Origin of the sequence: Micromonospora sp. D93 (genome assembly GCF_018070365.1) — a bacterium.
GTDB classification, from domain to species: domain Bacteria; phylum Actinomycetota; class Actinomycetes; order Mycobacteriales; family Micromonosporaceae; genus Micromonospora; species Micromonospora ureilytica.
The window spans coordinates 1-45823 of the sequence record NZ_JAGPXW010000044.1; the positions used below are offsets into that span (position 1 = coordinate 1).

The 45823-nt window shown below is 71.5% G+C and carries 42 protein-coding genes; 21 read left to right on the forward strand and 21 right to left on the reverse strand.

Annotation, left to right across the window (positions count from 1 at the left end):
- Positions 1–29: 29 nt before the first annotated feature.
- The 3 genes from KBX71_RS31585 to KBX71_RS31595 form a co-directional block, all read right to left on the reverse strand.
- Positions 30–422 carry an SCO5389 family protein gene (locus KBX71_RS31585; protein ID WP_210821386.1) on the reverse strand — a complete coding sequence of 131 codons (393 nt, stop codon included), beginning with the start codon at positions 420–422 and terminating at the stop codon, positions 30–32.
- Between the two features lie 269 nt (positions 423–691).
- Positions 692–1183, reverse strand: a complete 492-nt coding sequence (gene smpB, locus KBX71_RS31590) for an SsrA-binding protein SmpB (RefSeq protein ID WP_124822617.1) — start codon at positions 1181–1183, stop codon at positions 692–694.
- Positions 1184–1226: 43 nt separating this feature from the next.
- Positions 1227–3464, reverse strand: coding sequence for a hypothetical protein (locus KBX71_RS31595; protein WP_210821387.1), 2238 nt, complete (start codon positions 3462–3464; stop codon positions 1227–1229).
- Between the two features lie 151 nt (positions 3465–3615).
- Here KBX71_RS31595 and KBX71_RS31600 point away from each other — a divergent pair, with 151 nt between their 5' ends.
- From KBX71_RS31600 to KBX71_RS31610, 3 genes are all read left to right on the forward strand, one after another.
- On the forward strand, positions 3616–5274 hold the full coding sequence (locus KBX71_RS31600) for an FAD-dependent oxidoreductase (RefSeq protein ID WP_210821388.1): 1659 nt from the start codon (positions 3616–3618) through the stop codon (positions 5272–5274).
- Entirely contained in the window at positions 5271–6728 is a 1458-nt protein-coding gene (locus KBX71_RS31605) for an ATP-binding protein (RefSeq protein ID WP_210821389.1), read from the forward strand. The genes KBX71_RS31600 and KBX71_RS31605 overlap by 4 nt, the downstream gene beginning before the upstream one ends.
- Positions 6729–6805: 77 nt before the next feature.
- Positions 6806–8752: an ABC transporter ATP-binding protein gene (locus KBX71_RS31610; RefSeq protein ID WP_210821419.1), complete on the forward strand. Its 1947-nt coding sequence runs from the start codon at positions 6806–6808 to the stop codon at positions 8750–8752.
- Positions 8753–8958: 206 nt separating this feature from the next.
- On the opposite strand, the gene KBX71_RS31615 is transcribed toward KBX71_RS31610, so the two are convergent.
- The 8 genes from KBX71_RS31615 to KBX71_RS31650 form a co-directional block, all read right to left on the reverse strand.
- Positions 8959–9768: an SAM-dependent methyltransferase gene (locus KBX71_RS31615; protein ID WP_210821390.1), complete on the reverse strand. Its 810-nt coding sequence runs from the start codon at positions 9766–9768 to the stop codon at positions 8959–8961.
- Positions 9769–9878: 110 nt separating this feature from the next.
- Positions 9879–10046 carry a hypothetical protein gene (locus KBX71_RS31620; RefSeq protein WP_210821391.1) on the reverse strand — a complete coding sequence of 56 codons (168 nt, stop codon included), beginning with the start codon at positions 10044–10046 and terminating at the stop codon, positions 9879–9881.
- A 1-nt stretch (position 10047) separates the two neighbouring features.
- Positions 10048–10557 carry an NUDIX domain-containing protein gene (locus KBX71_RS31625; protein WP_210821392.1) on the reverse strand — a complete coding sequence of 170 codons (510 nt, stop codon included), beginning with the start codon at positions 10555–10557 and terminating at the stop codon, positions 10048–10050.
- A 118-nt stretch (positions 10558–10675) separates the two neighbouring features.
- Positions 10676–11317 carry an SRPBCC family protein gene (locus KBX71_RS31630; protein WP_210821393.1) on the reverse strand — a complete coding sequence of 214 codons (642 nt, stop codon included), beginning with the start codon at positions 11315–11317 and terminating at the stop codon, positions 10676–10678.
- Positions 11317–11682, reverse strand: coding sequence for a helix-turn-helix transcriptional regulator (locus KBX71_RS31635; protein WP_124822611.1), 366 nt, complete (start codon positions 11680–11682; stop codon positions 11317–11319). Before KBX71_RS31635 ends, KBX71_RS31630 begins: the two co-directional genes overlap by 1 nt.
- Before the next feature lie 28 nt (positions 11683–11710).
- Entirely contained in the window at positions 11711–13801 is a 2091-nt protein-coding gene (locus KBX71_RS31640; RefSeq protein ID WP_210821394.1) for a xanthine dehydrogenase family protein molybdopterin-binding subunit, read from the reverse strand.
- Positions 13798–14781: a xanthine dehydrogenase family protein subunit M gene (locus KBX71_RS31645; RefSeq protein WP_210821395.1), complete on the reverse strand. Its 984-nt coding sequence runs from the start codon at positions 14779–14781 to the stop codon at positions 13798–13800. Before KBX71_RS31645 ends, KBX71_RS31640 begins: the two co-directional genes overlap by 4 nt.
- Positions 14778–15275: a 2Fe-2S iron-sulfur cluster-binding protein gene (locus KBX71_RS31650; RefSeq protein ID WP_210821420.1), complete on the reverse strand. Its 498-nt coding sequence runs from the start codon at positions 15273–15275 to the stop codon at positions 14778–14780. The genes KBX71_RS31645 and KBX71_RS31650 overlap by 4 nt, the downstream gene beginning before the upstream one ends.
- A 126-nt stretch (positions 15276–15401) precedes the next feature.
- On the opposite strand from KBX71_RS31650, the gene KBX71_RS31655 reads away from it, so the two are divergent.
- Entirely contained in the window at positions 15402–15983 is a 582-nt protein-coding gene (locus KBX71_RS31655) for an NTP transferase domain-containing protein (protein WP_210821396.1), read from the forward strand.
- On the opposite strand, the gene KBX71_RS31660 is transcribed toward KBX71_RS31655, so the two are convergent.
- The 5 genes from KBX71_RS31660 to KBX71_RS31680 all read right to left on the reverse strand — a co-directional run bounded on the left by KBX71_RS31660 (position 15970) and on the right by KBX71_RS31680 (position 21343).
- Positions 15970–16638, reverse strand: coding sequence for a TMEM175 family protein (locus KBX71_RS31660; protein ID WP_210821397.1), 669 nt, complete (start codon positions 16636–16638; stop codon positions 15970–15972). The genes KBX71_RS31655 and KBX71_RS31660 overlap by 14 nt on opposite strands.
- Positions 16639–16746: 108 nt before the next feature.
- Positions 16747–18120 (reverse strand): GH1 family beta-glucosidase, encoded by a 1374-nt coding sequence (locus KBX71_RS31665; RefSeq protein ID WP_210821398.1) that lies wholly within the window; start codon positions 18118–18120, stop codon positions 16747–16749.
- 29 nt (positions 18121–18149) lie between these two features.
- A complete protein-coding gene (locus tag KBX71_RS31670; RefSeq protein ID WP_124822604.1) occupies positions 18150–18989 on the reverse strand; it encodes a carbohydrate ABC transporter permease in 840 nt (279 codons plus the stop codon).
- The gene (locus KBX71_RS31675; protein WP_124822603.1) at positions 18982–19974 is read right to left on the reverse strand and encodes a carbohydrate ABC transporter permease; all 993 of its coding nucleotides are present in this window, start codon (positions 19972–19974) and stop codon (positions 18982–18984) included. The genes KBX71_RS31670 and KBX71_RS31675 overlap by 8 nt, the downstream gene beginning before the upstream one ends.
- Positions 19975–20044: 70 nt before the next feature.
- On the reverse strand, positions 20045–21343 hold the full coding sequence (locus KBX71_RS31680; RefSeq protein ID WP_210821399.1) for an ABC transporter substrate-binding protein: 1299 nt from the start codon (positions 21341–21343) through the stop codon (positions 20045–20047).
- Between the two features lie 237 nt (positions 21344–21580).
- Between KBX71_RS31680 and KBX71_RS31685 the strand changes: the two genes are divergently transcribed.
- Together KBX71_RS31685 and KBX71_RS31690 are read left to right on the forward strand one after the other, a co-directional pair.
- Positions 21581–22780, forward strand: a complete 1200-nt coding sequence (locus tag KBX71_RS31685; RefSeq protein ID WP_210821400.1) for an ROK family transcriptional regulator — start codon at positions 21581–21583, stop codon at positions 22778–22780.
- 226 nt (positions 22781–23006) lie between these two features.
- Entirely contained in the window at positions 23007–25232 is a 2226-nt protein-coding gene (locus tag KBX71_RS31690) for a discoidin domain-containing protein (RefSeq protein WP_210821401.1), read from the forward strand.
- A gap of 109 nt (positions 25233–25341) precedes the next feature.
- Here KBX71_RS31690 and KBX71_RS31695 read toward each other — a convergent pair whose 3' ends face one another.
- Positions 25342–26664 carry an FAD-dependent oxidoreductase gene (locus KBX71_RS31695; RefSeq protein WP_210821402.1) on the reverse strand — a complete coding sequence of 441 codons (1323 nt, stop codon included), beginning with the start codon at positions 26662–26664 and terminating at the stop codon, positions 25342–25344.
- Positions 26665–26937: 273 nt separating this feature from the next.
- On the opposite strand from KBX71_RS31695, the gene KBX71_RS31700 reads away from it, so the two are divergent.
- Both KBX71_RS31700 and KBX71_RS31705 read left to right on the forward strand, forming a co-directional pair.
- Entirely contained in the window at positions 26938–27294 is a 357-nt protein-coding gene (locus tag KBX71_RS31700; RefSeq protein ID WP_210821403.1) for a YciI family protein, read from the forward strand.
- A 2-nt stretch (positions 27295–27296) separates the two neighbouring features.
- Positions 27297–28517 (forward strand): RNA polymerase sigma factor, encoded by a 1221-nt coding sequence (locus tag KBX71_RS31705; protein ID WP_210821404.1) that lies wholly within the window; start codon positions 27297–27299, stop codon positions 28515–28517.
- Here KBX71_RS31705 and KBX71_RS31710 read toward each other — a convergent pair.
- Positions 28471–30132: a DUF885 domain-containing protein gene (locus KBX71_RS31710; RefSeq protein WP_210821405.1), complete on the reverse strand. Its 1662-nt coding sequence runs from the start codon at positions 30130–30132 to the stop codon at positions 28471–28473. The two genes, KBX71_RS31705 and KBX71_RS31710, sit on opposite strands and share 47 nt — an antisense overlap.
- Positions 30133–30214: 82 nt before the next feature.
- Between KBX71_RS31710 and KBX71_RS31715 the strand changes: the two genes are divergently transcribed.
- Positions 30215–31348 carry a glutamate--cysteine ligase gene (locus KBX71_RS31715; RefSeq protein ID WP_210821406.1) on the forward strand — a complete coding sequence of 378 codons (1134 nt, stop codon included), beginning with the start codon at positions 30215–30217 and terminating at the stop codon, positions 31346–31348.
- Positions 31349–31367: 19 nt separating this feature from the next.
- Here KBX71_RS31715 and KBX71_RS31720 read toward each other — a convergent pair whose 3' ends face one another.
- A complete protein-coding gene (locus tag KBX71_RS31720; RefSeq protein ID WP_210821407.1) occupies positions 31368–33152 on the reverse strand; it encodes an N-acetylglutaminylglutamine amidotransferase in 1785 nt (594 codons plus the stop codon).
- A 98-nt stretch (positions 33153–33250) separates the two neighbouring features.
- Positions 33251–33682: a MarR family winged helix-turn-helix transcriptional regulator gene (locus KBX71_RS31725; protein WP_091398582.1), complete on the reverse strand. Its 432-nt coding sequence runs from the start codon at positions 33680–33682 to the stop codon at positions 33251–33253.
- Between the two features lie 82 nt (positions 33683–33764).
- Here KBX71_RS31725 and KBX71_RS31730 point away from each other — a divergent pair, with 82 nt between their 5' ends.
- Positions 33765–35558, forward strand: a complete 1794-nt coding sequence (locus KBX71_RS31730; RefSeq protein ID WP_210821408.1) for an ABC transporter ATP-binding protein — start codon at positions 33765–33767, stop codon at positions 35556–35558.
- A gap of 44 nt (positions 35559–35602) precedes the next feature.
- On the opposite strand, the gene KBX71_RS31735 is transcribed toward KBX71_RS31730, so the two are convergent.
- Positions 35603–36550 carry a TetR family transcriptional regulator gene (locus tag KBX71_RS31735; RefSeq protein ID WP_210821409.1) on the reverse strand — a complete coding sequence of 316 codons (948 nt, stop codon included), beginning with the start codon at positions 36548–36550 and terminating at the stop codon, positions 35603–35605.
- Positions 36551–36659: 109 nt separating this feature from the next.
- Between KBX71_RS31735 and KBX71_RS31740 the strand changes: the two genes are divergently transcribed.
- The 11 genes from KBX71_RS31740 to KBX71_RS31795 all read left to right on the forward strand — a co-directional run bounded on the left by KBX71_RS31740 (position 36660) and on the right by KBX71_RS31795 (position 45749).
- Positions 36660–37646 carry an ABC transporter ATP-binding protein gene (locus tag KBX71_RS31740; RefSeq protein WP_210821410.1) on the forward strand — a complete coding sequence of 329 codons (987 nt, stop codon included), beginning with the start codon at positions 36660–36662 and terminating at the stop codon, positions 37644–37646.
- Complete coding sequence (locus KBX71_RS31745) at positions 37643–39268, forward strand: ABC transporter permease (protein WP_210821411.1); 1626 nt, start codon at positions 37643–37645, stop codon at positions 39266–39268. Before KBX71_RS31740 ends, KBX71_RS31745 begins: the two co-directional genes overlap by 4 nt.
- 223 nt (positions 39269–39491) lie before the next feature.
- Positions 39492–41057: a DUF559 domain-containing protein gene (locus tag KBX71_RS34680; protein WP_307847431.1), complete on the forward strand. Its 1566-nt coding sequence runs from the start codon at positions 39492–39494 to the stop codon at positions 41055–41057.
- Positions 41058–41301: 244 nt separating this feature from the next.
- A complete protein-coding gene (locus KBX71_RS34685) occupies positions 41302–41928 on the forward strand; it encodes a restriction endonuclease (protein ID WP_210821413.1) in 627 nt (208 codons plus the stop codon).
- A 128-nt stretch (positions 41929–42056) separates the two neighbouring features.
- Positions 42057–42626 carry a peroxidase gene (locus tag KBX71_RS31765; protein WP_247684442.1) on the forward strand — a complete coding sequence of 190 codons (570 nt, stop codon included), beginning with the start codon at positions 42057–42059 and terminating at the stop codon, positions 42624–42626.
- Positions 42627–42809: 183 nt separating this feature from the next.
- Positions 42810–43067 (forward strand): hypothetical protein, encoded by a 258-nt coding sequence (locus tag KBX71_RS31770; protein WP_210821414.1) that lies wholly within the window; start codon positions 42810–42812, stop codon positions 43065–43067.
- 117 nt (positions 43068–43184) lie between these two features.
- Positions 43185–43382: a hypothetical protein gene (locus KBX71_RS31775; RefSeq protein WP_210821415.1), complete on the forward strand. Its 198-nt coding sequence runs from the start codon at positions 43185–43187 to the stop codon at positions 43380–43382.
- 295 nt (positions 43383–43677) lie between these two features.
- On the forward strand, positions 43678–44103 hold the full coding sequence (locus KBX71_RS31780; RefSeq protein WP_210821416.1) for a hypothetical protein: 426 nt from the start codon (positions 43678–43680) through the stop codon (positions 44101–44103).
- Between the two features lie 5 nt (positions 44104–44108).
- The gene (locus tag KBX71_RS31785) at positions 44109–44330 is read left to right on the forward strand and encodes a hypothetical protein (RefSeq protein WP_210821417.1); all 222 of its coding nucleotides are present in this window, start codon (positions 44109–44111) and stop codon (positions 44328–44330) included.
- 9 nt (positions 44331–44339) lie between these two features.
- Positions 44340–44507: a hypothetical protein gene (locus KBX71_RS31790; protein ID WP_210821422.1), complete on the forward strand. Its 168-nt coding sequence runs from the start codon at positions 44340–44342 to the stop codon at positions 44505–44507.
- 315 nt (positions 44508–44822) lie between these two features.
- Positions 44823–45749 carry a DUF559 domain-containing protein gene (locus KBX71_RS31795; RefSeq protein ID WP_307847433.1) on the forward strand — a complete coding sequence of 309 codons (927 nt, stop codon included), beginning with the start codon at positions 44823–44825 and terminating at the stop codon, positions 45747–45749.
- Positions 45750–45823 lie beyond the last annotated feature (74 nt).

The window sequence follows — 45823 nt, forward strand, 5'->3', positions numbered from 1 at the left end:
GGCTCGTTGGAGCCCGCCCGCCGTGAGGGTCAGCAGTTGCGGAGTTCGGGGGACTGGTTGAGCAGTTGGCCACGGGTTGACACGAACCGGCGGTAGCGCTCGCTGTCGACGGCCGACGGGCGGAACGCGGCGACGCGGTGGCAGTTCTGGAAGGCCAGGCGCACGCCGAAGTGCCGCTCCAAGCCGGCGCGGATCGCGTCGCTGGCCAGCGCGCGGAGCAGTTGACCCCGGTCGTCGTCGGTGGGCGGCGGGACGACGTTGTCGGCCAGTTCGGCGTCGCCGGCTTCCAGTTCGGCGACGACCCGGCTGACGGTGGCCCAGGCGTACGGCAGCGAGTCGCGGACGCACGCGATGAACGCCTCGTCGTCGACGGGGCCCCGTTCGGCGGCGTCGAGCAGGGTGGGCGGGACGGTGAGTGACATGGTTCTCCTCCGCATCAGCTAATGATTACCGTTTTCAACAACGGCCTCGACTGAGCAGACCACGTCTCTCGGACGACGTCAACGATGTCCCGGCGCGCCACGCCGCGACCCACGCACAGCCGCGCGAAGGCGCCCGCACACAGCGCCCGCACACAGCGCCCGCACACAGCGCCCGCACACAGCGCCCGCACACAGCGCCCGCACACAGCGCCCGCAAGAGCGCCCGCACAAGAGCGCGTGCGGACGAGTGTCCTGAGCGAACGGGCGCGTCAGGGCCTGCGGGGGTGGCCCTTGAGGTGCCGGCCCAGCTCGCGGGCGATCTCCCGGTTGGCGTCGCGCTCGGCCAGCGTCTGCCGCTTGTCGTAGGAGCGTTTGCCCTTGGCGAGGGCCAACTCGACCTTGGCGTAGCCGTTCTCGAAGTACATCGACAGCGGGACGAGGGTCACGCCGCCCTCGCGGACCTTGTCCAGGATCCGGTCGATCTCGGCCCGGTGCAGCAGCAGTTTGCGGTTGCGGCGCGGGGCGTGGTTGGTCCAGGTGCCGTAGGTGTACTCGGCGATGTGCAGGCCGTACAGCACGATCTCGCCGTCGCGCTCGTGTGCGAACGCGTCCACCAGCGAGGCCCGCCCCTCGCGCAGTGACTTCACCTCGGTGCCGACCAGCACGATGCCCGCCTCGTACGTGCGCAGCACTGTGTACTCGTGCCGGGCCTTCTTGTTCGAGGCGATCAATCGGCGTGCGGGCGGCTTGGACGGGGTCACCAGGCGACGATATCCGGCCGCCGGGGCAGGCGTGCCGGCCGGCTCAGTCGCGTGCCGGGCGCGCGGGGCGTAGTCGCGCGGTCAGATCCCGTACCGCGTCCGCGAACGCCTCCTGCGACTCACACGGCCAGTGTCCGAGGATCGGTGGGGGAACGCTGTCGCTGGGGGCTGGCACCACGTCCTGCGGGTCGGTCAACCGCCGGTCCACCGTCGCCGCCGGCCCGGTCAGCGTCTCGGCCTCCCCGGGGCGGTGGGCGGCGAAGATCCAGCCGCCGATCGGGTCGGTGTCGCGCCACAGGTTGATCCAGCGCCAGCCGACCCGTTCGCCGATCTCCCGCAGCGCCGGCTCGTCGGCGTATGCCGGGAACAGCCGGGAGTACAGCCGGCCCAGCGGCGACCCGTAGGTCAGCAGGGCGACCCGGTCGGTGATCCGGGTGGGTAGTTGCAGAACCGTGGCGGCGAGCAGCACCGAGCCGTGGCTGTGTCCGGCCAGCAGCACACAGTGCCCCTGCTCCACCAGGTAGGTGATCCGTTTGGCCAGCTCCGGCACGGCCCGCTCGGCGTAGCAGGGCGGCGCGAACGGGTGCGCGGCCCGGGGCCAGAAGGTGCCCAGATCCCAGAGCACACCCACGTACCGGCGGAACTGCGCTGTCCGGTAGGCGAAGATGCCGCCGACCACCAGGCCGAGCAGGATCGCGGCGATCACGTAGCTACCCGACCCGATCAGGAAGTTGACCATGCCTTCCGGCACTCCGACGTAGCGCTGCGCCACGTCGCCGGGTAGGAGCTGGAGCAGGCCGAGCACGCTGGTGGCCAGGCCGAGCGCCGCCAGGGCGGCGTACACCACGGAGAGCGGTTCCAACCGTTCGGTGAAGCGGGCCCGGGCCACCGCGTGCTCGACCCGCCGCAGCCGGGCCGCCGCCCGCGGCGGCGCATCCGGGAAGTCGGCGGCCACGATCGCCCGCGCGGCCCGCCGCCGCCCGCGCCGGGTCAGCCTGGTGACCAGGCCGGCCACCAGCAGTGCGATCACCACGGCCAGGAAAAACCCGAAGATCGCCCACTTGTACGCCAGGGGAGGGCTGGTCTCCAGGCCGTCCGCTGTCGTCCCCTCGCGATCGAGCAGGTCCGCCACCCGGTAGACCAGCTCGGCCGAGAACGCCACGGCTAGCCCGGCCGAGATCGTCACGAAGACCGGCGCTCCCAACGCGCGTATGGGTGACCTGCGCTGCCCGCCGCCCCGCCGCCAGATCACCAGCACGGCGAGGACGGCCACCAGCACGGTCTGGCTGACGAACAGCCAGGCCACTATCGCGCTGTAACCGGGCAGCGCACCGCCCTGCGGCCACGGCGCCGGGCTGATGACGACGTGCACGATCACCAACATCGTCACGCCGCAGGCGATGGTGCGCAGCCCGCGGAACACGCCGTCCACCCGGGGTGACGGGTCGGTGCGGTCGATGCTGGGCACCACGGTGACCAGGACCAGGCAGGCCAGTAGCACCGCCGCGGTGGCGGTCAGCAGGATCACCATCACCCAGGAGCGGTGCTGGCTGGCCCGCGCGGCCAGCAGGCTGGCGCTCAGCGTGCCGAAGGCCGCCGCGACGTGGACCGAGCGCAGCCGACCCACCAGCGGCTCGCCGTCCCACTGGCCGACGGCGCTCAGCTGGTGTTTCGACGTCGACGTCGCCGGCGTCCGGAACGCGTCGAACGAATAGGCCGGGCGAGCACCCAGCCACCAGAGGAGCCCGATGGCGGCGACCGGCACGAGCGCCAGCACACCCAGGCGCAGCCCGGTCGGGTGCCCGCCGAGCCAGGACAGCCAGCTCCGGCCGGCCAGGCACGACGGGGTGTCCATGCAGCGCCATGCGATCAGGTCCAGCGCCACGCCGACGATGGAGAGCACGTAGAGCACGGTGAGGGTGAGGGCGAGCACCCGGCACAGCGCCATGAAGCCGCGCTTCGAGACGGTGTGCGCCGGGCGCATCCAGAGCGCCACGTTGCAGAGCATGAACGGCAGCAGGAAGACCAGCGACACCGTTCGCACGGCCGTGCCGGACGGCAGGTCACTCCAGCGGTACGCCTCCAGCGTCACCCCGTCCGTCCCGGTGGAGTCCGGATAGCCGGGGCGCGGTCGGTAGAATCCTCCGCTGCGGTCCCCGGCGACCTGGTGCACGTACGGCCGGTCCAACACCTGGTCCGCGCCCGCGCCGGAGACACCGTGCACCCGCAGCTCCACGATCCCGCCCGACGGCGTCGTTCCGGTCGGTGTCGCGTCCGCCATGGGCCCCCCGAGGTGTGCGCGGCAACCGGGCGGGTCGTCGATGTCCGGCCACCCGCGCGGCTCCCCGGCTTACCCGTCTGCGAGGCGGTCAACCGTGGGCCGGGCCCTGGCGATGGTGCGGTCGACCCTCGACAGGTGATTTCATGGCGCCATGGCGAACCCGGTGATCCTGACCGTCGACGACGACCCCGTGGTGTCCCGGGCGGTCGCCCGGGACATCCGGCGCCGCTACGGCGACCGCTACCGGGTGCTGCGGGCCTCCTCCGGGCCGGAGGCGCTGGACGCGTTGCGAGAGGTCAAACTGCGCGGCGAACAGGTGGCGTTGCTGCTGGCCGACCATCGGATGCCGGAGATGACAGGCGTCGAGTTCCTCGAAGCGGCCATGGACGTCTTCCCGGCCGCCCGCCGGGTGCTGCTCACCGCGTACGCGGACACCGACGCCGCGATCGAGGCCATCAACGTGGTCGACCTGGACCACTACCTGCTCAAGCCCTGGCACCCGCCGGAGGAGAAGCTGTACCCGGTGGTCGACGGGCTGCTGGAGGCGTGGGCGGTCACCCCGGACGCGGCCAGCGCCGAGATCCGGGTCGTCGGGCACCGCTGGTCGGCGCCGTCGTTCAAGGTCCGTGACTTCCTGGCCCGCAACCTGGTGCCGTACCGATGGCTGTTGTCCGATGACCCGGAGGGCGTCCGGCTGCTCGACGCGGCTGGGGCCACCGAGGCGGACGTGCCGCTGGTGGTGACGCCCGAGGGCAAGGCGTTGATCGCCCCGAGCGAGGCCGAGTTGGCCGCGCTGGCCGGGTTGACAGTGGTGCCGGCGTGTGACTTCTACGACCTGGTGGTGATCGGCGGCGGCCCCGCCGGCCTCGGCTCCGCCGTGTACGGCGCGTCGGAGGGGCTGCGCACCGTGCTCGTGGAGCGGCGGGCGACCGGCGGTCAGGCCGGGCAGAGCAGCCGGATCGAGAACTACCTGGGCTTCCCGGATGGCGTGTCCGGCGCGCAGTTGACCGATCGGGCCCGGCGGCAGGCGGTCAAGTTCGGCGCGGAGCTGCTCAGCGCCCGGGAGGTGGTCGGTCTCAGCGAGGCCGGCGGCGCCCGGCTGCTGCGCTTCGGCGACGGCACCGAGATCGCCGCGCACACGGTGGTGCTGGCCACCGGCGTGTCGTACCGGGTGCTCGACGCCCCGGGGCTGGCCGACTTCACCGGGCGGGGGGTGTTCTACGGGGCCGCCGCCACGGAGGCGCCGAGCTGCGTCGAGCAGGACGTCTACATCGTCGGCGGGGCCAACTCCGCCGGCCAGGCGGCGGTCCACTTCTCCCGGTACGCGTCGAGGGTGCACCTGCTCATCCGTGGTGCGGACCTGACCGCGTCGATGTCGCGTTACCTGATCGACCAGCTGGAACGGATCGACCGGATCACCGTGCACCCGCACACCGCAGTGGTCGGCGGGGCCGGGGACGGTCACCTGGAACGGCTCACCCTCTGCGACACCCGCACCGGGGAGGCGCGCTCGGTCGACACCTCCTGGCTGTTCATCTTCATCGGCGCGGAGCCCCGTACCGACTGGCTGGACGGGGTGCTGGTCCGCGACGGGCGCGGTTTCATCGTGACCGGCCCGGATCTGCTCGCCGGGGGACGGCGGCCGGCCGGCTGGTCGCTGTCGCGCGACCCGTACCACCTGGAGACCAGCGTGCCGGGTGTGTTCGCCGCCGGGGACGTGCGGGCCGAGTCGGTCAAGCGGGTCGCTTCGGCCGTCGGCGAGGGTGCGATGGCGGTGTCGCTGGTGCACCGATACCTGGAGGCTCAATGAGCACGGATAGTGGCCGGCTGACACCGGCGCAGTTGCGCACCCTGTTCCTGTTCGAGTCCCTCGACGAGGGGCAACTCGAGTGGCTGGCCGAGCGCGGCCGGGTCGAGCAGCGTGCCGGGGGCACCCTGGTGTACGGCGAGGGGGAGCCCGGGACCTGTTTCTTCGTGCTGGTGCGCGGTGCGGTGGCGCTGAGCCGCCAGGTGCGCGGAGACGAGATCGAGGTCAGCCGCACCGACCAGCGCGGCGTGTACGGCGGGGCGGTCCAGGCCTACCTGGGTGACCAGGTCGACCAGATCTACCGCAACAGCATGCGGGCGGTGGTCGACTCGGACTTCTTCGTGCTGCCGGCGGAGGACTTCGCGTACGCCCTGCGGTCCTGGTTCCCGATGCCCATGCACCTGTTGGAGGGGCTGTTCCTCGGCCTGCGGAACAGCCAGGCCATCGTCGGTGAACGGGAGCGGCTGTTGGCGCTCGGTTCGCTGTCGGCGGGGCTGACCCACGAGCTGAACAACCCGGCCGCGGCGGCGGTGCGGGCCACCTCGGTGCTGCGGGACCGGGTCGCCGGAATGCGGCACAAGCTCGCCATGATCGCCGATGGGCGGCTCGACGGCAGCGCCCTGCACGGCCTGGTCGCGTTGCAGGAGGAGGCGGTCGCCCGGGTGGCCACCGCGCCGAAGTTGACCCCGATGGAAACCGCCGACGCCGAGGACACCCTCACCGACTGGCTGGAGGAGCACGGGGTCAACGGTGCCTGGGACCTGGCGCCGATCCTGGTCGGCGGTGGTCTCGACGCGGCCTGGTTGGCGCAGGTGAAGGCCGCGGTCGGCGCCGCGGACCTGGAGGCGGCGGTGCGCTGGCTCACCTACACGGTCGACACCGAGCTGCTGATGCGCGAGATCGGCGACGCGGTCACCCGGATCTCCGGGCTCGTGGACGCCGCCAAGCAGTACTCGCAGCTGGACCGCGCGCCGCACCGGGTGGTGGACGTGCACGACCTGCTCGACGCCACGCTTGTGATGTTCAAGGGCAAGATCCCCGCCGAGGTCAAGCTGGTCCGCGAGTACGACCGGAGCCTCCCACCGGTGCCGGCGTACGCGGCCGAGCTGAACCAGGTGTGGACCAACCTGATCGACAACGCGTTGGGCGCGATGGGGGAGAAGGGCGTGCTGACCGTCCGCACCGGACGGGTCGGCGACCAAATGACGGTGGAGATCACCGACACGGGTCCGGGCATCCCGCCGGAGGTGCGTCCACGCATCTTCGAGCCGTTCTTCACCACGAAGCCGGTCGGCTCGGGCACCGGCCTGGGGTTGGACATCTCGTACCGGATCGTGGTGCACAAACACCACGGCGACATCCGGGTGGAGACCGAGCCGGGCCGGACCACGTTCCGGGTCCTGCTGCCGATCACGGAGGGTGCACCGGACGCGCCACGCGACGCGCCGGCTACCTAGAGACATCAGGTGGTTGCGGGCAGTAGTCTCGGGCGGCGTTCGTGATCCCGCCCCCCGAGGAGGGTTCCGTGGAGTCGATGGCCCGCCAGCGCACCCCCGTCGAGGACGACCAGCCGGACGATCCACCCGGCGCGATGCTGCCGGAGTTGGAGGATCGCGACTGGCTGCACCACGCGCAGGAGTTCGCGCACACCAGCTTCTGGGCGGTGGCCCGCCGACTGCCCCAGCTGGTCCGGGAAGCGGTCGGCCTGGCCTGGTCCACCAACCGCCGGGACACGATCGCCTCCATCGGCCTCAACATCGCCGCCGGGGTGATGACCACCTTCGGCCTGCTCGCCACGACCAGCGTGCTCCGCGAGTTGTTCGCCGCCGGTCCCACCCCGGACCGGGTCCGTTCGGCCCTGCCGGCCCTGATCGTGGCGGCGGCGGCGGTGTCGGCGCGGGGTGGCCTGACCATCGCGGCCGGCTGGGCCCAGGCCCGGCTGACCCCGCAGATCAACTACCAGGTGGAGCTGCGTCTGTTCGAGGCCACCACGGCTGTGGACCTGGCCGCGTTCGACGACGCCGGCTTCGCCGAGGAGATGGACCGCGCGCGCGACCGGGGGATGGGCGAGGCGGCGTGGATCGTCGACCACACCGTCAACCTGGTCACCGGCGTGGTCGGCATGCTCGCCACCGCCGTCGCGGTGACGGTCATCCAACCGCTGCTGCTGCCCTGCCTGCTCCTCGCCGCGATTCCCCAGGCGATCACGGCCGTGCGGATGGCCCGCCGGGAATACCTGGCGATGCTGGCCCGGATCACCCGGCGACGCCGAATGTGGATGCTGGCCCACCTGATGGCCAACCGGCACACCGCCGCCGAGGTGCGCGCGTACCAGATGCGCGAGTTCCTGCTCGCCGAGTATCGCGGGGTGATGGCTGTCGAGACCCGTGCCCAACTGCGGCTGGTCCGCTCGCAGACCGGCACCCGGGTCATCGGCGCCACGGTGGCGGGGCTGGCCACCTTCGGTGTGTACGCGGTCCTCGGCGGCCTGCTGCTGAGCGGGATGGTCGCCCTCGCCGCCGCGGCGACCGCTCTGCTCGCGCTGCAGTCCGCGCGCACCAGCCTGGGAGTGGCGGTCGTCGCCACCAACTCGCTGTACGAGGACGCCCTCTACTACCAGGACTACCGGGACTTCCTGGCCCGTGCACACGCCCGGGTGCCGATCGGGGGCGACCGGGTGGCCGACGGTGTCGGCGTGATCGAGGTGGACGACGTGAGCCTCAGCTATCCGGACACCGATGCCCCGGCGGTGGACGGGGTCAGCCTGACCATCCGCCGGGGTGAGGTGATCGCATTGGTCGGCGAGAACGGCTCCGGCAAGACCACACTGGCCAAGCTGATCGCGGGGCTCTATCAGCCGACCGGCGGGGTGATCCGCTGGGACGGGGTGGACGCCGCCGAGTTGGACCCACACGCCCTGGGCGCCCAGGTGGCCGTGATGACCCAGGAGTGGTGGAAGTTCCCGTTCACCGCCGGGCAGAACATCCGCGTCGGACGGCACGACCGCCCGCCGGACCGGTCCGGCCCGAGTGTTCAGGAGGCGGCCGCCGCGGCCGCCGCGCACGACATGATCGTTGGCCTGCCGCACGGCTACGACACGCTGCTCGACCGGGAGTTCAAGGATGGCCACGAGCTGTCCGGCGGGCAGTGGCAGCGGCTGGTCGCAGCGCGCGGCCTCTATCGGGACGCCGCCCTGCTGATCTGTGACGAACCCTCGGCGGCCCTGGACGCGCGTGCCGAACACGCCCTGTTCCAGCACCTGCGTCGTCGCCCCGACCGGGCGGTCGTCCTGATCACGCATCGGCTGGCCAACGTCCGGCACGCTGACCGGATCCTCGTGCTGGAGCGGGGCCGCCTCGTCCAGCAGGGCAGTCACGACGAGCTGATGGCGGCCGGTGGCCTCTACCGGGAGCTGTTCAACCTCCAGGCCAGCGGCTACCTGACCGGCGCCGACGAACGCCGCCCCGCCGATACCCGCTGACCAGATTGCGCTGAGCCGAGCCACGGAGACTGCCGCGGACCGACGCGGCGGCTAGGTCCAGGCGCGGTCGAGGGCCATCGCCAGCCGCTGTGTCCACTGCTCCACGGTGCCCTCGATACAGCGCGTCCGCCTCGTGATCTCGGACGGTGATGTGGATTTCGGAGTCCCCCGACACCTCACGCATCGGCGGAGTTTATGTCAGGGCGTCAGAGCACGCGGGCGACGCCGCAGTAGCCATCGACCGGGGCCGGGGGGCTGCTGTCGGTACGCCAGTACCCCAGCGGCACGACACCCGGCTCGACCAGGTCGAGGCCGTCGAAGAACGCCGTGAAGTCCGCGACCGCACGCAGGTGGTACGGCAGGGCACCGCTTTCGTTGTACTGCCGATGCGACTCGATGACCCGCTCGCTGGTAGCCGTACCGTCGGACATCGCCAGGAAGCTGCCCGGCGGTAGGGACGAGACCAGAGCGTCGACGATGGCCCGCGCCTCGGCCGGCTTCTCGACGTGACCCATGACGCCCAGCAGCATCAGCGCGATCGGCGCACCGAAGTCCAGTGTGTCCCGAGCGGCCTGGACGATCTTCTCCGGGTCGCGCAGGTCGACGTCGACGTACTGGGTGGCGCCCTCCTGGCTGCTGGTCAGCAGCACCCGGGCGTGCGCGAGAACCATCGGGTCGTTGTCGACGTAGACGACGCGCGCCTGCGGCGTGATCCGTTGGGCGACCTGGTGGGTGTTGTCGGCCGTGGGCAGGCCGGTACCGACGTCGAGGAACTGACGGATCCCCGCCTCCGCGGCGAGGTAAGTTACGGCTCGTCCGAGGAACGCGCGCGAATACCGGGCCGCCTCGACGATTTCCGGGAAGACCGCCCGTACCTGTTGGCCGACCTCGCGATCCGGGGCGAAATTGTCCTTACCGCCGAGCCAGTAGTTCCACACCCGTGCCGAGTGCGGCACCGTCGTGTCCAGCTTGGCGGCCGAACCTTCCACCGGCTGCTCAGCGTGGTCCTGCGACATGTCCGTCTCCCCTTACCAGCCATGCGATGTCGAGGCCGTAGCCTAGCGGCGCGGCGACGCTCGCTGATACTGCGGATCGACGTAACCCTTGATGGCGGCAACGGCCACGGTCAGAGGTCGTCGGGCCACCAGAACCGGTACGGCTCGGTGAAGGCGGCGGCGATCCGCGTCGCTCTCGCCAGATCGACCGGGTCGCCGGTGCCATTGCCGGCCTCGATGCCGGAGAAGATCAGCCACCACTGCTGGTCGCCATGACGCTGTCGGGCGGCGTCGAACACGTCAGGGGGTGCCGGTGAGGAAGTCGGTCAGGATGTGGGTGTGGGTGGAGAACGCCAACTCGGCCGGGTCGGTGAGCACGAGCCACTCGGTCGCCTCCTCGGTCGGCGCCGACGGTGGCAGGTCCTCGGCCGCCCGCTCCGGCAGCACTCCGAAGATCATCATCGTTCCGCCCGCCGGTGCGCTCTGCACTCCGATCAGGCGGGCGTCCTCGGCCGCCGCAATCAGGCCGGTCTCCTCCCGCAGCTCACGGACGAGCGCGTCGGACCACTCCTCGCCGTACTCGATGAAACCGCCGGGTAGCGCGAGCAGGCCGCGGGCCGGCTCGATGTCCCGGCGGACCACCACCACGCCCAGGCCCTCGGCCGTGCGGACCGGCAGCACCGCGACCGCCACCGGCAGCGGGCTGCGCCAGACGGTCTCGCCGCAGACCGCGCACAGCCGCGGCCATCCGGCAGCCGCCGGGTAGGCGGCGCCACAGTAGGAGCAGTGCGAGTACGGCGTGCCGGTCATGCCGCCGCACGTTACTCCGATCCCTGCCCGTCCAGGCTGCCGCGCCGCCCACCCCCGCGCCCCGCGCGCCCATGCCGCCAGCCCCGTCCGGCGCCCGCGCGCCGCGCGTTCAGGCCGCTCAGGCTTCCGGGGCCCCGGTGTAGAAGGCGGTGGTGCGTTCGGCGGCGGCCTTCGCCTCGTCGGCGTCGGTGCCGGCGGCGATGCTCGCTTCGCACCACAGCTGGCTGCTCAGCTCCATGGCCCGTCGTCCCTCGGCGGAGGCGGTCCACTCGGCGCCCTGTTCCGGGGTGATCCCGCTGCCGTCGCCGGCCAGGTGCGAGGCGAGGCCGAGCAGCCCGAGGTCCCAGCCGACGCCTACCGCGCCCGGCCCGAACTGGGCCCACCGGTCCTGGTCGACGTGCGCGATGTGGTCCAGGTCGAGGCGGGCCCGCTCGTCGCCGACCGGGGTGACCCGCACCTCGATCCAGCTCACCTCGCCGCCCATTTCCCAGGTGGCGGTGAAGTGGTGCGGCGGCTCGCAGCTCTCGACGGTGCCGTGGGCGTTGCCCTGGAGCTGGTACGTGCCGCCCAGCCGCAGGTCACCGGAGATCGGCAGGAACCAGCGCGGGATGCGCTCGGCGCTGGTGCAGGCGTCCCACAGATCCTCGGCCGTCGCCTGGTAAGTCTGGCTGATCGTGGTGACCCGCGCCTCGCCGGCTTCCAGGGTGCGGCTGCCGACCTTCCGCTGGACGGCGTTGATCTGCTCGGTGGCGTCGAACATCAGGTGTTCCTCTCGTCGGGTGGATCGGCGGGCCCGCGCAGCCGACGCTCACGTCGGCCCCGGGCCAGCTCGGTGGCGAGTGCCGCCAGGGGCGGGGCCCAGAACCGGCGGAAGTGCTCCAGCCAGCCGTCGACCTCGCGCAGTGGGCGTGGGTCGACCGCGTAGAGCCGCCGGGTGCCCTCCGGCCGCACGGTGGCGAAGCCGTTGTCGCGCAACACCTTGAGATGCTGGGACACGGCGGGCTGGGAGATGCCGAACTCCTCGCGGATGACCGCGCTGACCGCACCGGCGGTCTGCTCGCCGTCGGCGAGCAGCTCCAGGATGCGGCGCCGGACCGGATCGCCCAGCACGTCGAAGGCGTGCACGACGACAGTTGTATCACTGACGGCTTATTTAAGCCAAGTCTGATACTCCGATGAGCTTGTCCAGCCGGATCGGCAGCTCCCGGATCCGTACGCCTGTCGCGTGGTGCACCGCGTTGGCGACCGCCGCGGCGGCGCCGACGATGCCGATCTCGCCGATGCCCTTCACCCCGGCCGGGTTCAGCTCGTCGTCCCGTTCGTCCAGCCAGTACGCCTCGATGGACTCCACGTCCGCGCAGCCGGTGATGTGGTAGGTGGCCAGGTCGTGGTTGACCCAGTCGCCGTACCGCTCGTCGAGCAGGCCCTCCTCGTGCAGCGCCATCGACAGCCCCATCGTCATCCCGCCGATGAGCTGACTGCGCGCCGTCGTCGGGTTCACCACCCGACCCGCCGCGAACACCCCGAGCATCCGGTTCAACCGCACCTCGCCGGTGTCCGCGTCGACCCGCACCTCGACGAACTGCGCGCCGTACGCGTACCGGGGCAGCGTGGGCTGCCCGCCCACCTCCTCGGTGGTGTCCGCCTCGGCGGTCACCTCGCCGGTCGGCGGCCCACCGTCGCGCAGCTTCTCGCGCAGCGCCTGCGCGGCGCGTATCACCGCCCAGCTCCAGCTCGCGGTCCCCATCGAGCCGCCGGCCAGCGCCGCCGTCGGCAGCTCGCTGTCCCCGATCCGGATCTCCACCCGCTCCGGCGGCACCCCGAGCGCGTCCGCGGCCACCTGCCAGATCGCCGTCCGGGCGCCGGTGCCGATGTCGGTGGCGTTGATCCGGACCAGGAAGCTCCCGTCCGGCCGGGCGGTGGCCGTCGCCGTGGACGGCCGGGCTCGGGCCGGGTAGCTCGAACCGGCCACCCCCGTCCCGATCAGCCAGCGCCCGTCGCGTCGGGACCGGGGCGACGGATCACGGCCGGCCCAGCCGAACCGCTGTGCGCCCTCGCGCAGGCAGGCCACCAGGTTGCGGCTGGTGAACGGGCGTCCCTGATCGGGGTCGACAGCTGTGTCGTTGCGGATGCGCAGCTCCACAGGGTCGATGCCGACGGCGATGGCCAGCTCGTCCACAGCGGACTCCAGGGCGTACGCGCCGGGGCACTCGCCCGGGGCGCGCATCCAGAACGGCGTGGGCACGTCGAGGCGGACCAGGCGGTGCGTGGTGCGGCGATGCGGCGCGGCGTACATGCTGCGGGTGTAGACGGCGGTCTGCTCGGCGAACTCCCGGACGGTCGAGGTCTGGCTGATCGCGTCGTGGCAGATGGCGGTGAGCCGGCCGTCGGTGTCGGCGGCGAGGCGGACCCGCTGGATGGTGGGGGTGCGGTAGCCGACCGGCCCGAACAGTTGCTGGCGGGTCAGCGCCAACTTGACCGGGCGGTCCACGTGCCGGGCGGCGAGGGCGGCCAGCACCACCGACGCCTTGGCGTACCCCTTGCTGCCGAAGCCTCCGCCGACGTGCTCGGCCACGACGCGGATCGACTCCGGCGGCAACTCGAACAGCTCGGCGAGGGTGGCGCGTACCGGCGTCGCGCCCTGGGTGGAGTCGTGCACCAGGAGCCGACCGTCGTGCCACTGCGCCGTGGTGGCGTGCGGTTCCATCGGGTTGTTGTGGTACGCCGGCGTCCGGTAGGTGACGTCCACCCGCACCGGGGCGGCCGCGTACCCGGCGTCGAAGTCGCCCTCGGCGGTGTCGGTCGGATAGCTGGGGTTGACCTGGTCCGGTTTGTACAGGCCGGGGTGGTCGTCGGTGAGCACTGTGCTGTGCGGGCCGGTGTCGTAGTCGATGCGGACCAGTCGGGCGCCCTCGCGGGCCGTCTCCAGGCTGGTGGCCACCACCACGGCGACGTACTGCCCCCGGTAGTGCACCATCGGCTCCTGTAACAGCCGCAGCTCCGGCTGCGGGCCGGGCGCCATCCGGGGCGCGTTGCCGTGGTGCACCACGGCCAGCACGCCGGGCGACGCCAGCGCCTCCGTCGTGTCGATCCTGGTGATCCGGCCCCGCACCACCGCCGACGGGACCGCCCAGCCGTAGGTGACCCCGTCCACCGGGTACTCCACCGCGTACCGGGCCGTGCCGTTGACCTTCGCGGGGCCCTCCAACCGGGGGTACGCCCGTCCGACGGCCCCGGTGCTCACGACGACGCCAGTTCGGTGAGCGCCCGCACGGTGATGGCCCGGGTCAGCGGCAGCTTGAAGCCGTTGTGCCGTAGCGGGCGCGCCTCGGCCAACTCCGCGTCGGCGGCCCGTGCCGCCAGCTCCGGGCTGAACGGACGGCCGCGCAGCTCCTCCTCGGCCCGGTACGCCCGCCACGGCCGGTGCGCCACCGCGCCGTACGCCAGCCGCACGTCGCGGACCACGTCCCCGTCGAGGTCGAGCACCGCGGCCACCGAGCCGGCGGCGAAGGCGAACGAGGCCCGGTCGCGCACCTTGAGGTACGTCGAGCGGCGCGCGGCCGGCAGCGGCGGTAGCCGGACGGCGGTGATCAGCGTGCCCCGGGCCAGTGTGGTCTCCCGCTCCGGGTGGGTGCCGGGGGAGCGGTAGAGGTCGGCGATCGGGATGTCGCGGGGGCCGTCGGCCTCGTGCACCTCCACCACCGTGTCGAGGGCGGCCAACGCGACGGCCAGGTCGGACGGGTGGGTGGCCACGCACTGCTCGGACCAGCCCAGCACCGCCAGGTCGCGGTTCTGGCCGTGCAGGGCGGCGCAACCGCTGCCCGGCTCCCGCTTGTTGCACGCCTTGCTCGTGTCCTGGAAGTAGACGCAGCGGGTGCGCTGCAACAGGTTGCCACCGGTGGTCGCCATGTTGCGCAGCTGTCCGGAGGCGGCGGCGAGCAGGGCGCGGGCCAGCACCGGGTAGTCGCGGCGCACCACCGGGTGTGCCGCGAGGTCGCTGTTGCGGACGGTCGCGCCGATCCGCAGACCGCCGTCGGGCACCTCCTCGACGGTGTCGAGCGGGAGCCGGGTCACGTCCACCAGCACGTCGGGGCGCTGCACCCCGAGTTTCATGAGGTCCACCAGGTTGGTGCCGCCACCGAGGTAGGCGGCCTGCGGTTCGGCCGTCAGCACGGCTACCGCCTCGGCCACGTCGGCGGGCCGGTGGTAGCGGAACTCCCTCACGAGGACGCCGCCGTCTCGCGCACGGCCGCGACGATGTGCGGGTACGCGGCGCAGCGGCACAGGTTGCCGGCCATCCGCTCGCGGATCTCCGCGTCGGTCAGTTCGGCGGGCGTGTTCAGGTCGCCGGTGACCGCGCTGGGCCAACCCCGGGAGACCTCGTCGAGCATGCCGCGGGCGGAGCAGAGCTGCCCGGGGGTGCAGTAGCCGCACTGGAACGCGTCGTGCGCGATGAAGGCGGCCTGCAGCGGGGACAGTTCGTCCGGCCCGGCCAGCCCTTCGACGGTCACCACCGACCGGCCGTCCACGGTGACAGCGAAGACCAGGCAGCTCTTCACCCGGCGGCCATCCAGCAGCACGGTGCAGGAGCCGCACTGGCCGTGGTCGCAGCCCTTCTTCGCCCCGGTCAGGTCGAGGTGCTCGCGCAGCGTGTCGAGCAGGGTGGTGCGGTTGTCCAGGGTCACCTCGCGGGACGCGCCGTTGACCTCGACCGTCACCCGGGACGAGTGCCGTTCGTCGGTCGTCGTCGTGTTCTCCGGTCCGCCCTGCACCGGCCCAGACTAGCTTTGTCGGTATATTCCGGGGCGAATAACGCGAAGCCCTTCGTACGGGAGGGGACGACGGTGACCGCCGGGCTGCTGCTGGCCGCCGGCGCCGGTCGGCGTTACGGCCGGCCGAAGGCGCTTGTCGAGCTGAACGGCGAGCCGCTGGTGCGGCGCGCGATCCGGTTGCTCCGCGATGGCGGCTGCGCACCCGTGCACGTGGTGCTCGGCGCGGGCGCCGACGAGGTGCCCGACCTGCCGGGCGCGGTGCCGGTCCGGCACGACCGCTGGCCCGACGGGCTGGGCTCGTCGCTGCTGCGCGGCCTGGCCTCGCTGCCGGCCGAGGTCCCGGCCGCCGTCGTGGTCCTCGTCGACCAGCCGCTGCTCAGCCCGGTCGCGGTGCGCCGGGTGCGCGCCGCGTACGCCGACGGCGCGGTCGTCGCGGTCGCCACCTACGCCGGCCGCCCCGGGCATCCGATCCTGCTGGGTCGGCAGACCTGGCCGCTGTTGAGCGGGTACGCCGTCGGCGACCGGGGTGCCCGCGACCTGCTGCGCGACCGACCGGACCTGGTGGTCGAGGTGCCCTGCGACGACGTCGGCTCCCCGGTCGACGTGGACACCCCGGCCGACCTGCTCCGACTCGGCCCGCTCAGCGACGGGTGAGCCAGCGGGGCAGCCCCTCGCTGGTGACCGCGTGATAGGTGATCATGAAGATGACGCCGATCAGGCCCAGCAGCGGACTGACGAACCAGCCGAGCAGACCGCTGAGGCCGTACAGGATCAGGCCGGTGACCGGTCTCAGCCGCTGCGTCCGCACGTACTCGGGACTCACCTGACGTTCGAGCAGCGCCGGATGGCGGTGCAGGTAACCGAAGAACACCAGCCAGGGGGCTGACATCAGGGCCGCGGCCAGCGCGTACAGGGCGACCGCCGCGCGTTGGTCGTCGGTGTCGCCATGGGTGAACGCCGACGCCAGCACCGCTGTGGGGAAGGGGATGATCACCGCGCCGAAGAGCACGGCGAGGTTGATCCAGCTCAGCGTGAGCGTGGTGCCACGGATCAGCCGCAGCAGCGCGTGGTGGTTGAGCCAGAGCACCCCGATGTAGACGAAGGACACCACGAAGGCCAGGTAGGAGGCGCCCTCACCGAGCAGACCGGTGAGCAGTTCGCCCTCGTGGTATTCCGGCACCCGCAGATCGATGACCAGCAGCGTGATGACGATGGCGAAGACACCGTCGCTGAAGGCCGTCATCCGGTCGGTGGCGGACACTCGCCCCTTGGGATCGGGCTGTTCGACCTCGTCGGATGCTGCGGACATTGCCGCAGGCTAGCCACTCGGCAACCCGGTCGGTGGCGGTTTCGTCCGATCCGGACGGGAACCGCCGCCCGGGGTCGACCCCCGGGCGGCCGCTCGCACCGCCCCCGTTCAGGCCACCGGCGTCGTGGTGCCGGTCGTGCGGGCGAGCTGGTGGGCGCGGACCAGCTCGGCGTAGCGCAGACCACTCGCCTTCACCGTCCGGCGCTGGGTGGTGTAGTCGACGTGCACCAACCCGAAGCGCTTGTCGTAGCCGTACGCCCACTCGAAGTTGTCCAGCAGCGACCACACGAAGTAGCCGTCCAGGGGAACCCCTCGGGCCACCGCCGACGCGCACGCGGCCAGGTGCTGCTCCAGGTGGTCGGTGCGCTCCTTGTCCTCCACCGTGCCGTCCGGGGTGACCTCGTCCCGCCACGCCGAGCCGCTCTCGGTGACGATGATCCGGCTCGGCCGGTACTCCTCGTGCACGTCGACGAGCAGCCGCTCCAGGCCCGCCGGGTACATCTCCCAGCCCATCGCGGTCTCCACCGAACCGGGCACCGGCACCTGCCGGGCGTACGGGGCCGCGCCGGTCGGGTCGTCGACCACCAGTTGGCGGAAGTAGTAGTTCACCCCGAGGAAGTCCGTGGGCGTGGCGATCACCGCCAGGTCGTCGCCGCGTACCGGCGGCTCGACCCCGTAGGTGGCGATCATGTCGGCGGGGTAGCCGCGCCCGTGGATCGGGTCCAGCCACCACCTGTTGACGTGCCCGTCGGCGCGGCGGGCGGCCGCGACGTCCTCGGGTCGGTCGGTCGCCGCCTCGATCGGGCTGAGGTTGACCACCAGGCCCACCGAGGCCGGCCGGGCGGCGTTGGCGCGGATCGCCTGGGTGGCCAGGCCGTGCCCGAGCAACACGTGGTGCGAGGCGTGCACCGCGCGGGTGAGGTCACGTTCACCGGGGGCCATGTTGCCCTCCAGGTGACCGATCCAGCACACGCAGAGCGGCTCGTTGACAGTGCACCAGTCGGCCACGCGGTCACCGAGGCGGCCGGCGACCACCGCCGCGTAGTCGGCGAACGCCTCGGCGGTGGCGCGCTCCGGCCAACCGCCGGAGTCCTGCAGGACCTGCGGCAGATCCCAGTGGTAGAGCGTGACGAACGGCCGGATCCCGTCGGCGAGCAACGTGTCGACGAGCCGATCGTAGAAGTCCAGACCGGCTGCGTTGACCCGCCCGACGCCGTCGGGCATGACCCGGGGCCAGGCCACCGAGAAGCGGTACGCGTCCACGCCGAGTCGGCGCAGCAGAGCCAGGTCCTCCGGCCACCTGTGGTAGTGGTCGCACGCCACCGCGCCGGTGTCGCCGTTGTCGACGTTGCCGGGGGTCGCCGAGAAGGTGTCCCAGATGGACGACGCCCGGCCGTCGACGTCGACGGCCCCCTCGATCTGGTACGCCGCGGTGGCGACGCCCCAGAGGAAGTCGGGTGGCAGCTTGGACAGGTCGGGCACGGGACGGTTCTCCTCTGGGATTGACTGACTCACTTGACCGCGCCGGCGGTCAGGCCGGCGACGAAGTACCGCTGCAGGGCCAGGAACCCGACGACCACCGGGATGCTGACCACCAGTGAGGCGGCCATGATCTGGTTCCAGTAGACGTTGAACTGGGTGGAGTAGCCCTGCAGGCCGACGGCCAGGGTGCGGCTGCCCTCGTCGGTCATCACCGACGCGAAGAGCACCTCACCCCACGCGGTCATGAACGCGTACACGGTGACCGCGACGACGCCGGGCACGGCGGCCGGCAGGATGACCTGGAACAGGGTGCGCAGCGGACCCGCGCCGTCGACCTGCGCCGCCTCGTCCAGACCCCGGGGGATCGAGTCGAAGTAACCGACCAGCATCCAGATCGAGAACGGCAGCGAGAAGGTCAGGTACGTGATGACCAGGCCGGTACGGCTGGCGTACAGCTCGATGCCTGTGGCGTTGCCCAGGTTGACGTAGATGAGGAACAGCGGCAGCAGGAACAGGATGCCGGGGAACATCTGCGTGGACAGCACCGTCACCGAGAAGACACCGCGACCGCGGAACCGGTACCGGCTCACCGCGAACGCGGCGAAGATGGCCACCACCACCGAGCAGATCGCCGCGATGCTCGACACCACAAGGCTGTTCACCAGGTACCGGGCCAGCGGCACGGTGCTCCACATGTCGATGAACGGTTGCAGGGTGGGCCGGCTCGGCCACCAGGTGAAGCCGTTCTGCACGTCCTGCAACGGCTTCGCCGCCGACGTGACCATCACGTAGAGCGGGATGACGACGAAGAGGGTGAGCAGGGTCAGCACGATGCGCCGGCCCCAGCGCTCACCGGCGGTCTCACGCATGGTCGTCCCTCCGACGGTTGGTGATCAGCAGGTACGCGGCCGAGACGACCAGCAGGAACAGCAGCAGCGCCACCGACATCGCCGACCCGGAGCCGAAGTCCCAGGTCTTGAAGGAGCTGCGGTAGATGTGGATGGAGATGAGGTCGGCCTGCTCCGGCGCGGAGCCGCCGAACAACACGAACGGGGTGTTGAAGTCGTTGAACGTCCACAGGAACAGCACCAGCAGCAGCACCAGGTTGACCGGTCGCAGCATCGGGAGGGTGACCGAGCGCAGCCGACGCCAGAACCCGGCGCCGTCGATCGCGGCGGCCTCGTACAGCTCGCCGGGCACGTTCTGCAGCCCGGCCATCAGGCACAGGAACGCGAACGGCCAGTTGCGCCAGACCGACACGACCAGCAGCGACCAGAAGCTGTTGTCGCCGATCAGCCAGAACGGCCGTTCGTTCAGCAGGCCGAGCTGGTCCACGAGCACGTGGTTGACCAGGCCGGTGTCGCGTTGCAGCAGGAAGCTCCAGGTGATCACGGCGGCGTAGACCGGCAGCGCGTACGGGGTGAGGAACAGCGCCCGCAGGATCGCCCGTCCACGGAACGGCCGTTGCAGGACGACCGCCGCGGAGATGCCGAGCAGCCAGGCGAACCCGACCGAGAGCAGGCTGTAGGCCAGGGTGACCCAGAACGAGTGCAGCAGTTCCTTGCCGGCGGCGCTGTTCAGGTCGAGCGTCGCCCGGTAGTTCTCCAGCCCGATGAAGGGCGCGGTGGACCAGTCGCGGATGTGGAACTGGGTCAGCTCCAGCAGGCTCATCCAGACCCCGACCACCATCGGGACGACGTGGATGGCGAGTTCCAGCACGATGGCCGGTGCGAGCAGCAGATAGGGCAGGAGTGAGCGGCGGGGGCCGCGGGGCCGGCGGGCCGGCCTCCGGGCCGGCGACCCGGCCCGGGGTTCGCGTCGGTCGGCGTCCGGCGCGGTGGTGCTGGTTGCCATCGGGGTCCTCTCGGAGGCGGTGGCCGTGGCCGGGCTCAGCGCCCGACCACGGCCACCGGTGACGCCTGGGTCAGCGCATCTTCTGCTGCGCGTCGGTCAGCTTCGCCCTCACCGACGCCTCGGTGACCGGCTTGCCGCTGGCCGCGTCGGCGAACAGCTCCTTCATCGCGGTGCCGACCAGGGTCTCGAAGGTGCTCTCGTCGGGCACCTGCGGCAGCGGGGCCGCGGTGGTGACCAGGGTCTCCTGGATGGTCTTCTGCTCGGTCGCGCTGAACGCCGGGTCGGAGGCCGCGGTCTTCACCGCAGGCAGCGAGCCGTACGTCTTGTTGAGGATCGTCTGCTCCTCGTCGCTGGTCATGAACTTGACGAAGCTCAGCGCGCCGTCCTTGTTCTTCGTGTGCTTGAAGACCGCCATGTTGATGCCGGCGACCATGCTGTTGACCTTCTTGCCGCCGGCCGGCGGGCTGGCCAGGAACGGCACCGGGGCCACCCCGTACGCGTCGGCGGGCATGTTCTGCGTCTTCAGGTTCGACCCTGCGGACTGCCACAGCAGCATGGCGGCCTTGCCGTTGGCGAAGTCGGAGACCGACTGGTTCTGCGCGTACTCGGCGTTGCTCGGGTTGGTGATCTTGTCGGCGGCCATGAAGTCGATGTACCGCTTGATCGCCGAGACGTTCTGCGGGGTGTCGAAGGTCGGCTTGCCGGCCGAGTCGAACCACTCGCCGCCGTACTGCTGGCTGAAGGTGAAGGCGTGGTGGGCGTTCTCCGACGGGTTGGCACCCTCGATCGCCAGACCCCACTTGCCGCCGGTGCTCAGCTTCTTGCCGTACTCGGCGAGCTGCTCCCAGGTGGTCGGCGGTGCGGTGATGCCGGCGTCGGCGAACGACTTCTTGTTGTAGTACAGGCTGTACGCCATGCTGTAGAGCGGCACGGCGGCCGGCGGCTTGCCGGGGGCGCCGGCGGCGGCGAGCGCGGCGGGGACGATCCGGTCCTTGCCGCCGACGGCCTGCAGGGCGGCGTCGTCGAACTCGACGAGCGCGCCGGTGGCCTGCAGCGACGCCGACCAGGTGTTGCCGATGTTGACCACGTCCGGGCCCTTGCCGGAGGCGGCGGCCGCCAGCAGGCGGTTGAGCAGGTCCGACCAGGGGACCACCTCGACGGTGACCTTGATGCCGGTCTGCTTCTCGAACTTGTCCAACTCCGGCTGGAGGGTGGTCTTGTCGGCCTCCAGGCTGGCGCCCTGGTTGCTGGCCCAGTAGGTGAGCGTCTTGGGTGCTGCGGCGGAGTCGTCGCCGGAGCCACCGCAGGCGGTCAGCGAGGCGGCCGCCAGTACGGCGGCGGTGAATATCCCGAGGTGTCGTCTCGACACGGGTCAGCCCTTCCGGTGCGTGGTGGGGGTCCGCCGACCTTCGTCGCCGATAGGGGTCGGGGCGACGGGGGCCGGCTGCGGACAGGGGTTCGGGGGTGCGCCGTCGGGGTCCGTCGGCGTTTCCCGGGAGTTACATCACGGCTTAATTTATGTCGTCATTAAAGTTGCTGGCAGGTGGGTCGTCAAGCACGAGGCGGTTACAGTCGCCTCGAACGGCAGACGGGAACGAGGTGACGAGTGGAGCTGGCGCGTGCCACCAACCGCAGCGTGCGGTTGCGCAACCGGTCCGCCCTGCTGACCAAGCTCTTCCTGGACGGCCCGCTCACCCGGCAGGACCTGGTGCGCAGCACCGGGCTGAGCCAGCCAGCGGTCAGCAACGTGGTGGCCGACATGATCGACGAGGGGCTGGTCGCCGAGGCCGGGGCCGCCGAGTCCGACGGCGGTCGGCCCAGCATGCTGCTGCGGATCGCGCCCCGATTCGCCTTCGTGGTCGGCGTGGACGTCGGCGAGACCCGGGTCCGGGTGGAGCTGTTCGACTTCGCGATGACCCTGCTGGCCAGCGTCGAGTACCCGCTCGACCCAGCCCGCACCGAGCCCGACCTGGTGGCCGGGCACGTGCTGGCCGGCATCGACGCGGTGACCGGCCAGGCCGGGGTGGCTCCCGGCGACGTGCTCGGCGTCGGCATCGGCGTCTCCGGCGTGGTCGAGCAGGGCGCCGAGGCCGTCGTGCACGCGCAGGCTCTCGGCTGGGACCGGGTGCCGCTGGAGCGTCTGATCGGCGCCGGCACCGACCTGCCGCTGCACATCGACAACGGCGCGAAGACCCTCGGCCAGGCCGAGATGTGGTTCGGCGCCGGTCGGGGCGCCCGGCACGCCGTCTTCGCGCTGGTCGGCTCCGGGGTGGGCGCGTCGGTGGTGACCAACGGCGTCACCTACCGGGGCGCGTCCAGCAGCGCGGGGGAGTGGGGGCACACCACCCTGGTGTACGGGGGCCGGGCCTGCCGGTGCGGTGCGCGCGGCTGCCTGGAGGCGTACGTGGGTGCGGAGGCGATCATCGACCGCTACCGGGAGGCCCGCCGGGGTCGACAGGTCCCGGGCGAGGACGAGGAGTCCCAGATCGCCGCGCTGGTCGCCGCCGCGGAGACCTCGACCACCGCCCGACGGGTGCTGGACGACACCGCCGGCTACCTCGGCGCCGGGGTGGCCAACCTGATCAACCTGTTCAACCCGGAGCGGGTGGTGCTCGGCGGCTGGGCGGCGATGGCCCTCGGCGACCTGCTGCCGGCCGTGCGCGAGGCCGCCGGCCGGCAGGCGCTGCGCCAGCCGTACGAGCAGGCGTCGATCGAGCTGTGCCGGCTCGGGGTGGACGCGGTGGCGTTGGGCGCGGCCACGCTGCCGATCGCCCGCTTCCTCACCGAGGGCGGCGTCCGCCGCTGAGCGTTGACGACGGTAGCGCGGTCGGCAAATTACACGAAAACTGATTCTCGGGATAAATAACGAAGTTATAGATCGATGTCTTGACGCCGTCGCAATCTCGCCGCAACACTCCTACGAGAGCGCTCTCCCTCCCGCGGCGTCGCATCGGCGGCACCACCCACGGCGCTACGGGTGACCCGATCCCATCCGCGCGGCAACCCGTAACCCCCTATCGACAGGCGATGTCATGACATCTCGCGCTACATCCGTACGCCCCCGTCCCCGGGTCGTGCGGCACCTGCTCGTCGGACTCACAGTGGCCCTGGTCGCGACGCTCACGCCGACCGGAACCACGACACCCGCGCAGGCCGCTCCCACCCTGCTGTCCCAGGGCCGCACGGCAACCGCCTCGTCCACCGAGAACGCCGGGACGCCCGCCGCCGCCGCCGTCGACGGCAACACCGGCACCCGCTGGTCCAGCGCGTTCAGCGACCCGCAGTGGCTCCAGGTCGACCTGGGCGCCCGCGCCACCATCACCCAGGTCAACCTGCTCTGGGAGGCCGCCCACGGCCGGTCCTTCCAGCTCCAGACCTCCGACAACGGGTCCACCTGGACCACGATCTACTCGACCACCACGAGCACCGGCGGCACCCAGAACCTCACCGTCTCCGGCGCCGGCCGCTACGTCCGCATGTACGGCACCGCCCGGGGCACCGGCTACGGCTACTCGCTCTGGGAGTTCCAGGTCTACGGCGAGACCGGCGGCGGCACCAACGAACCCCCGGTGACGCCCACCGACCCGTACAACCCCAACCTCGGGTCGAACACCTTCGTCTTCGACCCGAGCACCCCGACGTCGACCATCCAGAGTCGACTGAACACCCTCTTCACCCAGCAGGAGACCAACCAGTTCGGCCAGCAGCGCTACGCGGTGCTGTTCAAGCCCGGCAACTACACCGCCGACGTCAACCTCGGCTTCTTCACCCAGGTCGCCGGCCTCGGCATGAGCCCGGACGACGTCAACCTCAACGGCCACGTGCGTGCCGAGGCGTTCTGGTTCGGCGGCAACGCCACCCAGAACTTCTGGCGGGCCGCCGAGAACCTCTCGGTCACCCTGCCCGCCGGGCAGACCGTGGAGCGCTGGGCGGTGTCCCAGGCCGCGCCGTACCGACGGATGCACCTGCGTGGCGCGCAGAACCAGATCCAGCTCTGGAACGGCGGCGACGGCTGGTCCAGCGGCGGCCTGCTGGCCGACACCCGCATCGACGGCCTGGTCGTCTCCGGCTCGCAGCAGCAGTGGTACTCCCGCAACAGCGAATTCGGCAACGGCTGGACCGGCTCGGTGTGGAACATGGTCTTCCAGGGCGTCAACGGCGCTCCCGCGCCGAGCTTCCCCAACCCGTCGCACACCGTCATTCCGCAGACCCCGCAGGTCCGGGAGAAGCCCTTCCTGTACGTCGACGGCACCGGTGAGTACCGGGTCTTCGTACCGGCGCTGCGCACCAACTCCACCGGCACCAGCTGGTACAACAAGACCCCGGCCGGTTCGTCCATCTCGCTGTCGCAGTTCTTCGTGGTCCAGCCCGGCACCAGCGCCGCCACCATCAACGCGGCCCTCGCCCAGGGGCGGCACCTGCTCTTCACCCCGGGCGTGCACCACGTCACCGAGCCGATCCAGGTCAACCGGGCCGACACTGTCGTCCTCGGTCTCGGCCTGGCCACCATCCAGGCCGACAACGGCGCGGTGGGCATGCGGGTGGCCGACGTGGACGGCGTCAAGGTGGCCGGCCTCATGTTCGAGGCCGGCACGACCAACTCGCCGGTGCTGATGGAGGTCGGGCCGTCCGGCTCGTCCGCGAGCCACGCCAGCAACCCGACCTCGCTGCACGACGTGTTCTTCCGCATCGGCGGGCCGCACGTCGGAAAGGCCACCAACTCGCTGACCGTCAACAGCGACAACGTGATCGGTGACCACATGTGGCTGTGGCGGGCCGACCACGCCGCCAGCGGCGTACCGACCGGGTGGACGCTGAACACCGCCGACACCGGGCTCACCGTCAACGGCGACAACGTCACCATGTACGGCCTCTTCGTCGAGCACTACCAGAAGTACCAGACCATCTGGAACGGCAACGGCGGGCGGACGTACTTCTACCAGAACGAGCTGCCGTACGACGTGCCGAACCAGGCGGCCTGGATGAACGGGTCGACCCGGGGTTACGCCGCGTACAAGGTCGCCGACTCGGTGACCAGCCACCAGGCGTTCGGGTTGGGCAGCTACAGCTACTTCAACGTCAACCCGGCGGTGGTCGAGGAACGGTCCTTCGAGGTGCCCACCAACTCGAACGTGCGCTTCACGAACATGGTCACCGTCTCGCTCGGTGGCGTCGGCACCATCAATCGGGTGATCAACAACGCCGGTGGCACCGCGAACGCGGCCAACCAGACGGTGTACCTGACCACCTACCCCTGACCGGGGCGCCCGCGCCGGCCCGGTCCTCCGTGACCGGGTCGGCCGGGTAGCACCCAGGGCCGAGGCCGGCCCGGTCCCGCCGAGACCGGGCCGGCTGCGGTCGTGCCGCTCAGCCGGCCAGCACCTCGGTCGCAGCCCGTTCACCGGCACGCACCGCGCCCTCCAGGTAGCCACTCCAGCGGGTGGCCGTCTCGGTGCCCGCCCAGTACACCCGCCCCACCGGCGTCCGCAGGTGCGGGCCGTACGTCCGCCATGTGCCCGGGGTGAGCGCACCGGAGAAGCAGCCCCGGGTCCACTCGTCGGCCGACCAGTCGTACTCGACGAGATCCACCGGGTCCTCGGCTCGTGGTCCGACCACGCCGGCCAACGCCTCCAGCAGGCATCGTCGACGCCGCGCGAGGGACATGCCGCGCAGCGTGGCGGCGTCCGCGGAGTAGCTGAACCCGGTCAGCACCCCGAGCGGTGAGGTCGGGGTGGAGTTGTCGACAGTCTCGGTGAGCGGACCGGCGCTGCTGGTGGCCACCCCGGAGCGCCCGTCGGCACGCCAGAACGGCTCCGGGTAGACGGCGTGCACCTTCAGCGCCGAACCCATCGGCATGCGCTGGGTGAGCCCGTCACGCAACGGGGGCAGCGGCGGGTCGTACCGGATCCGGCCGGCCAGTGCCGGGGCCAGCGCGACCACCACGGCATCGCCGTCCACGCGCCCGGTGTCGGTCCACGCCGTCGCGCCGTCGACGGTCTGTTCGATGGCCCGCACCGGCGCGGCCAGCGTCAGCGCGCCCGGCGGCAGAGCGGTGGCCATCCGTTCGGCCAGCGCCGGCGGTCCGCCCACGATCCGGTCCTGCTGCGCGCCGCCGGCCATCCCCAGCAACGGTCCGGTCCCGCCGGCGCTGCGCAGGTAGAACAGCAGGTGCAACAGGGACAGCTCGTCCGCGCCGGTGGCCAGCAGCCCGCCGGCGAGCACCCGCCCCAGGTAGTCGGCGGTGACGTCGTCCCCGGCCGTGGCGGTGAGCCACCCGCCGAGGGTCGTCCGGTCCCACAGTGCGGCCTCCGGCGTCGCCCAGGGTGCGGCCGGGTCCAGTCGTGCGGCGTACTCGTCGAGCAGGCCGAGCACCCGGCCCACCTGCGTCGGCGGCTCGGCCCGGGGCGCACCGGCCCAGAGCACTGTGGGCGCGCCGATCGACGCCGAGGCGAAGGTGGCCAGCCCGTGCTCGGCGACCAGCGCGTACATCCGGTCCTGGGTCGGACCGATCCACTGCGCTCCCAGGTCGAGTTGCGTGAGCTCGGGCAGCCACCGGGTCAGCACCCGACCGCCCACCCGGTCACGGGCCTCCAACACCCGCACCTGGGCACCGGCGCGGCTCAGCGCCAACGCGGCCGCGAGACCGGAGAAGCCGGCGCCGACCACGACCACCCGCAAGCCGTCGGTCACACCGCGGTCTACCCACAACCGGCGCAGGCATGACTACCGGCTCCGGTCGCGGCGCCGGCGGACCGTACCCGTCCTTCGTCCTTTGCTCTGCACCCGCCGACGCGCCACCCGTGCCTGCGCACCCGTCGCATCCGCGGGTGCAGAGCAAAGGACGCCAACACCGGGCCGGGCCGGACGCCGAGAATTTTCCGTCGGCCTGTCGATCTGGGCGGCGGCCGATCGTGTGGAGGATGAGAGGTCGGCGAGAGGCCGGCCGCCCCGCGAGGAGGAACGATGACGTTGTACCTGCTCAGCATTCACCAGCCGCAGGGTGAGCTGCCGCCGGAGCCGGAGTTCCTGGCCGGTGTGATGCGTCAGCTCGGCGAGTTGCGCGACGAGTTGGCGTCCACCGGGTCGTGGGTCTTCGGGCAGGGCCTGCACGGCCCGGAGACCGCCACCGTGCTGCGCCCCCGCGACGGCGAGGTGCTCATCACCGACGGACCGTTCGTGGAGGGCAAGGAGTACCTGGGCGGCATCACCATCATCGACGTGCCGGACCTGGACGCCGCCCTGCACTGGGGTCGCCGCTACGCGCTGGCCACCACCCTGCCGATCGAGGTGCGCCCCTTCCAGGGTGGGGCCGGGAGCTGACCGTGCCGGACGCGGAGGCGGTGTTCCGCGCGGAGTACGGCCGCGCGGTCGCCGTCCTGGTCCGCCTCCTCGGCGACATCGACCTCGCCGAGGAGGCCGTCCAGGAGGCCTTCGTCGTCGCGGTGGCGCGCTGGCCGACGACCGGCCCGCCGCCCAGCCCGGCCGGTTGGATCATCACCACCGCCCGCAACCGGGCCATCGACCGGTTGCGGCGGGAGGCGTCCCGGGCCGAGCGGCAGGCCCAGGCGGCCCTCCTGTTCGCCGCCGACGAACCCGTCGAGGAGGGACCTGTGCGCGACGACCAGCTACGGCTGATCTTCACCTGCTGCCATCCGGCGCTCGCCCCGGCCGCCCGGGTCGCGCTCACCCTGCGGCTGCTCGGTGGCCTGAGCACCGCCGAGATCGCCCGAGCCTTCCTGGTGCCGGAGCCGACGATGGCGCAGCGGCTGGTCCGCGCCAAGTCGAAGATCCGCAACGCCGGAATCCCGTACCGGGTGCCCCGCGACGCCGACCTGCCCGACCGGCTGCACGGCGTCCTCGCGGTGCTCTATCTGATCTTCAACGAGGGTTATTCGGCCAGCGCCGGCCCGCACCTGGTCCGCGCCGAGCTGTGCGCCGAGGCGATCCGGTTGACCAGGCTGCTGGTGGGGCTGATGCCGGACGAACCGGAGGCGCTCGGCCTGCTCGCGCTGATGCTGCTCACCGAGTCCCGTCGTGCGGCACGGACCACCGCCGACGGAGACCTGGTGCCGCTCGCCGAGCAGGACCGGCGCAGGTGGGACACCACCCTGATCAGCGAGGGGCAGGCGTTGGTTCGCCGCTGCCTGCGCCGCGACCGACCCGGCCCGTACCAGATCCAGGCCGCGATCGCCGCCGTGCACAGCGTCGCGCGACGCGCCGCCGACACCGACTGGGCCCAGATCCTTCAGCTGTACGACCAGCTGACGGTGGTCGCCCCCAGCCCGGTGGTCGCGCTGAACCGGGCGGTGGCGCTCGCCGAGGTGGCCGGACCGGCGGTGGCGCTGACCGAGGTGGACCGCCTCGACCTGGACGGCTTCCACGTCTACCACGTGGTCCGCGCCGACCTGCTGGCTCGCCTCGGCCGGGGCGGGGAGGCCGTCGAGGCGTACCGGACGGCCGTCGCCCTGACGGACAACGCGGCCGAACGGGCCTATCTCACCGCACGCGCGACGGCCCTGAGCGCGCGTCTGCCACCGGGGTAGGTCGGGAATCGAGGGAAGCTGCCAACTGATCCAATCCCAGCGAACCCAGCTCCAGGGCCTGGCGATGGAATGCGCGCCGGTCGCCGGGGTAGGACGAGCGGCCTGCCAGCCACACGCGCTCACCCGCCTTGTAGGCCAGCGCCTGCCCTGGCCTGCCCAGGTAGCGCCCGAGCTCGGCGGATGCGTACGGCCCCTGGTGACAGCGGTCCCGCAGCAGCCGCAGCGCAGCATCCGGCGTCCACACTGCTCCGTCACCGAAGGGCATCGGCAGTCGCAGGTGCAGGCCGGTGTCGAGCACGACCCGGGCTGCCCGCAGGAGCTGCATGTACAGGTACCCCAGTCGAGCACCTGGCTGTTCATAGAGCCCGAGCTCGTCCATGAACCGCTCGGCGTACAGTGCCCAGCCCTCCTGACTGCCGGAGAGGCCGCCGAGCAGGTTCAACCGCTGCCCGAGGCCTCCCCGGCAGACCTCGGAGCCGAGGTGGAGGTGATGGCCGGGAACACCCTCGTGATAGGCGGTGCTGTAGGCGTACCAGGTGGGGAAACTCGCCGCGTCCTCGGGGACCGACCACCAGACCCGGCCCGGCCGCGTCAGGTCCCGCGACGGCCCGGTGTAGGCAATGCCGGACGACGTGGTCAACCGCGACTCGATGCGCCGCAACGGGGCAGGGATGTCGAAATACACGCCGTCCAGCCGCTCGGTGGCAGCCTCCAACAGCTCCTGCAGCCACGCGGCGAACGCCTCCCTGCTGTGCAGCGTGCCGGGTGCGTCCGGGCTGGCGAGCCGGGCAAGCACCTCTGGCACGTCCCCGCCCAGGGCCTTCGCTTCCGCGATCAGCTCTGCCTCTGTCGCTTTGAACTCGTCCCAGCCCCACTCGTACAGCTCGCGCAGGTCAGGCTGGGCCGCGAGGAACGTGCGCATCCAGAGTGCGTACCGCTGCGGGCCGAACGCCTCCTCCTCGACGGCCTGTGGTGCCAGGTCCGCGGTCAGCATCCCAGCCAGTTTCTGGTACGCCTCTCGCGCGTCCGTCGCTGCGGCCTGCAACGACGCCCGCTGACGCCCCTCGCCGTACCGATCTACCAGGGCGACATCGTCGGCGATCCAGGTGCGGCAGCGCTGCGTGACGAGCTCCACCTGACGCCGCGCCGGCAGATTGCCGCGCTCTGCGGCGAGTAAGAGGCTGCGGGCATACCCGTCCAGGGCGACGGGGATCGCGGCCATGCGTGCGCCGACACGGGCCCAGGCCTCCTCGAAGGCCGCGCCCTCGGTGCCGCGGCTGGGAACCGCGGCCTCGACGGCCTGGCGGATGAGCTGGAGCGGACCGGTGGCTGCCGTGTGCAGTTCGCGCAGGTCCTCCCCGGCGTCGTGGAAGGCGATACGCGTACGCAGCCGTTCGGCGAGGTGGGCGTGCAGCGGGCCGGCGGCCGGAAGTGCGTCACCCAAGCTCTCGAGTTCGCGCAGGGCGCGGGCGGCGAGGTCGGCGCGGGCCTGGTGGCCCTCCGGGCTGTAGTCGGTAAGCCCGTCGACATCCTGCTCGCCAGCCTCGACGACCGCGGTGCAGGGGTCCAGGCTGGCCATGTCGCACAGGAGCCGATCCGCGAAGTCCTCGATCACGGGAGCCATGCTAGGGCGGGTGTTTGTCATCGGGGTAGGCCGGGAACCCGAGGCACCGCCGCAGCAGGGGATGGGAGGGGCCATGGCGTACCGTCCGACCGCCGTCGACACCGTGCCCGACCTGTCCACCCTCACGCTCGGCGTGGAGGAGGAGTACCTGCTGCTCGACCCGGACAGCGGCCGGAACCTGCCGGTCGCCGACCAGGTGCTCGCCGCGCTGCACGGCCCCGCCCGGGACCAGAGCCGCCAGGAGTTCCGGCACAGCATGGTGGAGATGGTCACCCCGGTCTGCGCCGACCTCACCGAACTACGGACGCACCTGGTGGCGTTGCGTCGCTCCGCCGCCGGGGCCGCCACGGCGGCCGGGGCCCGACTGGTGGCGGTCGGCGCCACCCCGGTGGCCGAACCGCACCGGACGGTCCCCGACGAGCCGCGCTACCACGCGATGTCCCGCCGGTACGGGCCGGTGGCGCACGACCCGGCGGTGTGCGGCTGTCACGTGCACGTCGGACTGCCCGACCGGGAACTGGCCGTGCAGGTCTGCAACCACCTGCGCCTGTGGCTGCCGGTCGTGCAGGCGATCACCACCAACTCCCCGCTGCACGACGGGTACGACACCGGGCACGCCAGTTGGCGCTCCATGCAGTTGGAACGCTGGCCCAGCATCGGACCGACGCCGTACTTCGACTCCGCCGCCGACTACGACCGCACTGTCGACCAGCTGATCGCCGCCGGCATCATGCTCGACGCGGCGATGGTCTACTGGTATGCCCGTCCGTCGTCGACGTACCCCACGGTGGAGGTGCGGGTCGGTGACGTCTGCACCGAGGTGGACGACGCGGTGCTGGTCGCCGCGCTGGTCAGGTCCCTCGTGGCCACCCTCGCCGACGACGTACGCGCCGGGGTGACCGCCCCGAACGTGCGGGACTGCCTGGTCGCCGCGGCGCACTGGCGGGCCGCCCACGACGGGCTCGACGGCCAGCTGATCGACCTACGGGCCGGTGGCACCCGGCCGGCCTGGGCACTCGTCGACGAGCTGATGGCGGTGATCGCCCCGGCTCTGCTGCGCCACGGCGACCTCGGGTACGTGTTGGCCCAGCTCGCCCGGCTGCGCCGCGACGGTACCGGCGCCACCCGGCAGCGGCAGGTGCTGGAACGCGCCGGGGACCTGCACGCGGTCATCGACGACCTGATCATCCGCACCGCCGCCGGTTGACACGCGCCGGGCCGGCGGCTCAACGGATGTCGTGGGTCTGGAGCCACAGCTCCAGCAGGCCGAGCTGCCACAGCTTGTTGCTGCCGGCCGCCGCCTCCGCCCGGTCCGGCTCGGCGAGCAGATGGGCCACGTACTCCGGGCGGAACAGCCCCCGCTCACGCGCGGCCGGCGCCTGCAACGCCTCGGCCACCAGCTCGCGCACCGGGCCGTCCACCCTGCGCAGCGCCGGCACCGGGAAGTAGCCCTTGCGCCGGTCGATCACCTCGGCGGGCAGCACCTCACGGGCGACCTCCTTGAGCACGCCCTTGCCGCCCTGGGCGACCTTGTGCTCCGGCGGGCAGTGCGCGGCCAGGGTGACCAGGTCCTGGTCGAGGAAGGGAGTGCGCACCTCCAGACCCCACGCCATGCTCATGCTGTCCACCCGCTTGACCGGGTCGTCGGGGAGCATCAGGTGGGTGTCCAGGCGCAACACGGCGTCCAGCGCGGTCTGCGCCCCCGGCGCGGCCAGGTGCCCGGTGAGCAGGTCCCTGCTGGCGTCCTGCTCCAGGGCGTATTCCGGGCCGACGATGCGGCGCAGCTCGTCGTGGCCGTGGTCGAAGAACGCGGCGGCGAACGTCTCGGCGGCGCCGTGCCGGGGCGCCTCGACCAGCGGTTGGTGGTAGCCGTAGCCGGCGAACACCTCGTCGGCGCCCTGCCCCGACTGGGCCACCTTCACGTGTCGCGCCACCTGCTCGGAGAGCAGGTGGAAGGCGACCACGTCGTGGCTGCCCATCGGCTCGGTCATCGCCAGCACGGCCCGTCGGACCCCGGGCACCAGGTCGTCGTCGGCCAGTCGGATCCGGTGGTGGTCGGTGTCGTACGCGCGGGCCACCAGGTCGGAGTAGTGGAACTCGTCGCCGGACTCGCCGTCGCGGCTGTCGAAGCCGATGCTGAACGTTTGCAGGTGTTGCTGTCCGGCCTCGGCGAGCAGCGCCACGATGAGGCTGGAGTCCAGTCCGCCGGAGAGCAGCACCCCCACCGGCACGTCGGCGACCAGCCGTCGGCGTACCGCCGCGCGCAGCGCGTCGCCGATCGTGTTCCGCCAGTCGGCGGCGTCCATCCCCGCGTCGGCGGGCTCCCGAACGTAGTCGGGTCGCCAGTAGACCTCCTCGCGGCTGCTCCCGTCCGCCTCGATCACCCGCAGGGTGGCCGGCGGCAGCTTGCGCACGCCGCGCAGCACTGTGCGCGGCGCGGGCACGATGGAGTGCCAGGACAGGTAGTGGTGCAGCGCCACCGGGTCGATGCCGGTGTCGACGTCGCCGGCCCGCAGCAGCGCGGGTAGGGTGGAGGCGAACCGCAGCCGCCCCGGTGTCTCGGCGAGGTAGAGCGGTTTGATGCCGAGCCGGTCGCGGGCCAGAATCAGCCGCCGCCGGGCCCGGTCGACCAGCCCGATCGCGAACATGCCGACCAGGTGGTCGACGAACCGTTCACCCCAGTGGGCGTACGCCACCAGGATCACCTCGGTGTCGCTTGTGGAGTGGAAGGCGTACCCGGCGTTCCGCAGCTCCTCGCGCAGCTCGGGGTAGTTGTAGATGCATCCGTTGAAGACCAACGCCAGGCCGAGGTCGTCGCGGACCATCGGCTGCCAGCCCGCGTCGGACAGGTCGATGATGGTCAGCCGGCGGTGCCCGAGGGTCACCCAGCCGTCGACGAACAGACCCTCGTCGTCCGGGCCGCGTGAGCGCATCGCCTCGGTCATCCGGGTGACCGCCGCCGCGTCGGGCGAGCGGCCGTCGAATCGCGCCTCCCCGCTGATCCCGCACATCAGCCGGGCCTCCCGTCGCCTCGCCCCCGACCGGTGCCGGCCGGCCCCGCCGACCGGACGGGGCCGCTGGCTACCCGTGGGCGCGGTGGGCAAACCCGTCAGCCGCGCAGGGTGCGAAGGATGCGGGCCAGCTCGGCGCGGTCGGTGTCGTTGAGGTGGCCGAAGAAGCGGTCGGCCTCGGCCCGACGCGCGGCCCGGATGGCGGTGCTGACGCGGTCGCCCTCCTCGGTGAGCGCGACCAGTGTCGCCCGCCGGTCGGCCGGGTCGGGTCGGCGCTCGACCAGCCCTCGGGTCTGGAGGTCGTCGACGACCTCGGTCGCCGAGCGGGGCGCGATGCGCAGGTGCTCGGCGAGGGTGCCGGGGCGTACCTCGCCGTGCCGGGCCAGCACACCGAGGGCCCGGGACTGGCTGGGGGTGACGTCCCAGGGCGCCAGTGAGTCGCGGGTCTGCCGGCGCAGACGGGACGCCACGGCCCAGAACGTCTCCGCCAGGCTCTCGTCGTCGGCGCTGTCGACGGTGTGCTCGGTCACCGGAATACGGTAGCAGGATATGTGGTTGCTCCCTCATGATGAGGTAACCTCAGCAATATTGCCGACGAAAGGTAGTGCCCCCTTGGAACCCACCCCGAAGGGCCGCGACCGCGGCCACCGCACCCTCAGCGCCGAAGAGAAGGCGCAGGCCCGTCAGGTGTCGCTGCGCCGCATCGGCCGCCTGTTCAACCCCCACCGGCCCGCGCTGGCCGCCGTCACCGCGATCATCGTGGTCTCCTCGATCATCGCGATGGCCACCCCGTTCCTGCTGCGCGCCGTCATCGACCGCGCCCTGCCGCAGGGCGACGTGACGCTGCTGGTCTGGCTGGTCCTCGGCATGGTCGCCGTCGCGGCCGTGACCTCCGCGCTCGGTGTCGTGCAGACCTGGATCTCCACCCAGGTCGGCCAGCGGGTCATGCACCGGCTACGCACCGACGTCTTCAGCCACCTCCAGCGCCAGTCACTCGGCTTCTTCACCCGCACCCGCACCGGCGAGGTGCAGTCCCGGATCACCAACGACATCGGCGGCATGCAATCGGTGGTCACCTCCACCGCCACCGCCGTCGCCGCCAACCTCACCACAGTGGTCGCCACAGTGGTCGCCATGGTCGCGCTCTCCTGGCAGCTCTCCCTGGTCTCGCTCGTGGTGCTGCCGCCGGCCATCTGGCTGACCCGTCGGGTCGCCCGGATGCGCCGCGAGATCACCGCCCAGCGACAACGCGAACTCGCCGACCTCAACGTCACAGTCGAGGAAGGGCTCTCGATCAGCGGCGTACAGCTGGCCAAGACCCTCGGTACCGGCCCCGCGCTGATCGACAGGTTCACCGCCTCCTCGGAGCGCCTGGTCGACCTGGAGCTGCGCAGTGAGCTGGCCGGCCGCTGGCGGATGGCCTCGATGAGCATCATCTTCGCCGCCGTACCGGCGGTCATCTACCTCGCCGCCGGGCTACCCGGCACCGCCGGCACGCTGAGCATCGGCACCCTGGTCGCCTTCACGGCCCTGCAGGGAGGCCTGTTCCGGCCGCTGATGGGGCTGCTCAACGTGGGCGTCTCGCTCACCGCGTCGCTGGCGCTCTTCGCCCGGATCTTCGAATACCTGGACCTGCCGGTCGACGTGGCCGACCCCACCGAGCCGGTCCGCCTCGACCCCACCCGGGTGCGCGGCAACCTGCGCCTGGAGGACGTCACCTTCGGCTACCCGGGCAGCGACACCGCCGCCCTCGCCGGGATCACCCTCGACGTGCCCGCCGGCACCAGCCTCGCCCTGGTCGGCGAGACCGGCTCCGGCAAGAGCACCCTCGCCGGGCTGGTCAGCCGGCTGCACGACCCGACCGCCGGCCGGATCACCGTCGACGGCGTCGACCTGCGCGACCTGCGCCTGGCCGACCTGGCCGCGATCGTCGGCGTGGTCAGCCAGGAGACGTACCTGCTGCACACCACCGTCCGGGAGAACCTGCGCTACGCCCGGCCGGAGGCCACCGACACCGAGATCGAGGACGCCGCCCGCGCCGCCCAGATCCACGACCTCATCGCCGGGCTGCCCGACGGTTACGACACGGTGGTCGGCTCGCGCGGCCACCGGTTTTCCGGCGGTGAGAAGCAGCGCCTCGCGATCGCCCGGACGCTGCTGCGTGACCCGCGCATCCTGGTCCTCGACGAGGCCACCAGCGCACTGGACACCGAAACCGAACGCGCCGTGCAGCGGGCCTTCGACGTGCTCGCCCAGGGGCGCACGACGATCACCATCGCGCACCGACTCTCCACGGTGCGCGACGCCGACCAGATCGCGGTGCTCGACCACGGTCGGATCGTCGAGGCCGGCACCCACGACAGCCTGCTGGACCGCAACGGCCGCTACGCCACGCTGGCGGCCTGAACACCGGCTCACAACCGTCTCGAAACAGTCTTAGAACTGTCTCGTTATGGTGCGGTCAGGTGGCGGTAGACGGTGGCCCGCGAGACACCCAGCGCCGCGGCAATCGCGTCCACCGAGTGGGTGCCCGCAGCGTGCATCCGCCGGGCCGCCTCGACCTGCTCCCGGCCCAGCGCGGGCGGCCGCCCCGGCCGTCGACGCCGGCTCGCCGTCCCCGCGCCGCTGGCCACGCTCGGTGGCGTCGTCGGGATCGCGCCTTCCGGGGCCCCGTCCCTCGCTGTCGTGTGCGTCGGGGGTTCGCGCCTCGACGGCGGGATCGTCGTGGCCGTGCGCGGCCCGGCCGCGGCTTCCTCGTGCGCCCCGGTCCCGGCCTCCTCGTGCGGCTCGGCTGTGGCGTCCTCGTGCGCCCCGGCCCCGGCCTCCTCGTGCGGGCGGGGTGCGGCGTCCGGGGGCAGTGGGGCCAGCAGCCGGCGTGCGCCGTCGAGCATGTCGGCGCGCAGCACCTCGTCGGACACGTCGGTGAAGAAGACGACCGGATCGCTGCAGGCGCCCACCGCCTGCACCGCGAGGACCCGCTCGCGACGCCCGGCGTTCGGCCCGGCGATGAGGTCGTTGGCCCGCATCGCTACCTCCATGAGGCGGTGGTACGTGTCGCCCCGGCCGATCAGCGCGATGTCGTGGAAGAGCATGCCGAGCGGCCGGCGATGGGCGAGCATGACGTCCAACCAGCCCTCCAGCACCGTCCACCGGGCCCGCTCGGTGGGCTGACTCTGGGCCGAGTCGAGCAGCGCCTCCAGGTCCGCCACCAACGGCTCGACCAGGGCGGCGAGCAGATGCTCCTTGGCCGGGAAGTGGTACAGGATCGCGGTCTTGGTGAGCCGCAGCCGCTCGCCGATCTGGCGCAGCGAGGTGCGCTGGTAACCGTGTTCGGCGAACAGGTCGAGCGCGGCGCGCAGGATCCGGGTGCGGGTGTCGTCCGCGGGATCGGCGGTCATGCCGGCCAGCCTAGCGACGTCCTGACCAGTGGGCACCGTCACCGTTGATTCGACTGACCAACGGTCAGTACAGTGGTGACGGTCGACGCATCCAATGGCAGGAGGGGCGATGCCCGTCATCTCGATCGGCAACCTGGTCAAGACGTTCGGCGCCATCCGGGCACTCGACGGGCTGGACCTGCACGTCGAGCAGGGGGAGGTGCACGGCTTCCTCGGGCCCAACGGCTCCGGGAAGTCCACCACCATCCGCATCCTGCTCGGGTTGCTCCGCCGTGACTCCGGCGACGCCCAGGTGCTCGGCGCCGACCCGTGGCGCGACGCGGTCCGCCTGCACCGCCGGCTGGCGTACGTGCCGGGCGACGTCAGCCTCTGGCCCAACCTGACCGGCGGGGAAGCCATCGACCTGCTCGGTCAGCTGCGCGGCGGCCTCGACCGACGTCGCCGCGACGAGTTGCTGCAGCGCTTCGACCTGGACCCGACCCGCCGCTGCCGCACCTACTCCAAGGGCAACCGGCAGAAGGTCGCCATCGTCGCCGCCTTCTCCTCCCCGGTCGAGCTGTACGTGCTCGACGAGCCGACCTCCGGCCTCGACCCGCTCATGGAGGCGGTGTTCCAGGACGAGGTCCGACGGGTCAAGCGGGCCGGCGCCACAGTGCTGCTCTCCAGCCACGTCCTTGCCGAGGTCGAGGCGCTCTGCGACCGGGTCAGCATCATCCGCGAGGGCCGCACCGTCGAAACCGGCACCCTCGCCGAGCTGCGCCACCTCACCCGCACGGCGGTGACCGTCGAGACCGCCCGCCCGGTCACCGGCCTGGACGCGCTGCCCGGCGTGCACGACGTGCACGAGGTCGACGGCCGTACCCACCTGGAGGTCGACCCCGCCCACCTCGACGAGCTGCTCGGCCAGCTCATCCGCTTCGGCGTCCGCGCGCTGACCAGCACGCCACCCACCCTGGAACAGCTCTTCCTACGCCACTACGGCGACGACCCGGCCGCCATTGCTACAGGCGCTCCCACCGGCGCCTCGGGCGCTCCCACCGCTGGTGCCTCCGGCGCCGATGCGCAGGCTGACGCCCCGCAGGCCGGTGCCCAGTGAGCGCCCTCACCGGCACGACCCGGCTGGCCCGGCTCGTGCTGCGCCGCGACCGGATCCGCCTCGCCATCTGGATCCTCGGCACGCCTCTGCTCGGCTACGCCCTGGCCGGCAGCGTCGCCGGCATCTACCCGGACCAGGAAGCCCGGCTGGGCTACGCCACCACCTCCGCGTCCAGCCTGGTCGCCCGCGCCTTCAACGGCCCCATCCACGGCACCGACCTCGGTGCCGTGGTGGTCGCCGAGACGTACGTGACGCTTGCCCTGATCGTCGCGCTGTTGAGCACCTTCGCGGTGACCCGGCACACCCGCCAGAACGAGGAGACCGGCCGGGCCGAACTGCTCGGCGCCAACGTGGTCGGCCGGTACGCGCCGCTCACCGCCGCGCTGCTCGTCATCGTCGCGGCGAACACAGTCGCCGCCGTGCTGCTCGCGGTCGCGCTGGTCGGCGCCGGTCTGCCGCTCGCCGGCTCCGTCGCGGCTGCGGGCGCGATCGGCGGCGTCGGGGTCGCCTTCACCGCGATCGCCGCGGTCACCGCCCAACTCTCCGTCACCGCACGCGGCGCCAACGCGCTCGCCGCCGCCACCGTCGGGCTCGCCTTCGTACTGCGCGCCGCCGGTGACGTGCTCGGCGAGCAGAGCGCCGACGGCACCCGCGTGCGCAGCGCCTGGCCGTCGTGGATCTCGCCGCTCGGCTGGGGCAACCAGGTACGAGCCTTCGACGGTGAACGCTGGTGGGTGCTCGCCCTGCCCGTCGCGCTGCTGCTCGCCGGGGTGGCGCTGGCGTACGCCCTCGCCGAGCGACGCGACCTGGGCGCCGGGCTGATCGCCCCCCGACGCGGCCCGGCCACCGGTGCGCCACGGCTGCTCAGCCCCGGCGGGTTGGCCTGGCGGATGCAGCGCGGCACACTGCTCGGCTGGGCGGTCGGGGTGGCCGTGCTCGGCCTCTCCATGGGCGTCGCCGCCGACGAGTTCAACGACATGATCGACGCGAATCCGGCCGCCGCCGAAGCGATAAACGCGATGGGTGGCGGCGCCGACCTGATCAACGCGTACCTGGCCGCGATGCTCGGCCTCTTCGCCCTGACCATCGGCGCGTACGTCGTGCAGGCCCTGCTGCGCGTACGCGGCGACGAAGCCGACGGGGTGTTGGAGGCGGCCCTCGCCACGGCGGTCAGCCGCACCCGCTGGCTCGGCACCCAGGTGCTCGCCGCGACACTCGGCGCGGTCGCCCTGCTGCTCCTCGCCGGCGTGACCACCGGCCTCGGCTACGGCATCGTCACCGGAGACCCGCTCGGCCAGGCCGTCGAGCTGGGCGGTGCCGCGCTGCTACGCCTGCCCGCCCTGCTCGTGGTGGCCGGGGTGGTGACCGCGATCTTCGGGCTGCTGCCCCGCTGGTCGGTGGTGCTGTCCTGGACGGCGCTGCTGGTCTTCCTGCTCCTCGGGCAGCTCGGCGCGGTGCTGGAGCTGCCGCAGGCCGCGCTCAACGTCTCGCCGTACACCCATGTGCCGGCCGTGCCCGCTGTCGACCCGGCGGCGCTCCCTCTGGTGGTGCTGGCGACGGTGGCCGCGGCCCTGCTCGCCGTCGGCGTGGCCGCCTTCCGCCACCGCGACATCCCGTCCTGAGTCGCGGGTCGGGCGCCCCGTCCTGAGCCGCCGCTCGGCGTCCCGGTGATCGTTGGCAGCCGAGCGACTCGACACGCCGACGCCAGCCCTGCTGAGCTGCCACCGATCACCTGAACTAGCACGCGTGGGCTCCGGCCGGGCGTTTTACACAGGTCGGCGGTTGTCCACAGAGGCCCGGCTGGTGCAGTTGCGGAGGGCTGGGTAAAGCTTCACGGTTCCGTGCGTGAACTCGGTGCTTCGGGAACTCGTGGAGCTTGGCGGTGGGCTGGTGACGCGCGGGGCGGCCGGGCAGGTGGTGCCGCCGTGGACGCTTCAGCAGGCTTGCCGTAACGGCGAGTTGGTACGGGTGCTGCCCGAGGTGTTCGTGGCGGCGTACCTCGTCGGTGGGCGACCCGGCGCTCCGGTTCTGAGTCGACTCGACCCTGCCATGAGCCAGCGGGCGGCTCTCGCCTGGGCCGGCCGCCAGGGTGCGCTCAGTCATCTCAGCGCGCTCGCCGTGTGGGGGTTGCGCCCCGAGGTGGTTGGCGACCTCGTGCACCTGAGCGTGCCGGCGAGCGCGGGCCTGCGCACCCGGCCCGGGGTGATCGTGCATCGCCTCCGTGGCCTGACCATCGAGCCGCCGCAGGTGGTGGTTCGGCGGGGCCTGACGGTCACTCGCCTCGAACAGGCCCTCGTCGACTCGTGGCCGACGATGCCGCTCGCCGACCGGCGGGCGTTGGTGATCCGAGCGGTCAACGACTGGTTGACCACACCAGAACGGCTGTCGGCAGCCCTGGATCGGGTGCCGAAGCTGATCGACCGTGCGGCGCTCCGACAGCTGCTGACGAAGCTCGCAGATGGCTGCCACAGCCCGCTGGAAATTTGGGGACATGAGCACGTCTTCACCGGTCAGGGGATGCCGGCGTTCCGCCGACAGGTGCCGGTCCGTGTCGGGCGTCGCCTGGTGTACCTCGACATGTTCGCCGAGCGGGAACGGGTCAACATCGAACTCGACGGGGCCACCACCCACGGCAGTCCAGGTCAGCGGGAGATCGACCTGCGCCGTGACGCGCTACTCGCGGCCATCGGGATCCTGGTTGTCCGCTTCGCCCACCGCCGCCTCGTGCACGACGTCGACGAAGTGCGCCGGAAACCCTTGCCATCTTGGCGACCCGGCGAACTTGACGCGATGGCCTGGGCAGGACCGGGGTTGCCTGGGGCTGGCAGCCTCGACCGCGTGAGCGACCTTCTGACGCAGCTTCCGGCTCTCCTCGGCGTACTGGTTGGCACCCTGGGCACGATCCTCGCCACCTCCCTCGGCGACCGCGCCCGGTGGCGGCGCAGTCAGAGCGTCCGCTGGGACGAGCGCCGGCTCGACGCGTACGTCGACTACGCGCACGCCCTCAAGGAGAGTCACGCGATGGCGCTGCGACTGACAGCCGAGCACCGGCCGGGATCGCGGAGCCACCCCATCGATCGCGAGGAGGGGCTGGTCCGGCTGGCTGAGGCGGACGCTCGGCGCACCATCGTCTGGGAGAACCTGCTGCTGCTCGGCGACGAGCCGACGGTTGTCGCCGCCGCCAGCTGGCGGGACGCGATCTGGCAGGTCGAACGGCTCGCCCGGGGAATCGTCGAGCGGCCGTCGGACGTGGTGGAGATGCTGACCCGGGTCGACGAGGCCCGCGACGGGTACTACCGGGCCGCCCGGCACAGTCTCGGAGTACGCGGGGGGTCGGTGGAGCAGTCCGCGACGTTGCGGCAGGCGTTGGTCGACCGTTCCACCGCAGCGTCTGAGCTGCCCGCCAACTGAGTGCGGTGGTGCCGGAGGGGTTCCCTGGCGGTCGCGGCGTCCCGACGGCCGACGGGTACCGGACACCATCCACGGCCGTGCCGGGGGTTTGTCGCACGCTACCGCGACACTGAGGTTTCCTCGATCGGTGAGGTGCCTCGTGCCGTATGTCAGGTCACACACCAGGAAGGGTGGCGCGCGGGTTCGGGCGCACTACCGAAGGCGGCGTACTGGCAGCGTTCGGCGCAGATCGACGGTCCGCCGCGTGGCCGGTGGCGGCAGATCTGCCAACGGCTGGGTTCTGGCGCTGTGTGCTGTTGTCGCTTTCGTGCTCCTCCGCATGGTCATCGATTTCGTGCAGCGGCATCCATACTGGTCCGCTCTCCTGGTGAGCCTCGTCGTCATGGCGGCGACCACGGTGGGTCTTGTCGTGTCGAAGCAGCGTGCCCGCGAGCGGGCCGACCAGGCCCAGCGGGACACGCTGATCGCGGTGACCGACACGATGAGTGGACCCGAGTTCGAGCAGTGGTTCGCCCGGCTCCTGGTCGCGTCCGAGTTTCGGAACGTGACGGTGTGCGGTGGCTCCGGTGACCGGGGAGCGGACGTCCTGGCGATCGCCCCCGACGGCCGACGCGTCGTGGTGCAGTGCAAGCGGCAGAGCCCCAACAACCGGGTCGGCAGTGCCGCGATCCAGCGGTTCGCCGGCACTTGCCGAGACATTCACGGTGGCGAGATCTGCATGCTCGTGACCAACAGTTTCTTCACCGCGGGCGATGGTATTCAGATAGCCCGGCAGCTCAACATCACGCTCGTCGACCGGGATGCGCTGGAAATGTGGGCCTGGACGGGGAGACCAGCGCTGGGGGCCGTCGCGGGAGGCGGATCGCATTGATGCGCCGGGAAACGGGTCAAGTTACCTGGCGATCGTCGAGTGTCAGGGCCCCCGTGCACGGCCGATTTCCCGACAGCGTCCGCAGTCCCAACGGCGTACCGTCCCGGGTCAAGCATGGGAGGAGTCGGATGAGTTTCCTGCAGCAGGCAGAACAGTCACCGGACACCGAGCGGATGTTCGATACGGATACGAAGGCGATGGGCTACCTGCCCAACTTCACCAGGTTGTTCGCCCACAACCCGGCGGTGTACGTGGCATGGCAGCAGCTCAACGGTGCGGTGAAGGCCGGGATGGAGCTGCGCCGCTATGAGTTGGCGACCCTCGCCGCTGCCCGGGCCCTGAAGTCGTCCTACTGCGGCCTGGCACATGGAAAGGTCCTACGCGACAAGTTCTTCGACGCGCCGACCGTCGCCGCCATCGCGTCGGACCACGGTAGCGCCGGTCTCTCCGCGCAGGAGGTCGCAGTCGTCAACTTCGCCGGAAAGGTCGCGGCCGATGCGAACTCCGTCACCGAAGCCGACGTCGCGGGCCTGCGCGGTCACGGTCTCGATGACACGGATATCTTTCATGTGATCCTCGCCGTTGGCGCCAGATGCTTTTTCAGCACCGTCCTCAGCGCTGCCGGGGCCGAGCCCGATCCGCAGTACAACGAGAGCTTGGATGTGGATCTGCGGCGGGTGCTGAGCTTCGGCGGATAGCGCGTGTTCAGGGCGGATGCCCATTCGACGGAGATCGCTGGCGGATCGTCGCGGTAGCGCCGCCCGTTGTCGGGAGCCGAACCGCACGCGCCCGTGCAAGCCTCTACTTTCACGAACTTCGATGTCCCGGTCTCGGTTCAACGCGGAGCCGCCATGCACCGTGGACGGTGATGAGGAGGCTTCATGCGCGGACGCAGATGGGCGACCCTGGTGACGGCGGTGGCGCTGGCGCTGGGCGGATTGGTCGGGTTCAGCGCCGCTCCGGCTGCGGCGGACCCGCCGGGCGGGACGCTGCGCAACGTCTACTCCGACGGTCAGTTCTGCAACAGCTATGGCAGTGAGGGTGTTCGGACCGGCCTCTGGAGTCGGTACTACTGCGAGTACCGCCAGTACGGCCCCAACGCCCCCGGCTTCTACTTCCTCTGGAGCTTCACCTCCTAGCGCTTACCTGCTCGGACGGGCGCTCTCGGACCCGATGGCCGTCGCCGGGTCGAAAAGACCGGCGGCGGCCATCGCGGGGGTCCGGGCGCACGGCATCCCTGCTGGTCAGCTCTCCTGGTGAGCTTCATCATCGCGGGGCGACCCCAGTGTGACCTGGTGCGGGTGCTGCCCGAGGTGTTCGTCGCGGCTCGCCTGCTCGACGGGTGGCCCGGACCTGGCATTCCTGCCCTCAGCCGCCGGTCGGTCACCGGTGCGCCGGGAGACCTCGCCATCCGGTCAGCCGTCGCGCTTCGGGGCAGTCCGCCGAGGCGGTGATGGAAGCCGCCGAGCGGCCAGCGGGCCCGCTACGCGTCCGTGACCGTGCGGGCACCCCTGCCACCTGATCGGTCGGTTCAGCCTGGCCGACTCAGCGCGCCCGCCGGCACTGTCCGGTCCTATCGACGGGACGGGACAGTCCATTCCGGACCGTTACCCCCGGGAAGGTATTGCTGGCTCTTTGTGATCCTCCTAGCGTGGACGAGACGTGTGGCAGCTGCCGCGGTGTGGGTGGCAAGCCCCGCTGCAGGCTCCCATAACCACCGCTGGCATCCCCGCCGACCGGAGGATTCGAATGCCCTTCTTCAAACGCTCCCAGCCCGCGGCGCCGTCAGCCGTCCCGCCGAGGGCGGTGCCGCAGCTTCACCCCACCGTCTATCACGAGGCGCTACGCCGGGCCGGCAAGCCGGTGACCGAGGGCAACGTTATCGCCCTCGCCGAGTTCGCCGCCTGGAATCTGGCACTCAACGCTCACGCCTGGTTCCAGGCCCTGGGGGACACGGCCGCGGAGCGCCGGTTCGACGATCGGTTCAATGCCAGCAACTACAAAGCGGACCGGCTCGGCAACGTGCCGGACGACATGATCAACTTTCTCTGGAGCTGGAACCCGCGGGTGCACGCCGGGCTGCAGGAGTTTGCCGGCATGATGTCGGAGACCATCGACCGGAAACTGCGGAAGTACGGGGACGTCCTACCGATGGAGATGTGGAAGGACGAGTAGCGCCGGTGGACGGTCAGGAAGACGCGCGGATCGCAGGAACTGTCCCGCTCGTGGCGGTGATAGAGGCGTTGCGGGCGGAGCGGGTCATGTTCCACTCGGAGACGGACTTCCAGCACGCCTTCGCCTGGGCGGTGCGCCGGTTGACCGACGACATCGCGAGGCTGGAACGGTTCTGCCACCCCGACTTTGCCTCGATGAACGGCCTGGCCGTCCTACTCACCAAATGAGGGTGGCTTGTGGCGTCCGCCGGCGGGAACCCGGCCGACCCGGCCGGTCTCAAGTTCAGTGCCGCTCTGCCGGAGCGGCTCGCCGTCGCCACCCTGGCCGCCCGACTGGCGGACATTCCGGCGGCCCAGGCGGTTCTCGCCGAGCCAATGCAGATGACCTACCTCTCTCCAACCTGACCGACTGGTGCACCTAACTGCCCCGCCAGTCGGGTGCCCCGTCCTAGCTGCATACCCGGCCGTTTTGGTGTCGTGCGGCCCTGACGGCGTCGCTGCTTTCAACGAGGGCGTCCATCCGGCCGGACGGAAGGGTGAGCCTTCAACGTCCAGGGTTTTATCCAGCGAGGCACCACGGGTCCGCGTACCACAATTGGGATGCCTTGGGAGGCGGTCCACAGGTGCATCTGCTGTCCACAGCGGCCGCCACGTGGGCAGTGCTCGGCCGCACCCCGCGGCAGGGTGGGGGCGGTGGACCCGAGGTTGCATGCTCTGCTCGTGTGCGGCAATGGGCTGGTCACTCGGCGGGACATACTGCGGGTGGCCCCGGCCTGGACGATCCAGACCGCCCGGCGGGCTGATCGGCTAGTACGGCTGCTCCCCGGGATCTACGGCGACGCCGCGCTGATCCGTCACACCAACGCCGACCTGCCGATGCTGGCCCGCGTCGAGCGGGACGTCGCCCGACGCGCTGCGCTGGCGTACGCCGACGGGCGCGGGGCGCTGAGTCGCCTGACCGCGCTCGACGTGTGGGGCCTGCGCCGCCAGGCACCGAGGGAGCCGGTGTATCTCGATCTGCCGCGAGGATCAGGCTTGCGTGATCGGCGGCATCTCGTCGTAGTCCACCGTTCCGGCTTTGCGATTGCGCCGCCGCAGGTGGTGGCCCGGGGAGGGTTGCCGGTCACTCGGCTCGACCGGACCCTGGTGGACTGTTGGCCGCTGTTGCCGGCGGTCGATCGATCGAGTCTGCTCATCCGTGCGGTCAACGATCGGCTGACCACGCCGCGACGCCTCGCCGCCGCGTTTGCCGAGGTGCCGAGAATGCCCGACCGTGGGGCGCTGAGCGGTCTGCTGGACCGGCTCGCCGCCGGTTGCCGTAGCCCGTTGGAGATCTGGGGCCACGACAACGTCTTCACCGGGTCGGGAATGCCGGCGTTCACTCGGCAGGCGCGGGTGCGGGTGGGCGTCCGGACGATCTATCTCGACATGTTCGCCGAGGCGGAACGGGTCAACATCGAGCTGGATGGCGCGACCAGCCATGGCGATCCTGCCGAACGTGAGATCGACCTCCGCCGCGACGCCCTGCTCGCCACCGTCGGCATCCTCGTCGTCCGCTTCAGTCACCGCCGCCTCACGGCGGACCCGGACCAGGTCCGCCGGGAGACTCTGGCCATCCTCGCCAATCGCGCCCACCCCACCCCATGATCAGGTGACGAAAAGTAGGTCCTGGAGGCCTCCCAGACCTACTTTTCATCACTTGATCATGGGGTGGGGTGGGC

Bases quoted from the DNA above. Each gene is read 5' to 3' on its own strand.
- KBX71_RS31585 (WP_210821386.1), bottom strand. From the start codon at position 422: ATGTCACTCACCGTCCCGCCCACCCTGCTCGACGCCGCCGAACGGGGC.
- KBX71_RS31595 (WP_210821387.1), bottom strand. From the start codon at position 3,464: ATGGCGGACGCGACACCGACCGGAACGACGCCGTCGGGCGGGATCGTG.
- KBX71_RS31600 (WP_210821388.1), top strand. From the start codon at position 3,616: ATGGCGAACCCGGTGATCCTGACCGTCGACGACGACCCCGTGGTGTCC.
- KBX71_RS31605 (WP_210821389.1), top strand. From the start codon at position 5,271: ATGAGCACGGATAGTGGCCGGCTGACACCGGCGCAGTTGCGCACCCTG.
- KBX71_RS31610 (WP_210821419.1), top strand. From the start codon at position 6,806: ATGGCCCGCCAGCGCACCCCCGTCGAGGACGACCAGCCGGACGATCCA.
- KBX71_RS31615 (WP_210821390.1), bottom strand. From the start codon at position 9,768: ATGTCGCAGGACCACGCTGAGCAGCCGGTGGAAGGTTCGGCCGCCAAG.
- KBX71_RS31625 (WP_210821392.1), bottom strand. From the start codon at position 10,557: ATGACCGGCACGCCGTACTCGCACTGCTCCTACTGTGGCGCCGCCTAC.
- KBX71_RS31630 (WP_210821393.1), bottom strand. From the start codon at position 11,317: ATGTTCGACGCCACCGAGCAGATCAACGCCGTCCAGCGGAAGGTCGGC.
- KBX71_RS31660 (WP_210821397.1), bottom strand. From the start codon at position 16,638: ATGTCCGCAGCATCCGACGAGGTCGAACAGCCCGATCCCAAGGGGCGA.
- KBX71_RS31670 (WP_124822604.1), bottom strand. From the start codon at position 18,989: ATGCGTGAGACCGCCGGTGAGCGCTGGGGCCGGCGCATCGTGCTGACC.
- KBX71_RS31675 (WP_124822603.1), bottom strand. From the start codon at position 19,974: ATGGCAACCAGCACCACCGCGCCGGACGCCGACCGACGCGAACCCCGG.
- KBX71_RS31690 (WP_210821401.1), top strand. From the start codon at position 23,007: ATGACATCTCGCGCTACATCCGTACGCCCCCGTCCCCGGGTCGTGCGG.
- KBX71_RS31700 (WP_210821403.1), top strand. From the start codon at position 26,938: ATGACGTTGTACCTGCTCAGCATTCACCAGCCGCAGGGTGAGCTGCCG.
- KBX71_RS31715 (WP_210821406.1), top strand. From the start codon at position 30,215: ATGGCGTACCGTCCGACCGCCGTCGACACCGTGCCCGACCTGTCCACC.
- KBX71_RS31720 (WP_210821407.1), bottom strand. From the start codon at position 33,152: ATGTGCGGGATCAGCGGGGAGGCGCGATTCGACGGCCGCTCGCCCGAC.
- KBX71_RS31735 (WP_210821409.1), bottom strand. From the start codon at position 36,550: ATGACCGCCGATCCCGCGGACGACACCCGCACCCGGATCCTGCGCGCC.
- KBX71_RS31740 (WP_210821410.1), top strand. From the start codon at position 36,660: ATGCCCGTCATCTCGATCGGCAACCTGGTCAAGACGTTCGGCGCCATC.
- KBX71_RS31765 (WP_247684442.1), top strand. From the start codon at position 42,057: ATGAGTTTCCTGCAGCAGGCAGAACAGTCACCGGACACCGAGCGGATG.
- KBX71_RS31770 (WP_210821414.1), top strand. From the start codon at position 42,810: ATGCGCGGACGCAGATGGGCGACCCTGGTGACGGCGGTGGCGCTGGCG.
- KBX71_RS31780 (WP_210821416.1), top strand. From the start codon at position 43,678: ATGCCCTTCTTCAAACGCTCCCAGCCCGCGGCGCCGTCAGCCGTCCCG.